Source organism: Pseudoalteromonas sp. PS5 (assembly GCF_004103255.1).
In the GTDB taxonomy this organism is placed as follows: domain Bacteria; phylum Pseudomonadota; class Gammaproteobacteria; order Enterobacterales; family Alteromonadaceae; genus Pseudoalteromonas; species Pseudoalteromonas peptidolytica.
Map to the genome: position 1 here is coordinate 1 of NZ_RCSQ01000042.1, position 48,239 is coordinate 48,239.

Genomic DNA, 48,239 nt, shown 5'->3' on the forward strand with positions numbered 1-48,239 from the left:
ACTGATGGCTTAAACCGATCTCGGGTTAATTAAGCAAATTGGTATAAAATCAACATACGTTAATACTTGCTCAACGTGAGGGAGTAGTTTCAAATTCTTGAATGATTGAGCAGTAAGACACGTGATTAGCTAATAAAAAAGCTACCCGAGAAGGTAGCTTTTTGGTTTCTATAAAAGAAAGGAACTGTTAAAAGTAGCCCCTGATCCCAAGCTTAATATTACGACCAGGCAATGGTGCCTGCTCTTTGATAAATGAGCTATGCACATAACCCAATTCATCCGTTAGGTTGTCTAGGTTCAGGTAACCAACCATATCATTGCCCATCAACTCAAAGTCATAATTTAACGAGACATCAACCATAGTATAGCCTTTAGTTTCGCTCTCATAACGGGCAACATTGTCTTGGTCAAAATAATGAGTAACGGTAAAGTTTGCCGTTAAATTTTCATAACGGTGCTCGTAATCCACACCTAGTTTATTACTAGGAATACGAGGTAAGTATTCGTCATTATCTAATTTAGCTGTGATTGAATCACCAAAAACTTTGACTCGGGCGAAGCGATTAAGCTTATAGTGAGCATCAAACTCAAGGCCATATAACTTTGCATCGCTACTTTCAAATTTAAATACTGGGATTGCGTCATCATGAGCGTGATCTGCGATTTCTAGCCCATGTTCAGCAGTAAAAATGTAATCAGTCAGTGCTTGATAATAGAAGTTTTCTATATCGTTGTAGAAGAAATTAACCGTATAGCCAAAATCACCAGAAAACTTTCTGAAACTAACATCTAGATTAGTTGATGTTTCCTGTTCAATATCTTGTGGTTCAAAATGTAAATGATCGCCCTCAAGTTCATAGCCTAAGCCAAGCTCATAAGTGCTTGTAGCGATATGAATACCATTTGAAAGTAGCTCGGCTGTTAAAGGAGCACGCTCTGAGCGTGATAATGAAACAGCAACATTGCTACCTGCTGTATAGTCATATACACCGCCGACAGAAACACTCAAGTTTGTCATATCAAGATCATAAGCTATGAATCCAGTTTCTATCTCACTATCATGATGGTCATGGTCATGGTCATGGTCATGGTCATGGTCATCTTCTAATGAATCACCTTTGCTAGAAAGCTGGTAATCTTCGACTCTTGCACCAAGTTCTAATGTAAAATCACCGAAACGGCGTTCTTCAAGAATATAGAAAGCGTGAGTTTTAGTTTGAGTTGAAGGCGTAAATGCTTCTTCACCATTTGCTGAATAATCACTGTCAGAAAAATGATAGCCTACGGTGCCATGCCACTCACCCAAGCGGTGCTCAGCAGTTAAACGCAGCTCTGTAGTATCATTTTCAAATACTGTGCCGATATTACCATGTTCGATCTCAGCATGTTCATAATCAGTGTAGCCTACACGTAACCCTATTGATTCTAGCCAATCGCTGTGTACCGCATAATTGATAAGACCTTGCCAACGATCTTGCTTAACTCGGGCAAAGACAGATTCTTCTGCATGGCTCTCTTCACTCTCATGATCATCATGTGCTTCGTGGTCATGATCATCATGCGCTTCGTGATCGTGGTCATCATGAGCGTGGTCATGGCCAACATGCGAGTGTGCAGGGATCCCATAGTCAGTATCAATACGGCCGTAAGACAAACCAAGAGTGAGGTGATCGCCAACGTAACTTGTACCAAAGTTAAATTGCTCTGAATCGATGAAAGTGTTATCTACTTTATTCGCATATTCGACTTCATGTGATTCACTTTCGTGTTCGTGTTCGTGTTCGTGTTCGTGTTCGTGTTCGTGTTCGTGTTCGTGTTCGTGTTCGTGTTCGTGTTCGTGTCCATCATGTGACTCATGATCGTCGTGCGGTTGTGCAAAATTAGGCGTTTCATAATCGCCGCCTTTGCGCTTAACACCATCAAAGTGGAAATTAAAACCATCAAACCCTGACTCAAGTAATACGGCAAATGTGTTGGTATTCGAATTGGTGTCATGGCTGTAATCCGCAGCACCTTGCAAGCTATCTATGACATCTGTAGGAATACGATTATCTACAACGTTAACTACGCCACCAATAGCACCAGAACCGTAAAGCAATGTTGCAGGTCCTCTGAGTACTTCTATTTGTTGCGCTGCCAGTGAGTCATTGGTATTTGCGTGATCAGGGCCAACTCTTGAAGCATCGCTGCTGTCTAGGCCATTTTGCGTGATTTTGACACGAGGTCCATCTAAGCCTCTAATAATTGGGCTTGAGCTAACTGGGCCAAAGTAACTGGCGTTAATACCCGGTTGACCTTTTAATGTTTCCCCTAGTGTGGGCTTAGCACGGTTTTTTAATTCATCACCACTTAATACACTAACAGGAGAGGTCATCTCCATACTATTTTTGTGTAATGCCGATGAATAAACAACGATACTCTCAACTGATGTTGGCTCAAGTTGTACACGTACAAACCCTTGTTGTTCAGTGATATTAACGCGGTTGTCTAAATAGTTTGGTTTTGTAATGTGTAATTGAGCATCAGAGTCTACTTCAATTGTAAATTGCCCATTTTTGTCAGATTTGACGGCTTTACTTTTACCATGGAGGTGAACGGTCGCATTACTTAGAGGCTGATTGTTGGCATCAACGACTTTTCCGGTTAATTGTCCTGCATAGGCCTGAGAAGTGCCTAGTAACGAGAATAACGCGCTGGCGATAAGAGACTGCTTAAACATATTTATTTTACCACGAGTTAGATTATTTACTGAACGAGTGAGCCCTTTAGGCAATAGAGTTATAATATAACACTACAGTTTAGGTGGATCAATAACGTTATACTATAACTTAGTTATTGTTGAAATTAATATAGGTACTATAGTTAGAAGATGCGCATAACTAGGCATGCCATGATGAACAAACCATTTGTATTCAAAGCAAGAATTAAAGTTGCTGATTTATTTCATCACAGTCATCATGAAGAAGCATTTACAGCAGCCATGTTGTCAAAAGAGAGCTGTAAACACTTTGCTATTAAACTTATTGGGATCTGTGCGTTGTCGTTTAACAAACCGGTGAAATGGTGTAAACAGGAAAGAAAAAACTGGCCCGATGTCTGGATAGTTAATGATAATAATGACGTTGAGGTTGCACTTTTTATTGGCAATTTTGAAGTAGCTGAAATTACTAAGTATGAAAAACTATTTCCTAAGGTTGTTATTTTCTGCCTAGAAGGTCAGCAGTGGTTTGATGCACGCAAATCACAGCTTGAATTTATTGACTCACTCTCTGTATTTAATATTCCTGAGCGATTTATTGATGAGCTTAGCGATATGTTGACTCGAAGCTTGCATTGGGATGTAATATTTGAGACCAATGCGGTAAGCGTCACAGATGGCGAACACTACATTCGAACACCGGTGACAAAATTAATGTAATCGCAGTAAATTATATTACTCTGGCAATTCAATGGTGATGTCACTGAGCGGTTTACTGCAACATAAAAGGATCTCGCCTTCGCGGACAAACGCTAATGGTTCATTGGAATATTGCGTGCTTCCATTTAGCAATTTTGCACGGCAAGCGCCACAAAACCCTTCTCGACATTGGTAAGACACTTGGATATTGGCGTTTTCTAAAGTCTCTAATATTGAACATGAAGAAGCCACATATTTCAGTGGCTCCTCAATATTATTAACCTGAATGAGGTATATTGGCTTTTCAACCATTACAAATCGAAATCGCCAAAGTCAGCAGCGTCTACTTCTGAATCAATCTGACCAACTAGATAAGAGCTTATTTCTGCTTCTTGTGGTGCAACCTGTACGTTATCTGATACTAACCAAGCGTTGATCCAAGGGATCGGGTTTGACTTGGTCTCAAACTTTGAAGGTAAACCAACAGCGGTCATACGAATATTGGTTATGTACTCGACATATTGACACAAGATATCTTTATTCAGACCGATCATAGAGCCGTCTTTAAATAAGTACTCGGCCCATTCTTTTTCCTGTTCAGCGGCCTCTACAAACATCTTGATTGCTTCTTCGCGACATTGGGCAGCAACAATGGACATCTCAGGATCGTCTTTACCTTCTTGCATAATATTTAAAATATGCTGAGTACCTGAAAGGTGAAGGGCTTCGTCGCGCGCAATTAATTTGATGATTTTGGCATTACCTTCCATTAACTCACGCTCTGCAAAAGCAAATGAACATGCAAAGCTGACATAAAAACGTATTGCTTCTAGGATGTTAACGGACATGATGCAAAGGTATAGTAGCTTTTTAAGCTCGAACAGATTGATGACAACCGTTTTACCATTTATCTCATGCTTGCCTTCACCATACTGGTTATACAGGCTAACTTTTTCAATGAGTTCATCATAATACTTGGTAACCGCATCTGCACGTTCAACGATTTTGTCATTGCCAACAATATCATCGAATATAATCTCAGGGTTTTGTGTAACGTTACGAATAATGTGCGTGTAAGAGCGGCTATGTATCGTTTCACTGAAAGCCCATGTCTCTATCCACGTTTCTAGCTCAGGGATAGAAACGATGGGTAACAGCGCAACATTTGGCGAGCGACCTTGAACACTGTCTAACAACGTCTGATATTTAAGATTGCTAAGGAAAATGTGTCTTTCATGCTCAGGAAGAGCCTGAAAATCAAGTCTGTCTTTACTTACATCAACCTCTTCAGGGCGCCAAAAGAAAGAAAGTTGCTTTTCAATGAGCTTTTCGAAAATCGGGTACTTTTGCTGGTCGTAGCGAGATACGTTAACTGTCTGTCCGAAAAACATCGGCTCTTTTAGTTGATCGTTATGATTTCTGCTAAACGTTGAATATGCCATAAATGTGTTACTCAATACCTAAAAAAGCGGGTGAAGCACACCCGCATAGAACGTTATATCTTACAAGCGCCGCCTTCACAGCCATCATCTTCTACTTCAGGTTTTAGTTCGTCCTGAGCATCTGACGCACCATCACGGGTGTTATGGTAGTAAAGGGTTTTAACACCAAGTTTGTATGCAGTTAGTAAGTCTTTTAAAAGTAGCTTCATAGGTACTTTACCCGCTTCAAACTTACTTGGATCATAATTCGTGTTTGCAGAAATGGTCTGATCGATGAATTTCTGCATGATGCCTACTAATGTCAAGTAGCCATCGTTTGAAGGAATATCCCACAGTAACTCGTAACTGTCTTTCAGTCTTTCATACTCAGGTACTACTTGCTTCAAGATACCATCTTTACTTGCTTTCACGCTGATGTGACCGCGTGGTGGCTCGATACCATTGGTAGCGTTTGAAATCTGAGACGAAGTTTCAGAAGGCATTAAAGCAGACAATGTAGAGTTACGCATACCATGCTTCTTGATGCTTTCTCTGAGCGCGTCCCAGTCAAGGTGCAATGGCTCAGCACAAACTTTGTCTAGATCTCGTTTGTACGTATCAGTAGGCATAATACCTTGTGAGTAAGTTGTCTCGTTGAACTTAGGACAAGCACCACGCTCTTTGGCAAGTTCATTCGAGGCTTTCATCAGATAATATTGAATTGCTTCAAATGTTTTATGGGTTAAACCATTCGCGCTACCATCAGAGTACTTCACACCATTTTTTGCTAAGTAATAAGCAAAGTTGATAACGCCGATGCCTAGAGTACGACGACCCATAGTTGCGTTGTAAGCAGCAGGTACTGGGTAATCTTGATAATCCAACAGGTTATCAAGCGCACGAACTGCCAGCTCAGCAAGCTCCTCTAATTCATCTAAAGATTTGATCGCACCTAGGTTAAATGCAGAAAGCGTGCACAGTGCAATTTCGCCTTCAGGGTCATTAACATGACTCAACGGTTTTGTTGGCAATGCAATTTCAAGACACAGGTTTGACTGACGAATTGGTGCTACTTTAGAGTCAAACGGACTGTGAGTATTACAGTGGTCAACATTCTGTAGGTAAATACGACCTGTACTTGCGCGCTCTTGTGCAAACATGGAGAAAAGCTCAATTGCTTTGATGCGCTTTTTACGAATAGATTCATCCTGCTCGTATTTTGTATAAAGCGCTTCGAATTCTTGCTGATCTTCAAAGAAAGCATCGTAGAGCCCAGGTACGTCTGATGGACTAAACAGGGTAATATAGTCATCTTTAATCAGTCGGCTGTACATGGTTTTATTGAACTGCACACCGTAATCTAAATGACGGACACGGTTTTCTTCAACACCGCGGTTGTTCTTAAGTACAAGTAGGTTTTCAATCTCTAAATGCCAAAGTGGGTAGAATAGGGTAGCCGCACCACCACGTACACCGCCTTGAGAACAGCTTTTAACTGCAGTCTGAAAATGCTTATAAAATGGAATACATCCTGTGTGGTATGCTTCACCATTTCTAATTGGGCTACCTAGCGCTCGGATACGTCCTGCATTGATACCAATACCTGCTCGTTGGCTTACGTACTTTACTATTGCAGATGAAGTAGCGTTAATTGAATCTAAGCTGTCAGCACATTCAATTAATACGCATGAACTAAACTGGCGTGTAGGCGTACGAACACCAGCCATAATAGGCGTTGGTAGTGAAATTTTGAACGTAGAGACGGCATCATAAAAGCGCTTGATGTAATCTAAGCGTGTTTCTTTTGGATAATTTGCGAATAAGCTTGCAGCAACTAACACATACAAAAACTGTGCGCTTTCGTAGATTTCACCTGTAACACGGTTTTGTACGAGGTACTTACCTTCCAGCTGCTTAACGGCCGCATAGCTGAAATTCATGTCGCGATTATGGTCAATATAATCGTTTAGTTCGTTGAACTCAGCCTCAGTGTAATCAGTCAACAAGTGTTGATCATATCGTTTGTCTTCAACAAGCTTTACCACATGCTGATATAGGTGAGGCGGCTCAAAGCATCCATATGCTTTTTTGCGTAGGTGAAAAATAGCAAGTCGAGCTGCAAGGTATTGGTAGTCCGGAGATTCTTTTGAAATAAGATCCGCTGCAGCCTTTATAATCGTTTCGTGGATATCACCAGTGCGAATACCGTCATAAAACTGAATGTGTGACTTTAACTCAACCTGAGAAACTGAGACGTTATCTAGGCCTTCTGCGGCCCATGTAATGACACGATGGATCTTGTCTAGATCTAACGGCTCTTTGCGACCGTTTCTTTTGCATACAGATAGCTGTTGGTTCATGTTATGTGCCTGTATTCCTTAGGAACGCGCTTTAGATATCGCACGAATTAAAAATTGTTTAGCAAACCACCACTATATATGGTGCTATAGCGGCTAGGGATCACAAGATAGTGGGGTTAGTGCGAATTTGCAAGAGAACAACTTTAGGAGAATTGTGGATAAGTTTGGGATAATTTATTTATGTTAGTGCCCACTCACCTTCGACAATCCGCTTATCTGCTCACAAAGAAAAATCAACTTAAAGATGGTGCTTTTTAGTAAAAATAAAAAAAAAAGTTTAAGTGATTTTTTTCTACACAAATTCGTTTCTATAATCGTTAAAGCACAATATCTTGTGCTTTGAAAAAATTATAGCACTAGATATGCGATATTGCATCCAACGGGTTAGTAAGATATAGATCCGCATTCCAAGACTTAGCAACTTGTTCAGAAGGGATGAATCCCCACATCGCAACAGCACTTTTCATTTTTGCAGATTTTGCAGCAATAATGTCACGCTCTGCATCACCTACATACATACATTGACTGGGATCAACCCCCAGTTTTGAGGCAACCAATAAGAGCGGCTCTGGGTGTGGTTTTGCGACTGAAAGCGTATCGCCACAAACCACAATATCTATCTTTGCCAGTTCTGGTATTTGCTTTAATAACGGTAGCGTCAAAAACTCAGGCTTATTGGTCATGATCCCTACCTTTATGTTTTGCTTTCGAAGGCTATCCAATAACGCCCCAATATTTGCAAAACAATGAGAGTGTTTGGCAAGGTTATCCGCATAATAGTCGAGTACAGATTGGCGTAGTTGATTAACATCAAATTGATGCAAGGTGTCGCCAAACCCCACTTTTAGCATTGCCGCGACCCCGTCAGATATGGCACTGCTGTAAATGGCTTTTTCAACCACAGCCATATTATTCATTGCTAAAACGTGATTTAGCGCAGCACCCAAGTCTTCACTCGTGTCGAGCAGTGTGCCATCTAGGTCAAATAAAACAGCGTTAATCATACTAGCTTCTCAAAATGAAGTACGTAGTTGACGGAAACGTCTTTAGTTAAAGTGAATGTCTGTCCAATCGGATTGTAGTGAATACCGCTTGCTGCTCTTACTTTTAAGCCATAACTCTCGGCCCAATTTATCAAAGTAGAAGGACGAATAAATTTGTCATGTTCGTGAGTGCCTTCTGGCACAATCTTCAGTAACTTTTCAGCGGCAACAATAGCTAGCAAATAAGCTTTAGTGGTTTTGTTTAAGGTAGAAAAGAACGCATGTCCACCAGGTTTCACTAATTTTGCAACTGCGCGGATGATAGACTCTGGATCGGGTACGTGTTCAAGCATCTCCATACAGGTAACTACATCAAATGTACCAGCACGCTGCTGGGCAAAATCTTCAACTGGCACTTTTTGGTAGTTCACCTGAATATTGGCTTCTAGTGCGTGTAGTTTGGCAACATTTAGTGGCTCTTGACCCATATCAATACCGGTTGCATGTGCCCCCATCTTCGCCATACTTTCCGTTAGTATTCCGCCACCGCAGCCAACATCTAGTACATCTTTAGCAAATAAACCGCCACATTTATCGTTAATAAAGTCTAATCGCAAGGGGTTAACATTATGAAGCGGCTTAAATTCTCCTTCTTTGTCCCACCAGCGTTCGGCGATTTCTTCAAATTTTGCTATTTCATTAGGGTCTACATTTTGATGTTCGGTCATAAAAAACTTCCTCGTCGAATTGAGCGCATTATAAAAGGGATTTGATAAAAATAGCACCTGTAAAACGCTAAAAAGTGTGATAGCATGGCTAACGAATTTTATAATAAACAACACCCTTGCTGATACGCTGAAGCAATTCGGTTTTTAATAAGTGCTTTGATTTTGCATTTCAATTAACAAGCCATTTGATATTCAGCAAACAGCGCTACACACGTAATAGTGTGACATAAAAGGGGTGGACACTGAAGGAAAGTGGAGTCAAATGTCTGATCTCGCCAATGAAATCCTGCCAGTCAATATCGAAGATGAATTAAAAAATTCATATCTAGATTATGCGATGAGCGTTATTGTAGGCCGTGCATTACCTGATGTACGTGATGGCCTAAAACCAGTTCACCGCCGTGTATTATTCGCGATGAATGAATTGAAAAATGACTGGAATAAACCTTATAAGAAATCAGCTCGTGTAGTTGGTGATGTTATCGGTAAATATCACCCGCACGGTGATAGTGCTGTGTACGATACAATTGTACGTATGGCTCAACCTTTCTCTCTGCGCTATATGCTAGTAGATGGACAAGGTAACTTTGGTTCTGTTGATGGTGACTCTGCTGCTGCAATGCGTTATACGGAAGTGCGTATGGCGAAAGTTGCACATGAGTTACTTGCAGATCTTGAAAAAGAAACCGTGGATTATGTGCCAAACTATGATGGTACAGAACAAATACCTGATGTTTTACCAACAAAAATACCCAACCTATTGGTTAACGGTTCTTCTGGTATCGCAGTTGGTATGGCAACCAATATTCCACCTCATAATTTAACTGAGGTGATCAATGGCTGTTTGGCTGTTATCCAAAACCCAGACATTACCATTGAAGAATTGATTGACTATATACCAGGTCCAGATTTCCCAACTGCTGCTATTATCAGTGGTAAAAAAGGCATCGAACAAGCTTATAAAACAGGTCGTGGTAAGATTTATATCCGCGCCAAAGCGGAAATCGAAGTCGATGAAAAAACAAACAAAGAAACAATCATCGTCCACGAAATTCCGTATCAAGTAAACAAAGCGAGATTAATAGAGAAGATCGCTGAGCTTGTAAAAGACAAAAAAGTCGAAGGGATCAGTGCGCTGCGCGACGAGTCAGACAAAGACGGTATGCGTATTGTTATTGAGATTAAGCGCGGTGAAGTCGGTGAAGTTGTACTAAACAACTTATATGCACAAACGCAGTTGCAAACTGTGTTTGGTATTAATATGGTTGCGCTAGACAACAACCAGCCTAAATGTTTTAACCTCAAAGAAATGCTCGATGCGTTTATTATTCACCGTCGTGAAGTAGTAACTCGTCGTACTGTATTTGATCTTCGTAAGGCCAGAGACAGAGCACACACGCTTGAAGGTTTAGCAATTGCACTTGCAAACATTGACCCAATTATTGAGCTGATCCGTCGCTCACCAACACCAGCTGAGGCGAAAGCAGCATTAACGGCGCGTGGGTGGGACCTTGGTAATGTGAAAGCAATGCTTGAGCGCACTGGAGAAGAGAACGTTGCACGTCCAGATTGGTTAGCTGAAGAGCTAGGGATCCGCGATGGTCAATATTACTTGTCTGAACAACAGGCGCAAGCCATTCTTGACTTAAGGCTACACAAGCTAACCGGTCTTGAACATGAGAAAATTTTAGCTGAGTATAAAGAGCTACTCGACATCATTGCTGAACTTCTGTACATCCTATCTTCTCCAGAACGCTTGATGGAAGTTATCCGCGATGAACTAGTTGAAATCAAAGAAACGTATGGCGATGAGCGTCGCACAGAGATCACCGCTGCTGCACATGACATTAGCCTTGAAGATTTGATCAACGAAGAAGACGTCGTGGTTACACTTTCTCACGAAGGCTACGTAAAGTACCAGCCTCTTAGTGATTACGAGGCACAGCGCCGTGGTGGTAAAGGGCGCTCTGCAACTAAGATGAAGGATGAAGACTTCATCGAGCGTCTACTGGTGGCAAATACACATGATACAATCTTGTGTTTCTCAACAGCTGGCCGTTTATATTGGTTGAAAGTTTACCAATTGCCACTTGCGTCTCGCGCTGCGCGCGGCAAACCAATCGTTAACTTATTACCATTGGAAGCCGATGAACGCATCACGACAATTTTACCGGTTCGCGAATACGAAGAGGATAAGTTTATCGTCATGGCGACGGCAAGTGGTATCGTTAAGAAAACACCTCTGACAGCATACAGTCGTCAGCGTGCAAGTGGTATTATTGCCATCAACTTGAACGAAGGCGATAGCCTTATCGGTGCTAACATTACCACAGGCGAAAATGACATCATGCTGTTTACAGAGCATGGTAAAGTTGTCCGTTTCAATGAGAAACAACGTGACTCGGAAACGGGTGAAGTGAAGCGTGATCCTGAAACAGGTGAAGAGTTGCTAGCCTTACGTCCTATGGGTCGTACAGCTACAGGTGTTCGTGGTATCAAGATGCCAGACGATGTGAAAGTTGTATCGCTAATTGTACCGCAAGGAGAGGGTGCAATCTTGACCGTGACTGAAAACGGTTACGGTAAGCGTACTCCACTTGAAGAGTATCCAGCGAAGAGTCGCGCGACACAAGGTGTTGTGTCTATCAAAGTGACTGAAAGAAATGGTTCGGTGGTTGGCGCTGTTCAAGTTGATGATAACGATGAAATCATGTTGATTTCAAATCGTGGCACACTAGTAAGAACACGTGTAAACGAAGTATCGACGGTAGGAAGAAACACTCAAGGTGTTATCCTAATTCGTACGATGGAAGAAGAAAAAGTGGTCGGTCTTCAACGGATTGAAGAAATTGAAGTAGAAGACTTGCCAGAAGGTGAAATTGTTGAAGCTGAAGGTGAAGCAACCCCAGCAGTTGATTCGGACACCGGGGAATAACACAACCTTATATTTAATATAAAAAGCGACTTCGGTCGCTTTTTTTCTTTATGTCAGTTTTTTCAATCTCCCCCTCTATGACAATAGCTCGAACCCTGATAAATTAAGGCTACGAACTATCCGGCTTTTGCTTGGGCAACTCACTGTTCATTCAAAAAATATGATTACAATTCATCGATAATTTGGATGGGCTAGTTTATTAGGAATGAGGAAAAATATGACGGTTTATAATTTTTGCGCGGGTCCTGCGATGTTACCTGTTGAAGTGATGAAAAAAGCGCAAAAAGAGTTTTTAGATTGGCAGAATTTAGGCGTATCAGTGATGGAAGTCAGCCATCGCTCAGCGCCTTATTTGGAGATGGCGAAGCAGTGCGAGGCCAGCCTACGTCGTTTAATGAATATCTCCGATGAGTTTGAAGTGTTATTTATGCACGGTGGCGGCCGTGGTCACTTTTCAGCAGTACCATTGAATTTGCATGTAGATGGTTTGCCTGGCGTGTATGTTGAAAATGGTATTTGGTCAACCGGCGCGACAAAAGAGGGCGCGAAGTTTACTCAAACACACGCAGTTAATATCCGAGCCGACGAAAATGGTCAGTTTGACATTTTGCCTGTATCTAAGTGGAAATTACCGGAGGAAGCGTCATTTATTCATTATTGCCCAAATGAAACTATAGACGGCATCGAAATATTTGAAGTACCTAAGCATCCTACAGCACCAATTGTTGCTGATATGTCCTCCAACATCCTTTCACGCGAAATCAATGTGGATGATTTTGATCTGATTTACGCAGGTGCGCAGAAAAACATTGGCCCTTCAGGGTTAAGTATTGCAATTGTTCGTAAAACATTACTAAAACGAGAGGGCTTGCCTAGGCCTGCAATTCTAGACTACGCTACTGAAGCTGATCAGCAAAGTATGTACAACACACCACCTACATTTGCTTGGTATCTTGCTTTTGAAGTATTCAAGCACTTAGAAAGTATCGGTGGCGTGAAAGCAATGGAAGCGCATAATACTGCGAAAGCTGCTGTACTTTACGATTACATTGATAGCTCAGATTTCTACTCAAACAAAGTGGCTAAACATTGCCGTTCGCTAATGAATGTACCATTTTGGCTAAATGATGAAAGTCTCAACGACAAATTTTTAGCTGAAGCTGAGAAAAACGGCTTAATAGCGCTAGAGGGCCATCGTTTTGTAGGTGGCATGCGTGCAAGTATTTATAATGCAATGCCAATTGAAGGGATAAAAGCCTTAGTTGCATTTATGGACAAGTTTGCCAAGGAGAATGGTTGATGGAACAGTTAACGCTTAAGCCTATAACCAAAGTTAGTGGCAGTGTCACGTTACCTGGCTCTAAAAGCTTATCAAATCGTATTTTGTTGCTTGCGGCATTGTGTGAAGGCACGACAAAAGTGACGAACTTATTGGATAGCGATGACATCCGCCATATGTTAGGTGCACTGTCTCAATTAGGCGTTGAAGTTACACTAGAAGACGACAACACGGTGGCACTTGTCAAAGGAAATGGTGGTAACTTTATTTCCCCCGTTGAGCCGTTATTTTTAGGCAATGCTGGTACGGCGTATCGGCCATTAACTGCTGTGCTTGCTGCTATATCCGGTGATTATGAACTGATTGGTGAGCCGCGAATGGAAGAGCGCCCAATTGGCCATCTTGTTGATGCCATGCAAACGCTTGGTGCAGATATTCAATATCTCAAAAACAAAGATTATCCACCGCTAAAGATTGTCGGTAAGCAACTTACCGGTGGTGAAGTTGAAATTGACGGCAGTATTTCAAGTCAATTTCTAACAGCACTGCTGATGGCAGCTCCACTTTTCAGTGGCGATACTAAGATCAGGATTAAAGGTGAACTTGTATCTAAGCCTTATATTGATATTACCATTGGCGTGATGGCTCACTTTGGGGTTCATGTAGAAAACCACGATTATCAGTACTTTGTTGTGAAGGCCGCTCAGCAGTATCGCTCTCCAGGTACACTCATGGTTGAAGGGGATGCGTCCTCGGCGTCCTATTTTATTGCTGCCGCTGCCATTGCAGGTGGTGAAATTGAGATCAATGGAGTGGGTAAACAAAGTGTGCAAGGGGACATTGGTTTTGCCAAAGTGATGGAACAGGTTGGTGCGCATATCGAGTGGTATGATGAACGTATTGTGGTTCGTAAGGGCCAGATAAATGGTGTAGACATTGATGCCAATGCAATCCCTGATGCGGCAATGACACTTGCAACGGTAGCGTTATTTGCCAGTGGCAAAACGGCGATTCGAAATATTTACAACTGGCGTGTTAAAGAAACTGATAGGTTGGCTGCAATGGCGACTGAACTAAAAAAGGTTGGTGCGCACGTAGTTGAAGGGCATGATTATATCGAAGTGACTCCTCCTGTTAATTTTAATTTTACAGATGTGGACACATATAACGATCATCGTATCGCGATGTGTTTCTCTATGGTTGCGGTAGGAGGGCAATCTATCACTATTAACGACCCTAAATGTACAGCCAAGACTTTTCCCACTTATTTTTCAGTACTAGAAAGTATTAGCCAGTACTGAGATCTACCTTGATGCCGAGTCTCTTCGGCATCAACTTTCAGTTTACCTCAGCTAAAAAGTAACTTGCTCTAACAATTATTTGTATAAATTTGATGGTTGGTTTTATGCCAAAAGCTTATGTCTTACGGTATTTAATGGCACTAATAATTTGACATATAACAAAAAATGACAGGTAAATAAGGATATGTTCAGCAAATTGACGTATACTGTGCGCCGTCAAATTCAGGTGAGCATTTTTAGGAGGTCTAAATGCAGGCAGCTATGCCAGTTATCACCGTAGACGGCCCAAGTGGTTCAGGCAAAGGAACTGTTTGTCGCTTGTTAGCTGAAACATTAAATTGGGAAGTGTTGGACAGTGGTGCGATTTATCGCGTACTTTCTTTGGCTGCACTACACCACCAAATTGCTACAGACAACGAAGAGGGGTTAGTCCCACTCGCTGCCAATTTGGATGTACAATTTTCAATAGATAAAGAAACTAAAAAAAGCAAAATTGTACTTGAAGGTGAAGACGTCACAAACACCATTCGCAATGAAGAAGTTGGTGCGGCAGCATCAAAAATTGCGGCACTTCCTCGCGTGAGAGAAGCTTTACTGCGTCGTCAACGTGCTTTTAGAAGCGAAGTAGGTTTGATAGCAGATGGACGTGATATGGGAACGGTTGTGTTCCCTGACGCAGAGCTCAAAATTTATTTAACGGCAAGCGCAGAAGAACGTGCTCGTAGACGATTTGTTGAGTTGAATGAAAAAGGCCATGATGTTACACTAAGTGGTCTGTTGGAAGACATTAAAGCTCGCGATGATCGCGATATGAATCGCAAGGTTGCCCCATTAGTGCCTGCCAGTGATGCTATTGTTGTTGACACAACAGAGCATAACGCTGAGCAAGTGTTCGAACAGGTTATGTCTTTTATCCAAGACGCCATTGTGGCAGGTAAGCTTCCTAAAAGTTGCTTGCCGAAGTAATTTTTAATGACACAGGCAGGAAGCTAGTGTTTATTTAACAACCCCATGCAGCATGGTTGCTAATTGGTAATTTAACTTTATAGAGACGTATTTAGTATGTCAGAAAATTTTGCGCAGTTATTTGAAGAAAGCCTACAGGGTTTTGAAGTTGAGCAAGGCTCAATCGTTAAAGGTACAGTAATCGCTATCGAGAACAACGTTGTTCTTGTTGACGCTGGCCTTAAGTCTGAAAGTGCAATCCCTGCAGAGCAATTCAAAAATGCTGCTGGTGAACTAGAAGTTGCAGTAGGCGACGAAGTAGACGTAGCACTAGATGCAATCGAAGACGGTTTCGGTGAGACTATCCTTTCTCGTGAAAAAGCTAAGCGTCACGAAGCTTGGATCCGTCTTGAGAAAGCTTGTGAAGAGCAAGAGACTGTTACTGGTGTTATCAACGGTAAAGTTAAAGGCGGTTTCACAGTTGAAGTTGATTCAATCCGTGCATTCCTACCTGGTTCACTTGTTGATGTACGTCCAGTTCGCGACACCGCTCACCTTGAAGGTAAAGAGCTAGAGTTCAAAGTAATCAAGCTAGACCAAAAACGCAACAACGTTGTTGTTTCACGTCGTGCTGTTATCGAGTCTGAAAACTCTCAAGAGCGTGAAGAACTACTTCAAAACCTTGTTGAAGGTCAAGAAGTTAAAGGTATCGTTAAGAACCTTACTGACTACGGTGCATTCGTAGACTTAGGCGGTGTTGACGGTCTTCTACACATCACTGACATGGCTTGGAAGCGTGTTAAGCACCCTTCAGAGATCGTGAACGTAGGTGACGAAATCAACGTTAAAGTACTTAAGTTCGACAAAGAGAAGACTCGTGTTTCTCTAGGTCTTAAGCAACTTGGCGAAGATCCATGGGCTGCTATCGCTGGTCGTTACCCAGAAGGTGCAAAGCTTACTGGTCGCGTAACTAACCTAACTGACTACGGCTGTTTCGTTGAAATCGAAGAAGGCGTTGAAGGTCTAGTACACGTTTCAGAAATGGACTGGACTAACAAGAACATCCACCCTTCAAAAGTAGTTTCACTAGGTGATACTGTTGAAGTTATGGTTCTTGAAATTGACGAAGAGCGTCGTCGTATTTCTCTAGGTCTTAAGCAGTGTAAAGCTAACCCTTGGCAAGAATTTGCTCGTCTTAACAATAAAGGCGACCAAGTTTCTGGTAAGATCAAGTCAATCACTGACTTTGGTATCTTCATCGGCCTTGACGGTGGTATTGACGGTCTTGTACACCTATCTGACATCTCTTGGAATACTCCAGGCGAAGAAGCTGTACGTGAGTACAAGAAAGGTGACGAAATCACAGCTATCGTTCTACAAGTTGACCCAGAGCGTGAGCGTATCTCTCTAGGCGTTAAGCAAATCGATGCTGATCCATTCACTAACTACCTAGACGCCAACAAAAAAGGTGCTATTGTTAAAGGTAAAGTGACTGAAGTTGACGCTAAAGGCGCAACTGTAGAGCTAGGTGAAGGCGTTGAAGGTTACATCCGTGTAGCTGACATCGCACAGGAGCGTGTTGAAGACGCAACTGCTGCTGTTTCTGAAGGTGACGAAATCGAAGCTAAATTTGTAGGTGTTGATCGTAAGAATCGTACTATCAGCCTATCAGTTAAAGCTATCTTCGAAGCTGAAGAAAAAGAAGCTCTAGAGAAGCTTAAGAAAGAAGAGCCTGCGTTCGAAAACGCAATGGCTGCAGCTTTCAAAAATGCTCAAAAAGACTAATTAATAAGTCTTTACACTAGGAAGGGCGCTTAGCCCTTCCTTATACCCTTAAAGGAAACATTATGACAAAGTCTGAATTGATAGAACAACTTGCACTGCAGCACGCTCATGTTCCTGTTAAAGATGTAGAAAATGCGGTAAAAGAAATCCTTGAACAAATGGCTGGCTCATTATCAGACTCGGAACGCATAGAGATCCGCGGTTTTGGTAGTTTCTCGCTTCATTTCCGTTCACCTCGTACTGGTCGTAATCCTAAGACTGGCGAAACAGTTGAATTAGACGGTAAATATGTCCCGCACTTTAAGCCAGGCAAAGAACTGCGCGATAGAGTAAACGAAAGCTTAAATAATTAAGTCTAACGGAGCAAAACTTGGTTGCAGTATTGAAAAAGGGATTAGCTGTTGTTGCCATACTGATTGCATTTTTAGTTGGAACACAAAATCCACAAGTAGTTGGTGTCAATTTTGTAATTGCAAGTGCAGAGTTACCACTCGCAACCTTAATGAGCATTTGTTTAGCGTTTGGAATAATGATTGGCTTATTGGTAACCGCACCGGTTTTATCTAAGCTTAAATGGCAGAACCATCGCCTAAAAAAAAAGTAATAGTAAGCTTAGCCAAGCAACCGAACGCTAGTCATGATCGAGCTGCTGTTTTTATTACTACCTGTGGCCGCTGCATACGGTTATGTTATGGGTAAAAATAGTGCTAAAAATCAAGCACTAGAACAAAGCAGGCAGATCACCTCAGAATATAGTAAAGGCCTGAAGTTCCTATTAGATAGAGAGGAAGATCAAGGTCTTGAACATCTTACCAAACTTTTAGAAATCTCTGCAGATTCAGTAGATCATTATCTTACCCTTGCATCTTTATTTAGGAAGCGAGGAGAGCTAGATAGAGCAATCAAAATTCATGAACTGTTACTTAAACAGCCAAATCTTGATGAAGAAGTTGTTAAATCATGCCGTTTAGAACTTGCTCAAGATTACATATTGGCAGGTTTATTAGATAGTGCCGAGGAGCACTTAGTTATTCTAGTAAAATTGGGTTTTAAAGAGGCGCTTGATCCGATTTTAAACCTCTACTCTCAAACTAGAGACTGGCGTAAAGGAATGCATATGTATGAGGCGCATTCTGAGTTATTCAAAAAAAATTCCCATTGTGCAACGATTGCAAATTTTTACTGTGAAGCTGCTGTTCTCGAAAATAACCCAAGCTTATTTGAAAAGGCGACCTCTCTTGCCCATGAAACGGTTAGGCCTCTTTATGAAATGGGAAAAGATGCGTATAAACACGATGACTATGTTAAGTGTATATATTATTGGCGTAAACTTGTAAGTCAGTTTGTATTTATGGCTCCTCTAGTGTTAGAAGAGCTTGAATCTTGTTATGTTAAATTAAACATTCACGAACAGTTCTTTGAGTTGATATCTGAATTATTAGAGAAAGGTGGGGTATTGATTAGAATAAAGTTTTGCCAAGGTATGGTAAGACAAGGGAAAATCTCAGGGGCCGTAGAGTTTCTAACTGATAGTTTAAAGCGTGAACCATCAATTAGAGGCTTTAGTTATTTGCTACAACTTATAAGTGGTAAAGATGCTAAAATTGATCACGTATTGCAAGAAATAGATAAACTGGTTAAGTCTTATATTGCGACTAAACCAAATTATCAATGTGGTCATTGTGGATTTACAAGCCATACGATGTATTGGCTATGTCCCTCATGTAAACACTGGGAGTCTCTAGCTCCAAGCCGTGGATTAGACGGTTATTAAATTTTTGATTTGGCCAAATAGGGTAACTATGTCGACACAAGATTTTAAAAAGGTTTTGATTGCGCTTGATTATAATAATGAAGACGCTGCATTATCATTTGTTTCTCAACTTTCACCTGACGAATGCCGATTGAAAGTGGGTAAAGAAATGTTTACCTATTTTGGCCCACAGTTTGTAAACAAACTTGTAGACATGAACTTTGATGTATTTTTGGACCTAAAGTTTCACGATATTCCCAATACAGTCGCAAAAGCAGTAGCAGCTGCTGCTGAGCTAGGGGTATGGATGGTGAATGTTCATGCAAGTGGTGGTCATGAAATGATGTCAAAGGCGAAAGAAGCCTTAACAGTTTACGGTGATAAAGCACCGCTACTTATTGCCGTTACAGTCTTAACCAGTATGGATCAGGGTCAATTGCTTAAACTTGGAATTGAAAAGACTCCGCAAGAGCAAGTGCTGTATTTAGCAAAACTTGCAAAGGAGTCAGGTCTTGATGGAGTCGTTTGTTCTGCACAAGAGGCAGAATTGTTAAAACGTGAGCTTGGTGAAGAGTTTAAGCTTATTACACCAGGGATCCGACCAGCAGGAACAGATGCTGGCGATCAAAAGCGAATTATGACACCACAAAAAGCTGTGCAAGCTGGTAGTGACTATCTTGTTATCGGTCGTCCTATCACACAAGCTAAAGATCCTGCAGCAGCATTAAAAGCGGTTAACGATAGTATTGTAGCCTCATAAAAAAATACTGTTATATAACGAAGAAAAAGCCAACGCCAACGCTCCATGAGCGTTGGCTTTTTTTTATTGTCCTAGTTTTAAGTCACAGCCATAAGCATAGTAATAATCTTCTGAGAGATATTGTGCATATACTCTCGTCTTATTATTTTTATTGATGTACCAGTCACCCATAAAGGTATAATTTGGATCTTCGCTTGTCTTAAAGATGAACTTCTCTAATTTATGAGCATCGGTAGCACCAATCTTCAAAGTTAAAATATTTTTCTTAACTTTATAATTGCCTCTAGCAATAAAGTCTGCACCCCTATCAATCTCTGTTTGTTCTGTCGCCCTAGCTATAACTAAGTTTTTATTTGTTCTGACACAAATGTCATAAAGAGGGGATCTAAACCCATATTGCTCATATTCAACGTGTAATACGCCTTTTGTTATTTCAGTACTAGAATATGGGAACGTTGAGCTACCAGTTGAATCGCCAGTACCAAATGAATCACCAGTACCAAATGAATCGCCAGTACCAAATGAATCGCCCGTACCAAATGAATCGCCCGTACCAAATGAATCGCCAGTACCAAATGAATCGCCCGTACCAAATGAATCGCCTGCACCAAATGAGTCGCCTGCACCAAATGAGTCGCCTGCACCAAATGAGTCACCTGCACCAAATGAGTCACCTGCACCAAATGAGTCGCCTGTGCTAAATATATCGGCGCTATATTCAGAACCTAGTTGATATGCAGCGCTATGCTGCGCGGTTTCTCTGATATTGTCTGCGGCAGAGGCCACTGATTGAGTTGTGTTTACTAAGATGACTGAGAGAGGTAGAACTGCAAAGATGTTGAATTTCATTATCTATCCTTATTTAAATTTATAATTTCTAACTTTATTTGTGTGATAGCTTTTACAAGCTGTTCCTTTATTTCTCTTATATATATATCCTCACTATTTTTTGATATGTGATTTGTGTGGTTTTGTATTGAAAACAAAATATATTTAAGACTTCCTGATAGAAGGATCATTGCTGCTCTATCATAGGTATTTTCCTCTAACTCTCTGATAGTTTTTGAAAGTCCGTTAACAACGTCCCCATAGCTAAAAGAAGATAATATTTTCCTATTTAGGCTGTTAATAACCTCAACTATAGATGAGACATTTTTATTTATAGCTTTACGAGTTGAATTGACAGTTTTAAATGTAGATATTGTATGTAAAAGGTATTCATTATTGTATTCAGTGACGTCACATGGAAACTTCTGAGTAGGTAACGTACCATCTATTTTTGCACCATTGCTTATATTATAAATTTTTACCTTTGGGTTTACTCTAAACAATGATTCTAATGATTTCTTTGACTCATTAAATATTCTTGTCGTAAGTACTTTATCGGTATTATTTCCTTTTACATAAAAGCTACCTTTAAATTTGGATTTACTTAGGCGGTCACTTTCATTGTAGTATTGAGAATGTATACTATGATGTTCTTTTTCATCAATAAACCCGTAGTCACATCCAGACAATATAATTTTCTCAACTCCCATGTAGATTAGCGCTGCAGCAGCTGCATTTGTTACCGTTGGGTTACAGTGATACAAAAGATCAATATTATTGCTTAGCTTTATTATTTCTGATGCTGAATCGTTAGCTTTGAAAAAAACAAGTTTATTTTTAAATAAAGATAATGTTTTTGGTGAAACAGTGTTTAATGTCAGCAAAACTGTATTTTTTAATGCCGGATCACATAGATAACGCTCTTTCAACGTGTGATTACTTTCAGTTCTTTCCATTTCTACATGTATATGCGGAGTGATATTATTTTTTAGTAAGCTAGCTAAAGAGGTACCGCAGGAAACGATTAGGCCTTTAAAGCTTTTTATATCTTGGATGACTAAGTCTAATGATGGGCCGTTTCCAACAATTAATGCTGTTGTGTTAGAAAAGCAAGAGAAGTCTGATTTTTTAAATACTCTTAAACTATCATTATTTGCTAACGTGTGTCTTATACCTATGATTTCATCTTCGGCATATCCCCACATGCTCACAAGAGAGTTTCTCCACTCTGTGAATTTTTCATATATTTCATCAAATAGCTCGTTGTTGTAGTGTCGATACAAGCTAATGTCAGCAAGTATTCCACAATGCCGCTCGGTTAAGTACTGCTTTATCTGAAATAAAAATGATGAGTAGTTTTGACACTGTAGAACTTTTAAATTTCCTCCTCTTTTTATACATGTTTCGCGTAAAGAATTGAGGTTTATATTGTTATATGCAATAGTTTCTAGCGCTTTGTTATTTTCTATAACAATTACATCTACGTAGTTTAACTTCTCAAGTAATAGTGGTACATGGTAGCCAGCACCCAATCCCAGCACTATTAAGGTACTTCTGTTGGGGATTGAATTTGCCCTAAAGCCAAGCTTTTGTGCCACATCATAAGCTTCGTTTATAAATTTCTGATGTGAAAACTGGGTGCTATTTCTGGAAAAGCTTAAAGAAAGGTGTGTGGGTTGTTTAAAAAATAACTCGACTTGCTGATTACATGCGGTTTTTGCATCGCCGCCATAAAACTTTGTCTCAATTTGCTGTAATGCGTTTTCATCAAGGCAGGAAGATACATTGAATTTGATATTACTATCTTCAGTGAATTCCATATACATTCTATTCCGTTTAAACTTTCAGTTATGTTTTTATTTTATAATTTTATTGCTTTTATTTAAAGTATTCATATTACTATCCATAGCTGTTACCTTCCAAGCGACAGTGCAATTCATCAATTCCTGAAGAGTTGAGAAGGCTAACTTATCGACGCTTAGCCTGAAAGTTACAAGCTATTTATCGAAATCTTATGGCATCAAGCTAATTAAATAAATTATATACACTCAAAGCTAGCGAATAACTCTAGCTTGCTTTTTGCTACTACACAAGGTTGAAATAGAGTAAAACGATTATTCATTCACCTGCCCCAAATTAACATTAACTCAGTTTAGTGTGCAAATGTTGTCAGTTGGATAAACTGTCCAACAGCTTATAAATCTCTGTCATACAGAGGCTCTTTTCATAATCAACTAACAGGTTTAGTAACGTCATATTTGTTGCATTTAACTGCCACAAATTTTTAGCTTCTCTGACTTTTTTACCTCGTATAGTGACATCCGCCATGCAAAATGCAATGGCTTGATATTGATAGGCAATACTCAAATTCACTTAAGCATACGTGAGTATGCAGATAACGCTAAGAAAGGACTTATGAATACAACACGACTCCCAATAGCACTGCTTTTAGGTGTGGCAAGTATAATAACTGGTTGCTCAGACTCTGATAATGACGTTGAAATAAATACACCTAAGGTAGCTGAGCTTCCCAAAGAGGGCACTTTGGTTTCTCTACGTTTATTAGAGACTACGGATCTACATGCAAACATCCTGAACTACAACTACTTTTCTGACAAGCAAGATGACAAAGTTGGACTAGTTAAAACCGCAGCTTTGATCCACCATGCTAGAAGCGAAGTGAAAAACGCCATGCTTGTTGATAATGGCGATTTAATCCAAGGCAGCCCACTTGGTGATTATATAGCTAAGATAAAAGATTTAAAGGAAGGTGACGTGCATCCTGTTTATAAAGCAATGAATACATTAACGTATGACGTTGCAAATATTGGTAACCACGAATTTAATTTCGGCCTAGAGTTTTTGGAAGAGGCAATTAATGATGCCAATTTTCCTTATATTAGCGCCAATGTGTTTAAAGTTGATGGCGACGAAGACGAATCAAATGACGTCCCTTTTTTTACCCCTTACATTGTTAAAGAAAAACGGTTTCTTGATGAACTTGGTAAGGAGCAAGTGATTAACGTTGGGTTTATTGGGTTTGTGCCACCGCAAATTATGCAGTGGGATAAGGCCAACCTTGAAGGTAAGGTGATAGCCAAAGATATTATAAAAATGGCGGAATATTATATACCCAAAATGAAAGCTGAGGGTGCGGATATCATTGTTGCTATTCCACATTCAGGGTTAGATGTAAGCGCTGATAAACCAATGGCTGAGAATGCCTCTTATGCGCTGTCGAAAGTTGAAGGTATTGATGCCATTATGTTCGGCCATGCACACGCCAATTTTCCCGGGGCTGGCTACGGCGATTTACAAGCTTATGGTATTGATAACGAAAAGGGTACGATTAATGGTGTTGCAGCGGTGATGCCGGGATTTTGGGGAAATCATTTAGGTATAATTGACTTAGATGTTCGGTTTAATTCAGGAGAATGGGTTGTGGTCGATTCTCAATCAACGCTCAGGCCAATTTACGAGACTGATGATAATCGTAATACTGTTTCTTTGGCAGAGAGCGACGCAACTATTGAAGCCGCGATTCGTCATGAGCATAATGAAACGCGGACTTGGGTCAATGAACCATTCGCAAAAATTACCAATACCGTTAATAGCTATTTCGCTTTGGTTAATGACGATCCATCTATTCAGATCGTTACTGATGCACAAGCATGGTATACCGCAAAAATCGTCCAAGGTACGGAGTTGGAAGGTCTGCCTATTCTCTCCGCTGGTGCACCATTTCGCGCAGGTCGAGGTGGGCCCGATGATTTCACCGCGATTCCTGCCGGAGACATTGCTTATCGTAACGTAGCTGATATGTATATTTATCCAAATGTGCTCAAAGTACTGAAGCTGTCGGGTGCTGAAGTTCGTGAATGGCTTGAAATGTCTGCTGGACAATTTAACCAGATCACAGCAAACACTGAGGGGGTTCAGGCGTTGATCAACCCCGATTTTCCTTCTTATAATTACGACGTGTTAGATGGCGTAACTTATCAAATTGATGTTACCGAGCCTGCGCGTTACGCAGCAAATGGTGACAAGGTCTCTAACGGCAATCGGATCAAAGCACTTAAATATCAAGGCGAACTAGTAACAGATGAGCAAATTTTCTTAGTGGCAACAAATAACTATCGCGCTTCGGGCGGCGGTAACTTTCCACATGTATCAGCTGATAAAATAGTGGTTGATTCACCAAATGAGAACCGTCAGGTCGTTGCAGATTACATTACGTATGTCAGTGAAAAAAATGGTGCAAAGGGTTTAGATCCATCCGCAGATATGAACTGGTCATTTACTTCTGTGGTTGGCGCACATATTGAGTTTTTTAGCTCAGCGAGCACTGATGCAGAGTTATATAGTCAGCAGTTTATTCATATTCTCCCTACCGGAAAAACCAACGAAAATGGATTTGCGCTGTATCAGTTAGATTTAACACAACCACTGTAACTTTCATAAAAGCCGCCGATTATCTATTCTTCGGCGGCTTCGTTCACTATGAAATGAATAGATTGCCTGTTGCTTAAACACGTTTCCTAGCTCACTAGTCAGGGACTATCGTTCACAATCGATTTTTAACGCTCTTCGGGTCAGTTTCAACCAAGATATATACAATCAAACTTTGTCTATGCACAACTTTATATTTAAGAGATTATTGCTCGTCGCTTTTTGATTGCTACCTTTAACATCATATCAACTACCTTTTTATTCCATTTAACATGTTTGGATGGTAATGATTGCTATTTGTGTTAATGTGTCCTCGTTTTGGCAACTTTACGTATTGGACGGAACAGTTTGTCAATCTGCTTGTATTCTTCGAGTGTGAACTCAAAGGGTTATGGTCAAATAATTTTGGAACAATGTAATATGAAAAGCGTTTGCTTAATTTTATTCCTGTTGCCTTTCTATTTATTTGCTGATGCTGCCAATGTGGTAGTGGCAGAAGTGAAACAACAGAAACTTCAACGAACATTATCTTTAACAGGATCGATCAGCGCCGCCCAGCATGCTGAGGTATCAAGCTTAACGGATGGCGTGGTGACAACTATTTTAGCTGAAACCGGTGATATAGTTACTGCACAAACTGTCCTGCTAGGTTTAGATGCCGCATTGATAAACGCGGAGCTTAAAAGTTTAGAAGCGGCTCTAGAGCGAGCTCAAGTTGAACGAAATAACGCATTAAGGCTCGTAAACGAAGCCAAATCCTTATCAAAACAAAAATTGTTTGCACAAACAGAGCTTGCAGAGCGAAACACTAGACTGAAATTAGCAGAGGCCTCGTTATTAGAAGCGCGAGCAAATATTACATATCAACAAGAATTGTTAAATAGACACCAATTACGCGCACCTTTTTCCGGTGTTATTGCAAAACGTACGGTTGACTTAGGTGAGTGGGTAACCCGAGGCCAAACGGTCTTTGAATTGGTAAGCGAAGCAACACTTTGGCTTGATTTACAAGTACCTCAGGAGTATTTCCAACTGGTTAAAGTTGGCAGCGCAGTTAATTTCAATGTCGCTGGTGATACTTCTTTGGTACATCAAGCAAAAGTATTAGCTAAGCTTCCTGTGGTCGACCAAGCTAGCCGGACTTTTCTACTTAGACTGGTTGTAGCAACAGATAGCGGGCTGCGAGTCGGCGCTTCAGCGACAGCGCAACTGCCTCTGGTCGATGCACAACAAAGTGTCGTTATTCCAAATGATGCAGTACTGCGTCACCCTGATGGTGGCTTCAGCGTATTCGTTGTAGATAACGGTAAAGCAAAGCGCCAACACATAAAAGTTGGTAGTAGATTAAACGGATATATTGAAGTGACTTCAGGCTTGCAGGTTGGTGAGCAAGTGGTAGTGGAAGGCAATGAGCTGTTACAAGCCGATCAGCTGTTAAATATCGTGCCGAGGCTATAGGAGTAGTCATGTTAAAAGCGAGTGTAAAGCATGCCATTCTCGTTGCCGTGACGGTATTAATCTGTTCAATATTAGGTATTGTTGCTGCATTTAAGATCCCCGTACAAATGATCCCTGATCTGGAAGTAAGAACAATCTCTGTTGTTACCAATTGGCCTGGGGCAACACCTCAAGACGTAGAGAAGGAAATATTAATAGAGCAAGAGCGATACCTACGCTCCCTTGCCAATCTCAAGCGGATGTCGAGTTATGCAAGTACTGGTGAAGCCGAGATTGAATTAGAGTTTCCTTTTGGTGTTGATGTAAATGAAGCTCTGATAAATGTCAGTAACGCATTGTCTCAAGTGCCAAATTATCCTGAAAATGTTGATCAACCAGTGTTGTATAGCAGCTCATTTTCGAGCAATGCGTTTATGTTCTTTAACTTAAAGCCACAATCAGGTAATCCGCTTAACATCGATATTGATATGCTGCGTGATTATGCCGAAGACTTTATTCGTCCAGAGATGGAAAGAGTTTCCGGTGTTTCTCAAGTTAACGTCCGTGGTGGTGCACTTTATCAGGTGCAAATCTTGGTCGACCAACAAAAACTAGCAAGTCGCGGAATTAGTTTGGTTGATGTTAGAAATGCGATAAGAAGTCGCAACCAAGATGCGTCAGCTGGAGATATAGACAGTGGCAAACGTCGCTATTTACTGCGGATGGTCGGTCGTTTTCAATCTGCACAAGCACTGGAGGAATTGGTAGTCAGTCAACGCCAGAATACAACTATCAAACTGAAAGATATTGCTGAAGTCAAGCTTGACCACTACGAGGTCAGAGATGTTGCATATAACAACGGCGAGCGAGCATTAATGCTTTCGGTTAGACGAGAAAGTGGCTCTAACGTGATGGCGATAAAAGAAGAAATGATGCAGGTAGTGGCGCGTATCAATCGTGACATGCTCTCACACAATGGTTTACAGCTAACGTTGCTCAGTGACGACGTTCGTTATGTCAAAGGATCTGTTGAAAACGTATGGACCAACCTCATTTTAGGCGCGCTCCTCGCCACTTTGGTGATGTTTTGGTTTTTAAAAAGCCCACGCTCTACACTCATTGGTGTAATGGGCGTACCTATTTGTACTATTGCAGCGTTTTTGGGATTACTACTTTTTGATAGGACGATTAATGTTATTTCTTTAGCTGGAGTCGCGTTTGCTATTGGGATGACGGTTGATAACACTATCGTTGTGCTTGAAAATATAGAGCAAGCCAGACGTCGTGGGCTAGATAAGTTGCAAGCGGCTATCTCTGGTGTACAAGAAGTGTGGCCAGCCGTACTGGCGTCAACACTGACTACCGTGCTTGTGTTCGCGCCGATTTTATTTATTCAGCAAGAAGCAGGGCAGTTATATTCAGATGTCGCTATTGCAATTTCCGCTGCGATCATCGCTTCTATGCTAGTTGCGTTATTCGTCGTGCCTGCTGCAAATGCGAATTTCGCGTGCAAGAATATTACCAGCGGCATGCTATCAACACTGACGTTGCCAAAAGTTGTTCCAGCTATGCTATCAAGCAGTTCTGCTCGTGTTGGGTGTATTGTTTTGGGGAGTGTGTTACTGCTAGGTGGTGCATGGCTATTTATGCCAAAAGCTGAGTATCTACCAGAAGGTGAAGAGCCCAAAGCGTTTTCGATGATGATAGCGCCGCCAGGGTATAACCTTAGTCATATGCAGAAGATTGGTGACGAAATACTCCCTTACTTAAACAAGCATCTGGAAAATGACGATAGTGATTTTGTTGCGGGGAAAACACAGTTACCACCTCTTAAATATTATTCAATGTCCGTCGGTGTTGGCAGTATTTGGCTATTAAGCGAGCCGTATAATGGCGAATACATTGACGAGATGATGGATGCGATCACGAGTAAATTCAGAAGCTATCCAGGCATGCGTGCATTTTCTTCTAGAGGATCTATCATTTCAAGTAATGATGGTGGTTCTAGAGCTGTTGCCTTGGACATTAGCGGCACAGATCAAACAGCACTTTATCGCGCTGCAGATGCGGTTTACCGATTGGCAGGAGAGGTGTTTGATAACCCTCAGATAGATTCGGCACCTTCTTCACTGACTCTTGACCAACCTCTCATTGAAATTCAACCTAGGTGGCAGCGGCTCGCTGAGGTCGGTATGAGTGCAGATGAATTAGGCTACACAGTTGCGGCCTTGAGTGATGGTGCTTATGTTGATGAGCTTATTTTAGGCGACGATAAAGTGGATGTTTTCTTGTTTTCAGAGGCAGGAAATCAGCAAAGCCTGTCACAACTTGCGCAGTCGCCCGTTGTTACAAAAGCAGGCCTAATCCCATTAAGCTCCTTAGCGGATCTGCAAGAAAAAGCTGACAGCGATAGTTTGCGCCGAGTTGATGGTCGCAGAACGGTGACTGTTTATATCATTCCACCAAGAAATGTGGCGCTTGAGCAAGCACAAGAGTTGGTTAGAACTGAGTTGTTACCACAGCTTCAGAGACAAGGCGATCTGTTGCCCGGTGTCAATGTGAGTATTGGTGGGGCAGCCGACCAACTAGACAAAACAAAAGAAGCGTTAGGTAGTAATTTTATCGTTGCATTGGCACTTTGTTATTTATTGTTGGTCGCTATTTTTAAACACTGGGGTTACCCATTATTTATTATGGCAACAGTCCCCCTCGGTATGGCTGGCGGTTTACTGGGTTTGATTGCTATCAATGGTATTGGAAGTGTTACAGGAGCTTTTCATCAGCCTTTTGACATGATCACTATGCTTGGCTTTTTAATCTTGCTTGGAACTGTGGTAAATAACCCAATACTAATCGTTGATCAAAGTCGTAGAAATCTGGAAAACACCTCAATGAGTGTTTATGAAGCTGTGATCTCGGCACTGCAAACACGATTAAAACCGATTGTTATGTCGACAATGACGACGCTATGTGGTCTTGCACCCTTGGTCTTTATTCCAGGAGAAGGCTCTGAACTTTATCGGGGAGTGGGCATGATAGTACTTTGCGGTATTGCTATGGCAACTATCGTAACACTCACCATTTTACCTGCGTTATTGGTCACCTTTTTAAAAAGGCCATTAGAGAGTTCAGTAAGCAAACTCTAATCTCATCCTTGTCACTCAGAGAGTACTATAAATGCCTTGCTTGAACTTTGATGCTCAGCAGGGCATTTTTATTACCGAATGAAAACTTGAATTTACAGGGTTTTGTCCTCAGTAAATAGAGTGAAGCACAGTTTTTCATAACAAAAGAACACACTATGGCAAATAATATACGCTCCGCAATTATTGCTGAAGGCGGAGGTCAAAAAGGTATTTTTACTGCGGGAGTGCTTGATGCTTTTCTTGAAAAAAGGTTTACGCCGTTTGATTTAAAAGTGGGAGTATCAGCAGGGGCATAAAATCTTGCTGCATATTGCGCTCGTGCTAGCCAGTATGCGCAAACTGCCATTGAATCACTAACGACAGAGCAGCAATTCTTTCGCCCCGCACGCTTTTTTAATGGGGGGAATGTTATTGATCTCGATTGGTATTTTCATCAAGTCGAGCACAGCACTAAGGTACGCTTTCCTACAGAGCCGCATCATTTAACGCCAAAGAGTAACTTTTATGCGGTAGCAAGTGATCTTGAATCACTAGCGCCACATTATTTGCATACGTGGCATGACAATATGTTCACGCACCTTAAAGCGTCGAGTGCAATTCCATTTTTATATCGCCCCGGTGTGAATGTGCAAGGACATGGCTTGATGGATGGCGGTGTTGCCGATCCATTACCTGTTCGCTGGGCGCATCAAAAAGGTGCAAAAAATATATGGGTGATAAGGACAATAGAGGCCCAAGACGATGGCAAAATGCCAGTGCTTAAGCGGTTAAAACCAATTATGCGACGGGTTAACCAATCTCCAAAAATGTTTGAAATGTATCATCACTATCAAAGTCGCTACGCCGATGCAGTTAACTTTATGAAGGCTCCGCCAGAGGACGTTAATGTCATTCAAATTGCGCCAACTAGAACACTAGAGTCGATGGTACTAGGATCAAGTTCCGAGACCTTAAAGTCAGACTATAAATTGGGCTTTGAATTAGGGCTAAAGGCGGTAGATAAGTGGCGTGATATGTTTGAAGCCAGCCCGATGTAATAGCAAGTCTCAGATTGAGACTTGCTACCTATGATTATCGGTTAAGACTTTCGAATTGAAATAGAAGTCGCTTCAATGTCAATTCGGCCATCTTTAAATAAACCACCAATGGCTTTTTTAAAGTTAGCCTTAGAGGTGGAGAAAGTGCGTTTGATGGCGTCAGGATCTGACTTGTCACCCAATGGTAAATAGCCGCCACTTTCTTCTAGTTTACTGTATATTTCCTCTGCTAGGTCTTTTACTTTCCCTATGCCAGGTTTCTCTAATACCACGTCAATCTTATCTTCGTCGTGAACTGCTTTAACAAAGCCTTTCATCCGCTGGCCGATGTACATGCGCTTAAACACATCGTTGAAAAAAACCAAGCCAAAGTGTTTTTCATTGACAATAACTTTATAGCCCAAGTCAGTTTTTGCAGCGACAATCAAGTCTACTTCTTCAAACTTATCATACTGAGCTTTCGATTTACCTAAAAATTTACCCAGTGCACTGGATGCACAAATGCGTTTACTGGCGTTATCTAGATACAACTTCACTAAATAGCTGTAACCATCGCGCATTTTCGGTTTTTGCTCATTGTATGGAGCAAGCACGTCTTTATCTATGCCCAAATCTAAAAAGGCACCAACTTTATTGATTTCTTTTACACGCAGTAGGGCAAACTCTCCAACTTGCGCTAACGGCTTTTTCGTCGTTGCGGTAGCGTGCCCAAGGTTATCTTGATAAATAAAAACCTCAACAGAGTCGCCTTCTTCCATGTGCTTTGGCACTTCTGTGCGCGGAAGAAACACATCGCCAAGTTCACCACCGTTCAAGTACGCACCTTCAGCGGTAAGTTCTTCAATGGTTAACATCTTAATTTGACCTAGCATGATTATTCCTCGTCAGTTTGTGGTTTTGGTTTGCGACGTAGTGGCATTGAGCCATCAATATCAATTGGTGGCTGGATCACTTTTCGTGGCTGTGCTTTTTTCACAGGCTTTTTCTTTGGTTTACTCGTTTTGCTAGGCGCTACATTTGCAGGACGATTTTTACCATGCTGTGGTTTTTGTTTAAGCCCTTTGAATTTACCAACCAGGCCTTCCACTTCTTCAAAGCGCAATGGTTCATCAAGATAGTTCTTGATTGCCACATAACTATTCCAGTCTTTTGGACCCACAAGCGAAATCGCATGACCTTTGAAGCCAGCTCGGCCTGTACGACCAATACGATGCACGTATTCCTCAGCCTGCTTAGGTAAGTCAAAGTTAATAACATGCGTTACTGACAATAAATCTAATCCGCGGGAGGCGACATCTGTGGTGACTAACACTTTATAAATGCCACGACTAAAGCTTTCCATGATATCTAAACGTTTGCTTTGTGGCATGTCGCCTGAGAGTGATACCGCTTTAATCGACATGTCGTTTAATAATTTACTTAATCTGTCGGTGTCGCCACGGGTTGCAGTAAATATAATGCATTGGCCAACCTCACTTTTTGTGATGAAGTGTTTCAGCAGCGCTTCTTTATGATCTAAATGATCGGCAAAGTACAGGGCTTGTTTAATGTCTTCATGTTGCTGGTGGGCATTACTTAGCATAATGCGTTTTGGCGATTTCAGTAATTGACGCGAAGACGCTTCAACCTGAGTATGGTCTAGCGTGGCTGAAAACAGAAGGGTTTGTCTTTGTCGATGATCCGCAGAGTCATTAATGATGTCTAGCTGTTTCTCAAAGCCAAGGTCAAACATACGGTCTGCTTCATCAAAAATAAGCAGTTCAAGGCCGCCCAAAAACAAAGAGCGATTTTCAACATGATCGGCAATACGTCCCGGTGTACCCACCACAAAATGTGGGTCGCGGCGAAGCGCTTTTACTTGATCGTTGTAGTTTTCACCGCCTAAAACCTTACAGACTTGAATATTTGTGCCAGCACACAAAGCACGACATTCAGAGAATACTTGAGTCGCGAGTTCACGAGTTGGGGCGACGATAACCACGCGTGGATCGCGTTTGCTTAGCGCTTTTTGCTTCATTACACGCTGTACGGCGGGCAGCAAGAAGGCAAGGGTTTTGCCTGAGCCTGTTTTAGACTGCGCAAAAACATCGTGGCCAGCTAAAGCCGTTGGGATGGCATGCGCTTGGATTTCGGTCGGTTCCGTGATCCCTTGGTGAGCTAATTGTTGTTCTAGGCGCGTATCTATCCCAAGTTCAGTGAATCTCAAGTCAATTTCTCCAAGTCTTGAATTTTAAAAACACGAGATTATACCAAAGCATAGACGCTATCGGATATAGAATTTGTGTTTTTTGCATTTTAATCAAAAATCCGTAGAATACGCGCCTCAGCGCCGGGTTTACGACTCGGTTTTCATGCTTTACACACGTCATGCTTAATGTGTAAGCGAATCAAAGCTTAAATCTAGGAAAATACAATGTCAGAACAATACGTTGTTTGTGCTATGTACAAGTTTGTCTCTTTACCTAATTATCAAGAGATAAGACAACCCCTTCATGATGTCATGGAAACGAACGAGGTTCGTGGTACGTTATTACTTGCCGAAGAGGGTATTAACGGTACTGTTGCGGGAAAGCGAGAGGGTATTGATGCACTACTAGCTTGGTTAGACAAGCAACCTGGCCTTGATAATATCGTTTATAAAGAGTCATTCGACGAAACCTGCCCATTTTATCGCACCAAGGTAAAGCTTAAAAAAGAAATCGTCACCATGGGTGTACAAGGTATCGACCCTAAAGAAGTGGTTGGCACCTACGTAAAACCGCAAGATTGGAACGCATTGATTTCAGACCCTGATGTGGTACTTGTTGATACGCGTAATGACTATGAAATTGAGATTGGTACGTTTAAAAATGCCGTCGACCCAAAGACGAAGACGTTCCGCGAGTTTCCTGAGTGGGCGCAAAATAATCTAAACCCAGAAAAGCACAAAAAAGTAGCGATGTTTTGTACTGGCGGGATCCGCTGTGAAAAATCAACAGCATACATGAAAGAGCAAGGTTTCGAAGAGGTTTATCACCTAGAAGGCGGCATTTTAAAATATTTAGAAGAAGTGCCAAAAGAAGAAACGATGTGGGAAGGCGAGTGCTTTGTTTTTGATAACCGTGTAGCGGTTGATCACGATTTGAATAAAGGGTCTTATGATCAATGTCATGCTTGTCGTATGCCAATCACCGAAGAAGAAAAGCAACGTGATGAGTATATGGAAGGCGTGTCTTGCCATCATTGCCACAAAGATCTAACAGAAGAGCAAATTGCCCGTTTTGCTGAGCGTCAAAAGCAGATTGAATTGGCTAAGCAACGTGGCGAAGGGCATATTGGCCATGATGCTCAAGAGGCTATTAGAAAGCGTAAAGAAGAAAAATTAGCGCAAAAAGAAGCTCAGCGCCAAAAGTCTTAAGCACTGCTTTTAATAAAATGAATAAAAGGAGCCCAATGGCTCCTTTTTGCTATTAGATGTGCAAACTTTTCATACTCAGTGTGTAGTCTTTTCTAACCAGTTATCCCCATTACTATTCTTAAAGCAAATAATAAAAATAAATTAATTAAAAATCATACTGTTACATATTTATATCTTGATGGCGCTTTCTTTGCAACAGCTAAAGCTAATAGCAGTAAATCGCTAATACTGATTTACGTTGTTACAATCTTTGAAGGAGTCTCATGATGCCAAATATGGTAACTACAATTAATCCCGCCAACGAGCAACCAGTAAACGAATATCAATTGATGAATTTGCATGAAGCAAATAAAGCGGTAGATTTAGCGAATGATTGCTATCAATTTTGGAAAAAACTACCTTTACACAACGGGCTCAAAAGTTAAATAAACTGGCTGATTTGATTGAGGCAAACTCCTCCAAGTTAGTTGCGTTAATGACCGAGGAAATGGGCAAAGTAACGGAGCAAGACAAGCAAGAGGTCGCATTATGTGCAAAGATTTGCCGTTATACAGCGGAGCAAGGAGAAAGTGAGCTCCAAGATGAACATCGTGTATTTGAACAGGGTCATGCGATTATCACGTACCAGCCAGTTGGTGTGATTTTAGGGATCCAACCGTGGAATTTTCCGCTTTACCAAGTTATTAGGTATAGTGTTTCAAATGTGATGGCGGGCAATACCACAGTCATGAAACACGCATCTAATGTGTTTGGGATCGCGAAACTAATTGAAGAGTTATATTTAGAGTCTGGGTTTCCAAAAGGCTGTTTTCAATCTTTACTCATTGACGGAAAGACAGCAGGTGAACTGATCGAAAATCAGCATATTCGTGGTGTGACCTTTACCGGTAGTGACAAAGTAGGAAAGCAAGTTGCGAAGCGCTCTGCTGAGCTGTCCAAAAAGACGGTACTGGAACTGGGCAGTAACGATGCTTTTGTTGTGTTGGCGGATGCAGATATCGAAAAGTCAGTAGCAGCATGTATACAAGGGCGTATTGTCAACAACGGTGAGACCTGCGTTGCCGCGAAGCGCTTTATTATTGTTGATGAAATTTATGATCAGTTTAGAGAGGCCTTTGTGTCAGGGTTTAAACAGTTAAAAGTTGGAGATCCGAGCGCGGCAGACACAGATCTTGGTCCTATGGCACGTAAAGACTTACGTAATGAATTACATCAACAAGTCGAAGCATCTATTGACGCTGGTGCAAGGTGCACACTTGGTGGCAAAATTCCAAAGGACAAAGGCTTTTATTATCCGGTCACTATTTTAGAAGATGTTAAACCCGGTATGCCTGCGTACGATGATGAGTTATTTGGGCCAGTAGCGTCTTTGATCCGTGTAAAAGATGAAGCTGAAGCAATGATGGTGGCTAATGATTCGCGCTATGGCTTAGGTGGTGGGATTTTCTCCAAAGATACGCAGCATGCAACGGAGCTTGCCATCAAAGAGTTCGACACAGGTATGGTGAACATAAACGGTTATTCTCTTGCACAGCCCAATTTACCATTCGGTGGGGTAAAGGACAGCGGCTATGGCAGAGAGCACGGTGGTTTTGGAATAAAGGAATTTGTTAATGTGAAAACGATAATGGTTGCAAATGCACAGTAAGTAACTTGAGCTGCGGATAATCAATGCCTTTTAGCTGCCAGTCTTTCCAATTGCCAGCTAGTGGAGCGTAAATTCGCCTTGCCTACATGATGTAGGCACCTTTGCGAGAGCAGGGCGCGGAAGCGGTGTTTTCCCTAAAACTTTCTGGCTAGACAAGGGAACAACTAAGTTGTGCGATAGCAACAATGAGTTGGAGCATTCCTTATCCAAACCTCAAGTTAAGTATTTTTGACTATAGATGTACACCAGAGCCAGTAATGCTGGCTCTTTGCATTTTAAATTGGTTATAATTCGCGTCCATTTTTTACAGTGAGAAGACAACGTGGGTGAAGCGAGCTTAACTACCTTACATTTATTGGCAACAGATCCAACCGCGGTGACTCAAGCGGCTGAGCTTGCACGTGATGGTCAACTGGTTGCGGTTCCAACTGAGACCGTTTACGGCTTAGCAGCTGATGCTAATCAGCCAAATGCAGTAAAAAAAATTTTGCAGCAAAAGGGCGCCCAGCTGATCACCCTCTCATTGTTCATGTGGCCGACAAGTCTTTGGTAACTCAATGGGCTGAAACCTTGCCTGATTATTTTGACGCCTTGGCTGACGCATTTTGGCCAGGGCCGTTGACCATAGTTGCTAAAAAGCGTGCACATGTCAGCGATGTTGTTACTGGCGGTCACAAAACAGTTGGGATCCGAGTACCAAATCACCCAGCGATGTTAGCATTGTTACAACAAGTGCAGTCGGGACTTGCTGCGCCATCAGCGAATCCCTACAAGAAAATCAGCCCAACCACTGCCGAGCAAGTATTATTTGGTTTGTCTGGTAAAATTGCTGCGGTTTTAGATGGTGGCTCCTGTGAAGTGGGCCTCGAGTCGACCATTGTTGATATTTCATCGCCTACACCAAGGATCTTAAGGGCGGGGCCTATTACCAAAGCTGATCTTGAAGCGGTACTAAATATGGAAGTTGAAGAACCAGATGTCCACACTGTGGCTGTGCCTGGGAATGTAAAAGCGCATTATCAGCCCAGCAAACGTCTTACTATTCTATCAACTCAAGCGCTAACGTCTCGCTTGCAGTTAGGGTATGCGCCCAATACGGGAATTTTATATTATTCTTCAGAAATAGAGTCAATACTCTCGGGGCATCGCGATATAAATGAGCTGGTGGATCTAAAACTTGGTGCGGAAAAAGCCAAGTATGCACAAGGACTGTATTACGGCCTGCATCAGTTAGACCAATCTAGTGCAACAGAAATTTTATTGGAAGCACCTCCACGTACGCCTAAGTGGCGAGACGTGAATGACAGGCTAATGCGCGCAGCCGCGCAATAAAACACCACAGCGCGAATGCCTATCGCGCTCATTTTGACCACTATCTTTACATAACTTTACCTTACTTTACATGGGCTTATCTTTTCTTTAGGCCACTGTAAGGCATACTGCACTTTATCGCACTTATACTGTGTGTTATCGAATAGTTTATCTTGGTTTGAGTGAATAACTGTTACACTCAAAGCAGCTAAAATAAAGGTAGTTTATAAGGTTAATATGTGTAAAGTAACGCGCTTGGTAGCTATTGTAGCTACCATGTTGATAACCAGCGCCGTGCAGGCAAAACCTTCGCAAGTGATTGCAGAGCCAATTCAATTTGAAAGTAGCAGTGAGCAAATTCAAGCGGTAGGCAATGCAGAAGCGATCCAATCAGTCATACTTTATCCCGCAACTGGAGACAAGGTAACCGCCGTGCATTTTAGTCCGGGCGACCATGTAGAAGCAGGCACCTTGTTACTTGAATTAGATTCACGCCGTCAAAAAGCTGCGCTGAAAGAAGCACAAATTCGCTTGGCTGATGCACAACGTACAGTTGAGCGTTTGACCGACAGCCAAAAGCGCGGAGCCGTGCCTATCAATGAGTTAGATAAGGCGGTAACAGAGCGCGACCTTGCAAAAGTTGCAGTAGTACAAGCCGAAAACGAGCTTGAAGACCGCCGCGTTCTTGCGCCGTTTAGTGGTGTGATGGGGTTAACTGACGTTGAAGTGGGCGACCGTATTACAACACAAACCGCGATTGCCAGTATTGATAATTTCGACAAACTTTACGTTCAATTTGCCGCACCTGAATCGGCTTACAGCATGCTCAAAGCGATTGATAACGTTCTACTAACACCATGGAATGATAATGACACCCGCATTAGTGCTGATATAGCCCAGATGGACTCGCGGATAGACCCTACAGCAAGAACCTTGAGAGTGAAAGCCATTTTCGACAATCAAAATGCGCGGTTTTTACCGGGCATGAGCTTTAGAGTATCTCTAACTTTGCTAGGCCAAGAATTTGCAGTTATTCCAGAAGCTGCGCTTCTGTGGGGGGCAACAGGTCCTTATGTATGGAAAGAAGAAAATGGTAAAGCTAAACGGGTTGATGTGAAAATCCAGCAACGCTTACCCGGTAAGTTACTGGTGTCTGGGGAGTTAGCAGCAAGAGAGTTATTAGTTGTTGAAGGGGTGCAACGACTTCGTCCTGGTCAAGAGATTGCAATTACAAATGCGCTGGCGAGGGAATAAACTGTGACCAAGCCTGATTTACCACAACTACAAGATTTACCGTCAATGGCCATTCGCCGTCCGGTACTTATCGTCGTTTTAAATTTGTTAATCATTATTGCGGGAATTGCGGCATTAGCCGGTGTAGAAGTACGGGAATTGCCAGATGTAGATAGGCCAAGATTAACTGTTTCAGCTTCTTTTCCTGGTGGCTCTCCCGAAACCGTCGATACCGAAGTAACCAGTAAGCTAGAGGGCGCAGTAGCTCGGGTAAGCGGAGTCAAAAGCATCCGTGCGCAAAGCGAAGAAAATAATGCGCGCATTGTTGTTGAGTTTCGTCCTGGGATTAACCTCGATGATGCGGCAAACGAAACCCGTGAATCTGTATCGCGAGTACAAAGAGAGTTGCCTGAAGAAGTTGAGCGTGTTTCGATAATAAAAGCGGATAATGACGCTGAAGCTGTTGTGTCTTTAACGGTAAGCTCGGCTTCATTGACACTTGAAGGTCTAACCGAGCGTGTTGAGAAAGATTTAGCACCACAATTTTTAACTATTCCAGGTGTTGCAGATGTTCGCCTCAACGGTGACCGAGAGCGAGTGCTTAGGGTAAGACTTGATCCACTCAAGTTGACGAGTTTTAACTTAACAGTGCCAGATGTAGCAGCTGCACTTAAACAAGCGCCATTTGATGTGCCTGCCGGTAGCTTGAAGTCAGATGACCAGCAGCTGATTGTTCGTGCAGACGCGACCTCTATTACCGCAGAGCAGATCAGTGACATCATCATTCGAGGTGATACACGCATTGGAGACATTGCGTCTGTGTATTTCGGTCCAGCAGATCCTCGCTCTATGGTGCGGCTAGATGGTGAACCTGTCATTGGTCTTGAAATTATTCGCCAAGCCCAGTCCAACACCATTGAGATCTCCGATGAAGTGCTACAGCTTGTTGAGAAAACTAAAGCACGATTTCCTGATCTCGCGCTTTCTGTTACCTCTGATGATGCCCAGTTTATTCGTTCGTCAGTGGATGAAGTGCTTAGCTCTTTGGTGATAACTATATTACTAGTCGTGTTCACACTGTGGGTTTTTATCGGTTCATGGCGTGCAACGCTGATCCCTGCTTTTGCCATCCCAGTTGCGCTGATCGGCTCGCTGGCACTTATTTGGGCGCTGGGATTTTCAGTGAATATTCTTACTCTGCTGGCATTAGTCTTGGCGACAGGGCTTATTGTTGATGATGCCATTGTAGTCAGTGAGAATATCCAGCGTCGTCGCGGGGAAGGGATTGGCCGTCGTGCAGCGGCGGTATTAGGCACCCGAGAAGTCTTTTTTGCTGTGGTGGCCACAACAGCAGTATTGGCTGCGGTATTTGTGCCCATTGCCTTTTTACCCTCAACGGCTGGTCGATTATTTAGAGAGTTTGGTGGTGTGCTGGCAGGAGCTGTGATTATTTCCTCGTTTGTAGCTTTATCGTTAGTACCGGCACTGACTTCAAAGCTAAAATTAAAACAAGATGGTAAAAAGCACATTTTCTCTGAAGCGGGAGTTAAGCTCGCGACTTGGTACCGTGGTACGATCCATTGGGTACTAGATCATGCTTGGCTTACGTTTGGCATATTTGTGATTGTCGCTGGACTATCAGGCGCGCTGTATACACAGCTAGACAATGAGCTGTTACCATCAGAAGACAGAGGTAAGATCCGAATATTCGCCAGAGGACCTGACGGTGTTGGTCTTAACTTTATGGATAGGCAAGCCAAGCAAATGGAAGACATTTTGTTACCGTTTGTAGAGAGTGGCGAGATAGAGTCTATTTACACTGTTGTTGGCCAGTGGGATCCCAATATTGTGTTCATTACTGTGCCATTAAAGCACTGGGATGAAAGGCATTTCTCACAACAAGAGATTATTGACAAAATCCGAGCTCCCCTTGGTAATATTCCTGGTGCCCCGGCACGCGCTTTTGGTGCAAATAGCCTAAACCTAAGAGGCCAAGGTGGGGGAATTGAACTTGCGTTACTTGGTAATGACTACCTTGAAATATTCAAAGCAGCGCAGACGTTTGCTGCCTTAGTTGAAAAAGAAATGCCGGATGCGGCTCCTGTGCAAATATCTTATCAACCTTCGCAACCTCAACTTCGTGTTAACATTGACCGTCGCAGAGCGGAAGAGCTTGGTGTGAGTTTGAGTGACATCTCAACCACACTCAGGGCTGCAATCAATGGAGATGATGTTGCCGACCTTAATGTTGGCGATCAATCTATTCCTATCATGCTCCAAGCACAAAATCATACTATTCGAGATCCCAGTGACTTGGCCAATCTCTACGTGGGTAGTCGCTCTGGTGCGTTAGTCCCACTCAGTAGCCTCGCGGTAATTGTAGAAGAGGGCGTTGCGGCTGAGCTTGAGCGTCATGCTCAGCGTCGTAGTATTGAGCTTGATATGAAGCAGCCTGAAGCAATACCAATGGCTGAAGTAGTTGAACAGTTACGCACGCTAGCAGAGCGCAGCTTACCGGATAGCGTAACCTTGGCGTTCAAAGGGGAAGCGTTAACGTTTGAAGAGACTGCTAATGAGGTGTTATTGACTTACGTGTTGGCCTTTTTAATTGTATTGCTAGTACTTGCTGCACAATTTGAAAGCGTGAATAGTGCGGTTGTTGTGATGATAACCGTGCCGTTTGGGATCTCCTCAGCGATACTCGCACTTTATCTAACCGGCACTTCACTTAATATCTATTCTCAAATTGGTTTAGTCATGCTGATAGGTCTAATTGCTAAAAATGCAATTTTATTGGTTGAATTCGCGGATCAATTACGTGACAAAGGACGTACTGTTAGGCAAGCAGTAGAAGAGGCTGCGGTGATACGTTTACGTCCGATCATGATGACATTAGTGTCGACATTACTAGGTGCATTACCGTTGATTTTATCGGTTGGCGCAGGTGCTGAGTCGAGAAATGCGATTGGTTGGGTAGTGTTTGGTGGTCTTGGGTTAGCTGTATTCTTTACTTTATACCTGACACCTGTCGTTTATCTTGGGTTAGCTAGATTCACTAAACCAAGAGCCGATGAAACCAAGTTATTAATAGATGAACTTGATAAAGCAGACAGTTAACTTTATCACTTCAAAATAATCCCTAAAAAGCACAGCAATAGCTGTGCTTTTTTTGTGCAATGATTAATGCTGTGGTAACGGATACTTTGGTATTTTTTCTTGAACTTTCCACAAATTAAACTGTCTCAGTCGATGTGGTTGTTTTATAGCCATTATGTTTGCTACTCTAAGACAGTAAATCCTGTTTTCTATAACAATAAAAAATAATAAGCTAATTGAAAGAAGATGTGTCATGGGTAATTTATTTTTAAAAGAACGGGAAAATTGGACTGCCTGGATCATTTGGAGCCTAATAGGATGCTCCGCGACTGTGATGCTTTCAAGCTATACCAGCCAAATTTGGATGAGCCTACTTGCACCAATCATAGTATTAGGTGTATTAACTACATGGATGAGTTATACCAAGCGATTCGACTTTTCTAGAGCATTTAAAGTCCTTAGTACCGTTGTACTAGTGTCGACAATACCTGTCATCATTGAGCGGGTGTTACCGGCAAAAAATGCCGTTGTTGGTATGATTGACTCGGGGATCATTATTATTGGAGTGGTTGTGGCTAGTAGTGTGTTTGCCTATATCGCTAAGAGACCAAAACAATATTATTGACTGTAATTTGCTCGATTAAATGCAAAAATCAAAATAGAGCTTTACAAGCTGGTATTTAATACATAGAATGCGCGCCAACAACGGAGAGATGGCTGAGTGGTTGAAAGCACCGGTCTTGAAAACCGGCATACGTTAATAGCGTATCTAGGGTTCAAATCCCTATCTCTCCGCCACCTCATTCCCAAAACCGCCTTTATTTGGCGGTTTTTTTCGTTTGGAGGCGTACATGTCAGCGGCTAGTAATATTGTAATAATAAAACATAGTTCTCTTTGGATTGTATTTAGTTATTTTTATCTTAGTGGTCTCAACATGGCGCTTACGCTATCGATTGACTCGCAACAAGACCCAGACATAACGATGACACTATTACATGTGTTTTTATTTAATTGTCTGGCAGGCCACTTAATAACAAAATATGAAAAGAGCTGGCCGCAATTGGCGAGTGTGGTTATTGCATTGTGTGGTGTTATTGGTTTTGGTCACTATTTTACTGGTAGCTTAGGTGAATACAGTGATGAGCTAAACGTTGGCTTAGTTTTGTTACTACCGTTTGCAACCTTTGTGGTGAAAAAACTCAAACAATATGCCGAAGAAAAAGCCGCTAGTTAGCGGTTTTTTTGTCTTTGCAGCTCAGCTCGAGTGCTTGATATTCCAGCAGCTTCGGTATCTTGAGTAATTTTGCTGTGATACAATCATAAATTCTTGTTAAATAAAAATATGGAAAGACTATGTCTCAATTCAACACAGACGCAGATAAAGCGAGCTATGGTATTGGCTTACAGATGGGTGAGCAATTAAAAGCGAATCCTTTCGAAGGCTTAAACCTTAACTCTGTATTCGAAGGTATGAAAGACGCTTATGCTGGTGACAGCTTCCGCGTTGAGATCCCTGAAATCCAAGCAGCATTTGAAAAGATCAATGCTGAGATCCAACAGCGTCGTGAAGAAGAAGCGAAAGTATTGGCTGCTGAGGGCATTGCATTCCTTGAGGAAAATGCAAAGCGTGCAGAAGTAACGGTAACTGAGTCTGGCCTTCAATACGAGGTTGTTGAAACAGGCGAGGGTGCTAAGCCTGAAGCGGAATCAAAAGTACGCGTTCATTACCACGGTACACTTATTAACGGTACAACGTTTGATAGCTCATACGAGCGTGGTCAGCCAGCTGAATTCCCTGTGAATGGTGTTATCAAAGGCTGGACTGAGGCACTACAAATGATGCCTGCTGGCTCTAAATGGCGTCTATACATTCCACACGAGCTTGCATACGGTGAGCGCGGTGCGGGTGCATCAATTGCACCTTTCTCAACGTTAATCTTCGACGTTGAGCTACTAGAAGTTTTGTAATAAATAGTATTTGTTACACAAACAAAAAGGCCTTCTAAACGAAGGCTTTTTACATTTAACCAAAGTCGATAAGAGCACAACTTTGGTATTACTAAGACTTAGTAAGTTGCACTACCTTTTGTGCGTGGGAATGCAATCACGTCACGTACGTTGCCCATACCCGTTACATATGCAACCAAACGCTCGAAGCCAAGACCAAAGCCTGAGTGAGGCACTGTTCCATACTTACGTAGGTCGCGGTACCAGCTGTAATCTTCTTTGTTCAAGCCCATTTCTTCAAGACGCGCATCCAGTACATCTAAACGCTCTTCACGTTGAGAGCCACCAATGATTTCACCAATACCAGGTGCAACAACGTCCATTGCGGCAACGGTTTTACCGTCTTCGTTTTGACGCATGTAGAACGCTTTAATATCACGAGGATAGTTTTTGATTACTACCGGTGCGTTAAAGTGTACTTCAGCTAGGTAGCGTTCGTGCTCAGACTGTAAGTCGACGCCCCATTCAACAGGGAATTCAAACTCTTTATCACATGCTTTAAGAATTTCGATAGCATCTGTGTAATCTACCTGAGCAAAGTCTTTGTCGATGAATGACTCTAGGCGAGTAATGGCATCTTTTTCGATGCGTTGTGCGAAAAATTCCATATCATCACGACGTTCGTCAAGTACTGCTTTAAACACATACTTTAACATATCTTCTGCAAGTGCTGCGATGTCGTTAAGGTCGGCAAACGCAACTTCAGGCTCAACCATCCAAAACTCAGCTAGGTGGCGAGACGTGTTTGAGTTCTCAGCGCGGAATGTCGGGCCAAACGTGTAGATTTTTGAAAGGGCACTGGCGTAGGTTTCACCGTTAAGCTGACCTGATACCGTCAAGAATGCTTCTTTACCGAAGAAGTCTTCTGAATAGTCTACATCGCCTTTGTCTGTGCGTGGTAGGTTGTTCATATCAAGTGTAGATACACGGAACATCTCGCCTGCACCTTCACAGTCACTCGCGGTAATGATAGGTGTGCTGATCCACTGGTAGCCACGCTCGTGATAGAAGCGGTGGATTGCTTGTGCAAGACAGTTACGCACACGTGTCACTGCGCCCATTACGTTAGTGCGCGGGCGAAGGTGTGCATGTTCGCGTAAGTATTCAATACTATGGCGCTTTGCCGCCATTGGGTAAGAATCAGGATTCTCGACCCAGCCTAATACCTCAACGCTGTTAGCTTGGATCTCAAAAGATTGGCCTTGACCTTGAGATTGTACAAGCACACCAGTCACCGCTACTGAACACCCAGCAGTAAGACGAGTCACTTCGTCATAATTATTCAGCGAATTAGGGACTACGGCTTGAATAGGGTCAAAACAAGAACCGTCATGAACGGCTAGAAATGAAATACCTGCTTTTGAATCACGTCGTGTACGGATCCAGCCTTTTACTGTAACTTGGCTGTCAACCGCAACGGTGCCTGCTAGTAGCTCCGTTATCGCTGTGTGGCTCATCTTTACTCCAAATGATTTATTTTTTATTTGTAAATTAAAAGACAGAATGTCTTATCGTCATGTAAGCCGTATCTTACCTGCGATGAACAAATAAAAAAACACTGAAATGCAAAAAACTCCCCTTAATTAGAACACTAAAACCATGAAAAGATCGCGGCGTTGTGGCATTATGAATATTCGATGATAAAAATTACTTAAATAATACTAACAGTGACGTTCAAAATTCGATGAAACAAGTTTTTATTTTGAGGGGGCTACCAGGCTCTGGTAAATCGCATTACGCGCAAACGCTAGCTGATGACTTAGTTGCTGGTGATGAAACACAGTATTTTATTTGCTCAACGGACGACTTTTTCGTTAATGAAAATGGTGAGTATCACTTTGAAAAGCAGCGCTTGTCCGAGTACCACAATTTAAATCTTGCCCGTTTTATAAACGCACTAGCGGAGGGGATCCCGCTTGTGGTGGTTGATAACACCAATATTAAAAAGTGGGAATTTGTTGCTTACGCCTCTGCGGCTACTGCGATGGGTTATCAAGTTAAAGAAGTGATCGTTGGCGAAATTAGGGATAAGTCACTACAACATTTATACGCCAAACGGAATGGCCATGGCGTTGGGCTGAAAACGATTTCTAAAATGGCACACCTATTCGAATGGTGATAAAGCACAGAGTAGAGTAACGCTAACAATGCTCGTGCAGTTAAACAGGGTAGTACAATATCCGATCTTATAGTTAAAAAGAGCGTGTTTATACTTCACCTACGAGCAATCAAGAGACGGTCGTCAATGTTAGCTTTCATTCTACATAGCGGCCGTTTAGTCAATTCATTCCTACCCCATTTCGATTCAGTAGTCGAATGTGCAACCAACTTTTTTAGCTTCAGTTGACCTAATTTTAGTAATGCTACTGAGTTTCGAAAGGGCTCTGACATTTATATTGTGTCTAACGGGCTAGTTGTACCTGCAAAATGTTGGCCAAGTACATGTGTATAGATTTGTGTGGTACTAACGTCATTGTGGCCCAGTAATTCTTGAACACTTCTTATATCACGACCAGCTTGAAGCAAATGGGTTGCGAAGCTATGCCTAAACGTATGGCAGGTGACGCGTTTATTTATTTGAATATTACGCACGGCATTCCCGAGCGCTTTACGAATAACACTTTGATGTAAATGGTGTCTGCAAAGTGTTCCGGAATAAGGATTGATACAAGTAGTGCTGGAAGGGAAAATAAACATCCACCCATGCTGCCTAAACGCGTTGGGATACTTGCGTTCTAGTGCATTTGGCAGAGATGGGCCTATCCCGTGAAGGTTGTCATCCTGTTGAATCTTAATAGCCATTTCAATATATGTAGTGAGCTTTTTTGCGCATCTATTGCTGAGGATGGTTTGCCTATCTTTATGCCCTTTACCGTCTCTAACGGTAAGCGAAGCTCTATCAATATCAATATCTTGGATACGTAACCTGAGGCATTCTGAAACTCTTAGTCCGCTACCATAGAGTAGTTCTATTATTAGTCTATCGCGGCCATCAAGTTCATTTAGTATTAGTGAGATTTCTGATGGGGATAACACCGTAGGTAAATGTCTTTGTTTAGTGGCATAGCAAAAGCCTAAATCCCCAAGCTCATGGTGCAAATGCTTCTGATACAAATAGGCTAACGCGTTAAGTGCAATTTTTTGTGTGTTGATAGCCACATTTCGTTGGTTGGCAAGGAAAGTTAAAAATTGTGTAACCTCTTCCGTACCCATTGTTTCAGGGTGACGCTTGTGGTGAAAGTTAATGAATGCCTTAATCCAATATAGGTAGGTTTTTTCTGTTCTAATGCTGTAACCACGCATACGCATTTCTTCCTGAAGACCTTTCAGAAATGGGCTTTTTAGACTCATGATAACTCCTAACTTAACTGTGTATACATACAGTGTTATCTGGGATTCTCGGATTTCAAGGAAAATAATGGAAAACTTTTTGCGCGTTTACGCATGAATAAATTAAAAATATTATTTTTTATCAATAGGTTATTTATTTAAAAGTTGAGATAATAGGTTTGGGAAACGCGCATGCGTACTTTTCCAGATGGTATATTTAGCAAAATGCTGATAAGTTCTTTGCATACTGATAGTTAACTGTGCGCGTTTTCACTGGTCCAACGAGGTAAACGCGCATGCGCACGAATAAAATGTTATAACCCCCGAAGACGTTAGAGTGTTCTATGACTACTTGTAAAAAGTGTAAAAGTAAAATTTTACCTAAAATGGTGAGTGCTGGTAAATCAACAGCTTATTTTTGCCCTTTCTGCGGCGCTTCGCAAAGTAGGTTTGGCTTTAAAGAACTCTATATTCTATTCAATGCACTCTTATTACTGTGGTTTGCTGCTTTCTTTAATCATCATATAAGTGCTGGAAATGTTACATGGTCACCCATGATGCAAAAATTAGCATTTCTGGTGCTTGGTTCTATTGTAAGCTTTATTTTCACTTTTTATAAAGTTTCAAAAAAACAAAAGGGCCACTGGAAACTTTATAATTCCTTTTCCTTTGTAGTTATGGTTTTGTCGATTGCTCTTTCGGCATCTCAGGTATGGGGGTTATAACAAGGTTGTAAACGCGGACAAAATAACAGTTGGCTTTGTTCGTGCCTCACAAATTTTAGCCAACTATTATTAGCCAATTACAACGGCGTTAGGCGCTATTAGGAGTTATGAGTATCTATCCAAAAGTAAAAGATCCAAAAATGGTAGGGGAATACCCAGCAGAATCAAAAGCTGGAGGCGGGTACGTATGGGATGAGGTTCTTGAATATCGCGTTTGGTGTCACCCTCATGATGGCGCGCCAGATTTGGAAAATGGCAGCGATTACTATTATGCTTTCGAAACATATGAGGAAGCTAAAGAGTGCTCTAGCGAAATTGATGGTTCGGAAGAGCCGTTAGCTTTAATTTTGCAGGTAGAGCATATTAATGAGCCAACCCCTGGTGTCTACGAACATAAAAAAGAAAGTCGTGTTACCGAATGGCCAGTAGAGTTTTTATCTCGTCCTCGCCGTACAGAAAACACAATTCCTGATTTTATGTCTCCAAATGCACCTGAAAATAAATTAGATGTCATTCGTGGTCTCGCCTAACAAGTCAAAGCACGCGGACTTGCTAAAGCTGTCACCTTTTTCGCGTGCGCAAAAAAGTAGCCAACTTCACCAATCCGGTGTTTGAGGCGTTATGTGTAAAGGGAAGTATGGAGTTTAATGATAATTACGGGGTATATGTTTGCCCTCATGTCTTTAATAAAGAGTCACCCGCATTAGTAGGTATTCGAGATCCCGAAGGTGATTGGCAGTTTTTCTGTGATGATGAGGATTGTCCAGAGAACTCAGAGCCACATCTTATTTGTGTTGGCCATTTGACGAAAGCTGATCCAACTATTAACGAACTAACCTGCTTAAAACCCGGTTCATTCGCACAAAAAATACACGCCAATGCAGATTGGGAATATGGTGAGTTCGAGTAATTTACACATAACAAATTAATTAGTCGCCCCTGAAACC

Annotated in this window: 38 protein-coding genes, 1 tRNA gene and 2 pseudogenes; 29 read left to right on the forward strand and 12 right to left on the reverse strand. The window is 41.8% G+C overall.

Annotated elements, in window-relative coordinates; genetic code table 11:
* Positions 1-187: 187 nt before the first annotated feature.
* Positions 188-2,719, reverse strand: a complete 2,532-nt coding sequence (locus tag D9603_RS05590) for a TonB-dependent receptor (protein WP_128730584.1) — start codon at positions 2,717-2,719, stop codon at positions 188-190.
* A 171-nt stretch (positions 2,720-2,890) separates the two neighbouring features.
* On the opposite strand from D9603_RS05590, the gene D9603_RS05595 reads away from it, so the two are divergent.
* Positions 2,891-3,418, forward strand: a complete 528-nt coding sequence (locus D9603_RS05595) for a YaeQ family protein (RefSeq protein WP_241651591.1) — start codon at positions 2,891-2,893, stop codon at positions 3,416-3,418.
* A 15-nt stretch (positions 3,419-3,433) separates the two neighbouring features.
* Here the strand turns inward: D9603_RS05595 and yfaE are convergent, their stop codons facing one another.
* The 5 genes from yfaE to ubiG form a co-directional block, all read right to left on the reverse strand.
* Positions 3,434-3,709 (reverse strand): class I ribonucleotide reductase maintenance protein YfaE, encoded by a 276-nt coding sequence (yfaE, locus tag D9603_RS05600; protein WP_128730585.1) that lies wholly within the window; start codon positions 3,707-3,709, stop codon positions 3,434-3,436.
* Positions 3,709-4,839 (reverse strand): class Ia ribonucleoside-diphosphate reductase subunit beta, encoded by a 1,131-nt coding sequence (nrdB, locus tag D9603_RS05605; RefSeq protein ID WP_128730586.1) that lies wholly within the window; start codon positions 4,837-4,839, stop codon positions 3,709-3,711. Before nrdB ends, yfaE begins: the two co-directional genes overlap by 1 nt.
* A 53-nt stretch (positions 4,840-4,892) precedes the next feature.
* Positions 4,893-7,178 carry a class 1a ribonucleoside-diphosphate reductase subunit alpha gene (gene nrdA / locus D9603_RS05610; RefSeq protein WP_125253947.1) on the reverse strand — a complete coding sequence of 762 codons (2,286 nt, stop codon included), beginning with the start codon at positions 7,176-7,178 and terminating at the stop codon, positions 4,893-4,895.
* Between the two features lie 356 nt (positions 7,179-7,534).
* Positions 7,535-8,182, reverse strand: coding sequence for an HAD-IA family hydrolase (locus tag D9603_RS05615; protein ID WP_128730587.1), 648 nt, complete (start codon positions 8,180-8,182; stop codon positions 7,535-7,537).
* A complete protein-coding gene (gene ubiG / locus D9603_RS05620; RefSeq protein ID WP_125253915.1) occupies positions 8,179-8,889 on the reverse strand; it encodes a bifunctional 2-polyprenyl-6-hydroxyphenol methylase/3-demethylubiquinol 3-O-methyltransferase UbiG in 711 nt (236 codons plus the stop codon). The genes D9603_RS05615 and ubiG overlap by 4 nt, the downstream gene beginning before the upstream one ends.
* A 262-nt stretch (positions 8,890-9,151) precedes the next feature.
* On the opposite strand from ubiG, the gene gyrA reads away from it, so the two are divergent.
* The 9 genes from gyrA to pyrF all read left to right on the forward strand — a co-directional run bounded on the left by gyrA (position 9,152) and on the right by pyrF (position 19,647).
* Positions 9,152-11,824: a DNA gyrase subunit A gene (gene gyrA, locus D9603_RS05625; RefSeq protein WP_128730588.1), complete on the forward strand. Its 2,673-nt coding sequence runs from the start codon at positions 9,152-9,154 to the stop codon at positions 11,822-11,824.
* A gap of 217 nt (positions 11,825-12,041) precedes the next feature.
* Positions 12,042-13,124, forward strand: coding sequence for a 3-phosphoserine/phosphohydroxythreonine transaminase (gene serC, locus D9603_RS05630; protein WP_128730589.1), 1,083 nt, complete (start codon positions 12,042-12,044; stop codon positions 13,122-13,124).
* Positions 13,124-14,404 carry a 3-phosphoshikimate 1-carboxyvinyltransferase gene (gene aroA, locus D9603_RS05635; protein ID WP_128730590.1) on the forward strand — a complete coding sequence of 427 codons (1,281 nt, stop codon included), beginning with the start codon at positions 13,124-13,126 and terminating at the stop codon, positions 14,402-14,404. Before serC ends, aroA begins: the two co-directional genes overlap by 1 nt.
* 249 nt (positions 14,405-14,653) lie before the next feature.
* A complete protein-coding gene (gene cmk, locus D9603_RS05640) occupies positions 14,654-15,370 on the forward strand; it encodes a (d)CMP kinase (protein WP_128730591.1) in 717 nt (238 codons plus the stop codon).
* A 96-nt stretch (positions 15,371-15,466) separates the two neighbouring features.
* The gene (gene rpsA / locus D9603_RS05645; protein ID WP_125253920.1) at positions 15,467-17,134 is read left to right on the forward strand and encodes a 30S ribosomal protein S1; all 1,668 of its coding nucleotides are present in this window, start codon (positions 15,467-15,469) and stop codon (positions 17,132-17,134) included.
* A gap of 62 nt (positions 17,135-17,196) precedes the next feature.
* Positions 17,197-17,487, forward strand: coding sequence for an integration host factor subunit beta (gene ihfB, locus D9603_RS05650; RefSeq protein ID WP_010377033.1), 291 nt, complete (start codon positions 17,197-17,199; stop codon positions 17,485-17,487).
* Between the two features lie 17 nt (positions 17,488-17,504).
* On the forward strand, positions 17,505-17,738 hold the full coding sequence (locus D9603_RS05655) for a LapA family protein (RefSeq protein ID WP_241651592.1): 234 nt from the start codon (positions 17,505-17,507) through the stop codon (positions 17,736-17,738).
* A gap of 33 nt (positions 17,739-17,771) precedes the next feature.
* Positions 17,772-18,908 (forward strand): lipopolysaccharide assembly protein LapB, encoded by a 1,137-nt coding sequence (locus D9603_RS05660; RefSeq protein ID WP_128730592.1) that lies wholly within the window; start codon positions 17,772-17,774, stop codon positions 18,906-18,908.
* Positions 18,909-18,936: 28 nt separating this feature from the next.
* Positions 18,937-19,647 carry an orotidine-5'-phosphate decarboxylase gene (gene pyrF, locus D9603_RS05665; RefSeq protein WP_128730593.1) on the forward strand — a complete coding sequence of 237 codons (711 nt, stop codon included), beginning with the start codon at positions 18,937-18,939 and terminating at the stop codon, positions 19,645-19,647.
* Between the two features lie 63 nt (positions 19,648-19,710).
* On the opposite strand, the gene D9603_RS05670 is transcribed toward pyrF, so the two are convergent.
* A complete protein-coding gene (locus D9603_RS05670) occupies positions 19,711-20,496 on the reverse strand; it encodes a hypothetical protein (protein ID WP_128730594.1) in 786 nt (261 codons plus the stop codon).
* On the reverse strand, positions 20,496-22,295 hold the full coding sequence (locus D9603_RS05675; RefSeq protein ID WP_161972720.1) for a 6-hydroxymethylpterin diphosphokinase MptE-like protein: 1,800 nt from the start codon (positions 22,293-22,295) through the stop codon (positions 20,496-20,498). Before D9603_RS05675 ends, D9603_RS05670 begins: the two co-directional genes overlap by 1 nt.
* A 595-nt stretch (positions 22,296-22,890) precedes the next feature.
* Here D9603_RS05675 and D9603_RS05680 point away from each other — a divergent pair.
* The 5 genes from D9603_RS05680 to D9603_RS22075 all read left to right on the forward strand — a co-directional run bounded on the left by D9603_RS05680 (position 22,891) and on the right by D9603_RS22075 (position 30,544).
* Positions 22,891-24,927: a bifunctional 2',3'-cyclic-nucleotide 2'-phosphodiesterase/3'-nucleotidase gene (locus D9603_RS05680; protein ID WP_128730596.1), complete on the forward strand. Its 2,037-nt coding sequence runs from the start codon at positions 22,891-22,893 to the stop codon at positions 24,925-24,927.
* Positions 24,928-25,344: 417 nt separating this feature from the next.
* Positions 25,345-26,382: an efflux RND transporter periplasmic adaptor subunit gene (locus tag D9603_RS05685; RefSeq protein WP_128730597.1), complete on the forward strand. Its 1,038-nt coding sequence runs from the start codon at positions 25,345-25,347 to the stop codon at positions 26,380-26,382.
* An 8-nt stretch (positions 26,383-26,390) separates the two neighbouring features.
* Entirely contained in the window at positions 26,391-29,507 is a 3,117-nt protein-coding gene (locus tag D9603_RS05690; protein WP_128730598.1) for an efflux RND transporter permease subunit, read from the forward strand.
* Between the two features lie 155 nt (positions 29,508-29,662).
* Positions 29,663-29,803: a patatin-like phospholipase family protein gene (locus D9603_RS22070; RefSeq protein WP_241651593.1), complete on the forward strand. Its 141-nt coding sequence runs from the start codon at positions 29,663-29,665 to the stop codon at positions 29,801-29,803.
* Between the two features lie 270 nt (positions 29,804-30,073).
* On the forward strand, positions 30,074-30,544 hold the full coding sequence (locus D9603_RS22075) for a DUF6363 domain-containing protein (protein ID WP_241651594.1): 471 nt from the start codon (positions 30,074-30,076) through the stop codon (positions 30,542-30,544).
* Between the two features lie 41 nt (positions 30,545-30,585).
* Here the strand turns inward: D9603_RS22075 and D9603_RS05700 are convergent, their stop codons facing one another.
* Positions 30,586-31,416 carry a S1-like domain-containing RNA-binding protein gene (locus D9603_RS05700; RefSeq protein WP_125253930.1) on the reverse strand — a complete coding sequence of 277 codons (831 nt, stop codon included), beginning with the start codon at positions 31,414-31,416 and terminating at the stop codon, positions 30,586-30,588.
* A 2-nt stretch (positions 31,417-31,418) separates the two neighbouring features.
* Positions 31,419-32,750, reverse strand: coding sequence for a DEAD/DEAH box helicase (locus D9603_RS05705; protein ID WP_125253931.1), 1,332 nt, complete (start codon positions 32,748-32,750; stop codon positions 31,419-31,421).
* 207 nt (positions 32,751-32,957) lie between these two features.
* Here D9603_RS05705 and D9603_RS05710 point away from each other — a divergent pair, with 207 nt between their 5' ends.
* From D9603_RS05710 to D9603_RS05750, 10 genes and pseudogenes are all read left to right on the forward strand, one after another.
* The gene (locus D9603_RS05710; protein ID WP_128730599.1) at positions 32,958-33,941 is read left to right on the forward strand and encodes a rhodanese-related sulfurtransferase; all 984 of its coding nucleotides are present in this window, start codon (positions 32,958-32,960) and stop codon (positions 33,939-33,941) included.
* A gap of 266 nt (positions 33,942-34,207) precedes the next feature.
* Positions 34,208-35,589 (forward strand): annotated as a pseudogene (locus tag D9603_RS05715) (NAD-dependent succinate-semialdehyde dehydrogenase).
* A gap of 376 nt (positions 35,590-35,965) precedes the next feature.
* Positions 35,966-36,483: pseudogene (locus D9603_RS22080) on the forward strand (L-threonylcarbamoyladenylate synthase); the annotation flags it as partial.
* A gap of 63 nt (positions 36,484-36,546) precedes the next feature.
* Entirely contained in the window at positions 36,547-36,921 is a 375-nt protein-coding gene (locus tag D9603_RS22085; protein ID WP_241651596.1) for a Sua5 family C-terminal domain-containing protein, read from the forward strand.
* 216 nt (positions 36,922-37,137) lie between these two features.
* Positions 37,138-38,154, forward strand: coding sequence for an efflux RND transporter periplasmic adaptor subunit (locus tag D9603_RS05725; RefSeq protein ID WP_128730600.1), 1,017 nt, complete (start codon positions 37,138-37,140; stop codon positions 38,152-38,154).
* A 45-nt stretch (positions 38,155-38,199) separates the two neighbouring features.
* A complete protein-coding gene (locus tag D9603_RS05730; protein WP_194086952.1) occupies positions 38,200-41,250 on the forward strand; it encodes an efflux RND transporter permease subunit in 3,051 nt (1,016 codons plus the stop codon).
* Between the two features lie 232 nt (positions 41,251-41,482).
* Positions 41,483-41,854 (forward strand): hypothetical protein, encoded by a 372-nt coding sequence (locus D9603_RS05735; RefSeq protein ID WP_125253936.1) that lies wholly within the window; start codon positions 41,483-41,485, stop codon positions 41,852-41,854.
* 82 nt (positions 41,855-41,936) lie between these two features.
* A tRNA-Ser gene (locus D9603_RS05740) sits at positions 41,937-42,027 on the forward strand.
* A gap of 53 nt (positions 42,028-42,080) precedes the next feature.
* On the forward strand, positions 42,081-42,464 hold the full coding sequence (locus D9603_RS05745) for a hypothetical protein (RefSeq protein WP_128730602.1): 384 nt from the start codon (positions 42,081-42,083) through the stop codon (positions 42,462-42,464).
* Between the two features lie 119 nt (positions 42,465-42,583).
* The gene (locus D9603_RS05750; protein WP_125253938.1) at positions 42,584-43,198 is read left to right on the forward strand and encodes an FKBP-type peptidyl-prolyl cis-trans isomerase; all 615 of its coding nucleotides are present in this window, start codon (positions 42,584-42,586) and stop codon (positions 43,196-43,198) included.
* A 98-nt stretch (positions 43,199-43,296) separates the two neighbouring features.
* On the opposite strand, the gene asnS is transcribed toward D9603_RS05750, so the two are convergent.
* Positions 43,297-44,694, reverse strand: a complete 1,398-nt coding sequence (asnS, locus tag D9603_RS05755) for an asparagine--tRNA ligase (RefSeq protein WP_010379069.1) — start codon at positions 44,692-44,694, stop codon at positions 43,297-43,299.
* A 227-nt stretch (positions 44,695-44,921) separates the two neighbouring features.
* On the opposite strand from asnS, the gene D9603_RS05760 reads away from it, so the two are divergent.
* Positions 44,922-45,356: an ATP-binding protein gene (locus D9603_RS05760; protein WP_125253940.1), complete on the forward strand. Its 435-nt coding sequence runs from the start codon at positions 44,922-44,924 to the stop codon at positions 45,354-45,356.
* 272 nt (positions 45,357-45,628) lie between these two features.
* Here the strand turns inward: D9603_RS05760 and D9603_RS05765 are convergent, their stop codons facing one another.
* Complete coding sequence (locus tag D9603_RS05765) at positions 45,629-46,588, reverse strand: integron integrase (protein WP_128730603.1); 960 nt, start codon at positions 46,586-46,588, stop codon at positions 45,629-45,631.
* A 323-nt stretch (positions 46,589-46,911) separates the two neighbouring features.
* On the opposite strand from D9603_RS05765, the gene D9603_RS05770 reads away from it, so the two are divergent.
* The 3 genes from D9603_RS05770 to D9603_RS05780 all read left to right on the forward strand — a co-directional run bounded on the left by D9603_RS05770 (position 46,912) and on the right by D9603_RS05780 (position 48,202).
* A complete protein-coding gene (locus D9603_RS05770) occupies positions 46,912-47,292 on the forward strand; it encodes a hypothetical protein (RefSeq protein WP_128730604.1) in 381 nt (126 codons plus the stop codon).
* Positions 47,293-47,399: 107 nt separating this feature from the next.
* Positions 47,400-47,822: a GCN5 family acetyltransferase gene (locus D9603_RS05775; protein WP_128730605.1), complete on the forward strand. Its 423-nt coding sequence runs from the start codon at positions 47,400-47,402 to the stop codon at positions 47,820-47,822.
* A 44-nt stretch (positions 47,823-47,866) separates the two neighbouring features.
* Entirely contained in the window at positions 47,867-48,202 is a 336-nt protein-coding gene (locus tag D9603_RS05780) for a hypothetical protein (RefSeq protein WP_206644487.1), read from the forward strand.
* Positions 48,203-48,239: the final 37 nt, after the last annotated feature.

What these genes read in the sequence shown, in the direction of transcription:
- D9603_RS05730 (WP_194086952.1), top strand. Translation starts at nt 38,200, where the DNA reads ATGGCCATTCGCCGTCCGGTACTTATCGTCGTTTTAAATTTGTTAATC.
- nrdB (WP_128730586.1), bottom strand. Translation starts at nt 4,839, where the DNA reads ATGGCATATTCAACGTTTAGCAGAAATCATAACGATCAACTAAAAGAG.
- D9603_RS05710 (WP_128730599.1), top strand. Translation starts at nt 32,958, where the DNA reads ATGTCAGAACAATACGTTGTTTGTGCTATGTACAAGTTTGTCTCTTTA.
- D9603_RS22070 (WP_241651593.1), top strand. Translation starts at nt 29,663, where the DNA reads ATGGCAAATAATATACGCTCCGCAATTATTGCTGAAGGCGGAGGTCAA.
- yfaE (WP_128730585.1), bottom strand. Translation starts at nt 3,709, where the DNA reads ATGGTTGAAAAGCCAATATACCTCATTCAGGTTAATAATATTGAGGAG.
- D9603_RS05735 (WP_125253936.1), top strand. Translation starts at nt 41,483, where the DNA reads ATGGGTAATTTATTTTTAAAAGAACGGGAAAATTGGACTGCCTGGATC.
- D9603_RS05595 (WP_241651591.1), top strand. Translation starts at nt 2,891, where the DNA reads ATGATGAACAAACCATTTGTATTCAAAGCAAGAATTAAAGTTGCTGAT.
- gyrA (WP_128730588.1), top strand. Translation starts at nt 9,152, where the DNA reads ATGTCTGATCTCGCCAATGAAATCCTGCCAGTCAATATCGAAGATGAA.
- asnS (WP_010379069.1), bottom strand. Translation starts at nt 44,694, where the DNA reads ATGAGCCACACAGCGATAACGGAGCTACTAGCAGGCACCGTTGCGGTT.
- nrdA (WP_125253947.1), bottom strand. Translation starts at nt 7,178, where the DNA reads ATGAACCAACAGCTATCTGTATGCAAAAGAAACGGTCGCAAAGAGCCG.
- pyrF (WP_128730593.1), top strand. Translation starts at nt 18,937, where the DNA reads ATGTCGACACAAGATTTTAAAAAGGTTTTGATTGCGCTTGATTATAAT.
- D9603_RS05770 (WP_128730604.1), top strand. Translation starts at nt 46,912, where the DNA reads ATGACTACTTGTAAAAAGTGTAAAAGTAAAATTTTACCTAAAATGGTG.
- D9603_RS22085 (WP_241651596.1), top strand. Translation starts at nt 36,547, where the DNA reads ATGGAAGTTGAAGAACCAGATGTCCACACTGTGGCTGTGCCTGGGAAT.
- D9603_RS05745 (WP_128730602.1), top strand. Translation starts at nt 42,081, where the DNA reads ATGTCAGCGGCTAGTAATATTGTAATAATAAAACATAGTTCTCTTTGG.
- D9603_RS05590 (WP_128730584.1), bottom strand. Translation starts at nt 2,719, where the DNA reads ATGTTTAAGCAGTCTCTTATCGCCAGCGCGTTATTCTCGTTACTAGGC.
- D9603_RS05615 (WP_128730587.1), bottom strand. Translation starts at nt 8,182, where the DNA reads ATGATTAACGCTGTTTTATTTGACCTAGATGGCACACTGCTCGACACG.
- D9603_RS22075 (WP_241651594.1), top strand. Translation starts at nt 30,074, where the DNA reads ATGTTCACGCACCTTAAAGCGTCGAGTGCAATTCCATTTTTATATCGC.
- D9603_RS05660 (WP_128730592.1), top strand. Translation starts at nt 17,772, where the DNA reads ATGATCGAGCTGCTGTTTTTATTACTACCTGTGGCCGCTGCATACGGT.
- D9603_RS05700 (WP_125253930.1), bottom strand. Translation starts at nt 31,416, where the DNA reads ATGCTAGGTCAAATTAAGATGTTAACCATTGAAGAACTTACCGCTGAA.
- cmk (WP_128730591.1), top strand. Translation starts at nt 14,654, where the DNA reads ATGCAGGCAGCTATGCCAGTTATCACCGTAGACGGCCCAAGTGGTTCA.
- D9603_RS05670 (WP_128730594.1), bottom strand. Translation starts at nt 20,496, where the DNA reads ATGAAATTCAACATCTTTGCAGTTCTACCTCTCTCAGTCATCTTAGTA.
- D9603_RS05775 (WP_128730605.1), top strand. Translation starts at nt 47,400, where the DNA reads ATGAGTATCTATCCAAAAGTAAAAGATCCAAAAATGGTAGGGGAATAC.
- D9603_RS05725 (WP_128730600.1), top strand. Translation starts at nt 37,138, where the DNA reads ATGTGTAAAGTAACGCGCTTGGTAGCTATTGTAGCTACCATGTTGATA.
- D9603_RS05750 (WP_125253938.1), top strand. Translation starts at nt 42,584, where the DNA reads ATGTCTCAATTCAACACAGACGCAGATAAAGCGAGCTATGGTATTGGC.
- serC (WP_128730589.1), top strand. Translation starts at nt 12,042, where the DNA reads ATGACGGTTTATAATTTTTGCGCGGGTCCTGCGATGTTACCTGTTGAA.
- D9603_RS05760 (WP_125253940.1), top strand. Translation starts at nt 44,922, where the DNA reads ATGAAACAAGTTTTTATTTTGAGGGGGCTACCAGGCTCTGGTAAATCG.
- aroA (WP_128730590.1), top strand. Translation starts at nt 13,124, where the DNA reads ATGGAACAGTTAACGCTTAAGCCTATAACCAAAGTTAGTGGCAGTGTC.
- rpsA (WP_125253920.1), top strand. Translation starts at nt 15,467, where the DNA reads ATGTCAGAAAATTTTGCGCAGTTATTTGAAGAAAGCCTACAGGGTTTT.
- ubiG (WP_125253915.1), bottom strand. Translation starts at nt 8,889, where the DNA reads ATGACCGAACATCAAAATGTAGACCCTAATGAAATAGCAAAATTTGAA.
- D9603_RS05680 (WP_128730596.1), top strand. Translation starts at nt 22,891, where the DNA reads ATGAATACAACACGACTCCCAATAGCACTGCTTTTAGGTGTGGCAAGT.
- D9603_RS05765 (WP_128730603.1), bottom strand. Translation starts at nt 46,588, where the DNA reads ATGAGTCTAAAAAGCCCATTTCTGAAAGGTCTTCAGGAAGAAATGCGT.
- D9603_RS05690 (WP_128730598.1), top strand. Translation starts at nt 26,391, where the DNA reads ATGTTAAAAGCGAGTGTAAAGCATGCCATTCTCGTTGCCGTGACGGTA.
- D9603_RS05675 (WP_161972720.1), bottom strand. Translation starts at nt 22,295, where the DNA reads ATGGAATTCACTGAAGATAGTAATATCAAATTCAATGTATCTTCCTGC.
- ihfB (WP_010377033.1), top strand. Translation starts at nt 17,197, where the DNA reads ATGACAAAGTCTGAATTGATAGAACAACTTGCACTGCAGCACGCTCAT.
- D9603_RS05685 (WP_128730597.1), top strand. Translation starts at nt 25,345, where the DNA reads ATGAAAAGCGTTTGCTTAATTTTATTCCTGTTGCCTTTCTATTTATTT.